General features: G+C 56.2%; 54 protein-coding genes and 1 other RNA gene (2 of these 55 cut by a window edge). 41 read left to right on the forward strand and 14 right to left on the reverse strand.

Features of this window, described 5'->3' with window-relative positions:
• The 11 genes from ftsW to lpxC all read left to right on the forward strand — a co-directional run.
• Nucleotides 1–968: the 3' portion of a putative lipid II flippase FtsW gene (gene ftsW, locus FHW17_RS08110; RefSeq protein ID WP_112529102.1), read on the forward strand. 190 nt of this gene lie to the left of the window's left edge; the window shows 968 of its 1158 coding nt (coding positions 191–1158); the start codon falls outside the window, past its left edge; its stop codon occupies nt 966–968.
• Nucleotides 969–975: 7 nt separating this feature from the next.
• The gene (murG, locus tag FHW17_RS08115) at nt 976–2103 is read left to right on the forward strand and encodes an undecaprenyldiphospho-muramoylpentapeptide beta-N-acetylglucosaminyltransferase (RefSeq protein WP_113096339.1); all 1128 of its coding nucleotides are present in this window, start codon (nt 976–978) and stop codon (nt 2101–2103) included.
• A complete protein-coding gene (murC, locus tag FHW17_RS08120) occupies nt 2100–3500 on the forward strand; it encodes a UDP-N-acetylmuramate--L-alanine ligase (protein ID WP_091877841.1) in 1401 nt (466 codons plus the stop codon). The genes murG and murC overlap by 4 nt, the downstream gene beginning before the upstream one ends.
• 56 nt (nt 3501–3556) lie before the next feature.
• Entirely contained in the window at nt 3557–4531 is a 975-nt protein-coding gene (gene murB / locus FHW17_RS08125; protein WP_182509576.1) for a UDP-N-acetylmuramate dehydrogenase, read from the forward strand.
• A gap of 166 nt (nt 4532–4697) precedes the next feature.
• The gene (locus tag FHW17_RS25170; protein ID WP_234528017.1) at nt 4698–4844 is read left to right on the forward strand and encodes a type II toxin-antitoxin system HicA family toxin; all 147 of its coding nucleotides are present in this window, start codon (nt 4698–4700) and stop codon (nt 4842–4844) included.
• Nucleotides 4841–5179, forward strand: a complete 339-nt coding sequence (locus FHW17_RS25175) for a type II toxin-antitoxin system HicB family antitoxin (RefSeq protein ID WP_112529112.1) — start codon at nt 4841–4843, stop codon at nt 5177–5179. The genes FHW17_RS25170 and FHW17_RS25175 overlap by 4 nt, the downstream gene beginning before the upstream one ends.
• A 217-nt stretch (nt 5180–5396) precedes the next feature.
• Nucleotides 5397–6323 carry a D-alanine--D-alanine ligase gene (locus FHW17_RS08140; RefSeq protein WP_112529114.1) on the forward strand — a complete coding sequence of 309 codons (927 nt, stop codon included), beginning with the start codon at nt 5397–5399 and terminating at the stop codon, nt 6321–6323.
• Between the two features lie 35 nt (nt 6324–6358).
• On the forward strand, nt 6359–7252 hold the full coding sequence (locus FHW17_RS08145; RefSeq protein ID WP_227988026.1) for a cell division protein FtsQ/DivIB: 894 nt from the start codon (nt 6359–6361) through the stop codon (nt 7250–7252).
• Entirely contained in the window at nt 7249–8571 is a 1323-nt protein-coding gene (gene ftsA, locus FHW17_RS08150) for a cell division protein FtsA (RefSeq protein WP_112529118.1), read from the forward strand. The genes FHW17_RS08145 and ftsA overlap by 4 nt, the downstream gene beginning before the upstream one ends.
• A gap of 66 nt (nt 8572–8637) precedes the next feature.
• Nucleotides 8638–10332 carry a cell division protein FtsZ gene (gene ftsZ, locus FHW17_RS08155; RefSeq protein WP_112529120.1) on the forward strand — a complete coding sequence of 565 codons (1695 nt, stop codon included), beginning with the start codon at nt 8638–8640 and terminating at the stop codon, nt 10330–10332.
• A gap of 229 nt (nt 10333–10561) precedes the next feature.
• The gene (gene lpxC, locus FHW17_RS08160; RefSeq protein WP_182509577.1) at nt 10562–11524 is read left to right on the forward strand and encodes a UDP-3-O-acyl-N-acetylglucosamine deacetylase; all 963 of its coding nucleotides are present in this window, start codon (nt 10562–10564) and stop codon (nt 11522–11524) included.
• 412 nt (nt 11525–11936) lie between these two features.
• On the opposite strand, the gene FHW17_RS08165 is transcribed toward lpxC, so the two are convergent.
• A complete protein-coding gene (locus FHW17_RS08165) occupies nt 11937–12839 on the reverse strand; it encodes a LysR substrate-binding domain-containing protein (protein ID WP_182509578.1) in 903 nt (300 codons plus the stop codon).
• 141 nt (nt 12840–12980) lie between these two features.
• Here FHW17_RS08165 and FHW17_RS08170 point away from each other — a divergent pair, with 141 nt between their 5' ends.
• From FHW17_RS08170 to FHW17_RS08205, 8 genes are all read left to right on the forward strand, one after another.
• Nucleotides 12981–13370: a tautomerase family protein gene (locus FHW17_RS08170; protein ID WP_091878481.1), complete on the forward strand. Its 390-nt coding sequence runs from the start codon at nt 12981–12983 to the stop codon at nt 13368–13370.
• Between the two features lie 32 nt (nt 13371–13402).
• The gene (locus FHW17_RS08175; RefSeq protein WP_182509579.1) at nt 13403–13840 is read left to right on the forward strand and encodes a cupin domain-containing protein; all 438 of its coding nucleotides are present in this window, start codon (nt 13403–13405) and stop codon (nt 13838–13840) included.
• Complete coding sequence (locus FHW17_RS08180) at nt 13837–14400, forward strand: DUF4865 family protein (RefSeq protein WP_182509580.1); 564 nt, start codon at nt 13837–13839, stop codon at nt 14398–14400. Before FHW17_RS08175 ends, FHW17_RS08180 begins: the two co-directional genes overlap by 4 nt.
• A gap of 225 nt (nt 14401–14625) precedes the next feature.
• Nucleotides 14626–15495, forward strand: a complete 870-nt coding sequence (locus FHW17_RS08185) for an outer membrane protein assembly factor BamD (RefSeq protein ID WP_112529126.1) — start codon at nt 14626–14628, stop codon at nt 15493–15495.
• Nucleotides 15496–15517: 22 nt separating this feature from the next.
• A complete protein-coding gene (gene recN, locus FHW17_RS08190) occupies nt 15518–17191 on the forward strand; it encodes a DNA repair protein RecN (RefSeq protein WP_182509581.1) in 1674 nt (557 codons plus the stop codon).
• A 305-nt stretch (nt 17192–17496) separates the two neighbouring features.
• Nucleotides 17497–19641, forward strand: a complete 2145-nt coding sequence (ligA, locus tag FHW17_RS08195; protein ID WP_182509582.1) for an NAD-dependent DNA ligase LigA — start codon at nt 17497–17499, stop codon at nt 19639–19641.
• Nucleotides 19638–20342, forward strand: a complete 705-nt coding sequence (locus tag FHW17_RS08200; RefSeq protein ID WP_182509583.1) for a TIGR02453 family protein — start codon at nt 19638–19640, stop codon at nt 20340–20342. The genes ligA and FHW17_RS08200 overlap by 4 nt, the downstream gene beginning before the upstream one ends.
• A 288-nt stretch (nt 20343–20630) precedes the next feature.
• Nucleotides 20631–22901: a TonB-dependent hemoglobin/transferrin/lactoferrin family receptor gene (locus tag FHW17_RS08205; protein ID WP_162700439.1), complete on the forward strand. Its 2271-nt coding sequence runs from the start codon at nt 20631–20633 to the stop codon at nt 22899–22901.
• Nucleotides 22902–22964: 63 nt separating this feature from the next.
• Here the strand turns inward: FHW17_RS08205 and FHW17_RS08210 are convergent, their stop codons facing one another.
• Nucleotides 22965–23309 (reverse strand): cupin domain-containing protein, encoded by a 345-nt coding sequence (locus FHW17_RS08210; RefSeq protein ID WP_112529988.1) that lies wholly within the window; start codon nt 23307–23309, stop codon nt 22965–22967.
• A 142-nt stretch (nt 23310–23451) separates the two neighbouring features.
• Here FHW17_RS08210 and FHW17_RS08215 point away from each other — a divergent pair, with 142 nt between their 5' ends.
• Nucleotides 23452–24198, forward strand: a complete 747-nt coding sequence (locus FHW17_RS08215; protein ID WP_113096348.1) for an AzlC family ABC transporter permease — start codon at nt 23452–23454, stop codon at nt 24196–24198.
• A gap of 1 nt (nt 24199) precedes the next feature.
• Nucleotides 24200–24496 (forward strand): AzlD domain-containing protein, encoded by a 297-nt coding sequence (locus FHW17_RS08220; RefSeq protein ID WP_091877822.1) that lies wholly within the window; start codon nt 24200–24202, stop codon nt 24494–24496.
• Nucleotides 24497–24500: 4 nt separating this feature from the next.
• On the opposite strand, the gene FHW17_RS08225 is transcribed toward FHW17_RS08220, so the two are convergent.
• Entirely contained in the window at nt 24501–26333 is a 1833-nt protein-coding gene (locus FHW17_RS08225) for an aminopeptidase P family protein (protein ID WP_182509584.1), read from the reverse strand.
• 228 nt (nt 26334–26561) lie between these two features.
• Between FHW17_RS08225 and FHW17_RS08230 the strand changes: the two genes are divergently transcribed.
• A complete protein-coding gene (locus tag FHW17_RS08230; protein WP_162700438.1) occupies nt 26562–26702 on the forward strand; it encodes a hypothetical protein in 141 nt (46 codons plus the stop codon).
• Between the two features lie 33 nt (nt 26703–26735).
• Here the strand turns inward: FHW17_RS08230 and FHW17_RS08235 are convergent, their stop codons facing one another.
• The 3 genes from FHW17_RS08235 to FHW17_RS08245 all read right to left on the reverse strand — a co-directional run bounded on the left by FHW17_RS08235 (nt 26736) and on the right by FHW17_RS08245 (nt 28710).
• The gene (locus tag FHW17_RS08235; protein ID WP_112529980.1) at nt 26736–27617 is read right to left on the reverse strand and encodes a 50S ribosomal protein L11 methyltransferase; all 882 of its coding nucleotides are present in this window, start codon (nt 27615–27617) and stop codon (nt 26736–26738) included.
• 267 nt (nt 27618–27884) lie between these two features.
• The gene (locus FHW17_RS08240; protein WP_112529978.1) at nt 27885–28478 is read right to left on the reverse strand and encodes an SCO family protein; all 594 of its coding nucleotides are present in this window, start codon (nt 28476–28478) and stop codon (nt 27885–27887) included.
• Between the two features lie 70 nt (nt 28479–28548).
• On the reverse strand, nt 28549–28710 hold the full coding sequence (locus FHW17_RS08245; protein WP_175540508.1) for a hypothetical protein: 162 nt from the start codon (nt 28708–28710) through the stop codon (nt 28549–28551).
• 68 nt (nt 28711–28778) lie between these two features.
• On the opposite strand from FHW17_RS08245, the gene FHW17_RS08250 reads away from it, so the two are divergent.
• Nucleotides 28779–29411, forward strand: a complete 633-nt coding sequence (locus FHW17_RS08250; RefSeq protein ID WP_112529996.1) for a DapH/DapD/GlmU-related protein — start codon at nt 28779–28781, stop codon at nt 29409–29411.
• A gap of 83 nt (nt 29412–29494) precedes the next feature.
• Nucleotides 29495–29977, forward strand: coding sequence for a CreA family protein (locus tag FHW17_RS08255; protein ID WP_112529976.1), 483 nt, complete (start codon nt 29495–29497; stop codon nt 29975–29977).
• Nucleotides 29978–30839: 862 nt separating this feature from the next.
• Here FHW17_RS08255 and FHW17_RS08260 read toward each other — a convergent pair.
• Entirely contained in the window at nt 30840–33281 is a 2442-nt protein-coding gene (locus tag FHW17_RS08260; protein ID WP_112530513.1) for a UvrD-helicase domain-containing protein, read from the reverse strand.
• 244 nt (nt 33282–33525) lie between these two features.
• Here FHW17_RS08260 and FHW17_RS08265 point away from each other — a divergent pair, with 244 nt between their 5' ends.
• Both FHW17_RS08265 and FHW17_RS08270 read left to right on the forward strand, forming a co-directional pair.
• Nucleotides 33526–35856: a glucose/quinate/shikimate family membrane-bound PQQ-dependent dehydrogenase gene (locus FHW17_RS08265; protein ID WP_182509585.1), complete on the forward strand. Its 2331-nt coding sequence runs from the start codon at nt 33526–33528 to the stop codon at nt 35854–35856.
• A gap of 221 nt (nt 35857–36077) precedes the next feature.
• Nucleotides 36078–36617, forward strand: coding sequence for a glyoxalase superfamily protein (locus tag FHW17_RS08270; RefSeq protein ID WP_112530509.1), 540 nt, complete (start codon nt 36078–36080; stop codon nt 36615–36617).
• Nucleotides 36618–36901: 284 nt separating this feature from the next.
• Here FHW17_RS08270 and FHW17_RS08275 read toward each other — a convergent pair whose 3' ends face one another.
• The gene (locus FHW17_RS08275; protein ID WP_091877814.1) at nt 36902–37372 is read right to left on the reverse strand and encodes an Lrp/AsnC family transcriptional regulator; all 471 of its coding nucleotides are present in this window, start codon (nt 37370–37372) and stop codon (nt 36902–36904) included.
• 146 nt (nt 37373–37518) lie between these two features.
• Here FHW17_RS08275 and FHW17_RS08280 point away from each other — a divergent pair, with 146 nt between their 5' ends.
• From FHW17_RS08280 to FHW17_RS08305, 6 genes are all read left to right on the forward strand, one after another.
• Nucleotides 37519–38430, forward strand: coding sequence for a DMT family transporter (locus FHW17_RS08280; RefSeq protein ID WP_182509586.1), 912 nt, complete (start codon nt 37519–37521; stop codon nt 38428–38430).
• 55 nt (nt 38431–38485) lie between these two features.
• Nucleotides 38486–39370 (forward strand): dienelactone hydrolase family protein, encoded by an 885-nt coding sequence (locus FHW17_RS08285; protein WP_182509587.1) that lies wholly within the window; start codon nt 38486–38488, stop codon nt 39368–39370.
• 78 nt (nt 39371–39448) lie between these two features.
• Nucleotides 39449–40402, forward strand: a complete 954-nt coding sequence (locus FHW17_RS08290) for a hypothetical protein (protein WP_182509588.1) — start codon at nt 39449–39451, stop codon at nt 40400–40402.
• Nucleotides 40403–40410: 8 nt separating this feature from the next.
• On the forward strand, nt 40411–40773 hold the full coding sequence (locus FHW17_RS08295) for a DUF2185 domain-containing protein (RefSeq protein WP_112530501.1): 363 nt from the start codon (nt 40411–40413) through the stop codon (nt 40771–40773).
• 323 nt (nt 40774–41096) lie between these two features.
• Nucleotides 41097–42506 carry an FAD-linked oxidase C-terminal domain-containing protein gene (locus tag FHW17_RS08300; protein WP_112530499.1) on the forward strand — a complete coding sequence of 470 codons (1410 nt, stop codon included), beginning with the start codon at nt 41097–41099 and terminating at the stop codon, nt 42504–42506.
• A gap of 85 nt (nt 42507–42591) precedes the next feature.
• A complete protein-coding gene (locus tag FHW17_RS08305) occupies nt 42592–46377 on the forward strand; it encodes an AsmA-like C-terminal region-containing protein (RefSeq protein ID WP_281410740.1) in 3786 nt (1261 codons plus the stop codon).
• 668 nt (nt 46378–47045) lie between these two features.
• Here the strand turns inward: FHW17_RS08305 and FHW17_RS08310 are convergent.
• The 4 genes from FHW17_RS08310 to FHW17_RS08325 all read right to left on the reverse strand — a co-directional run bounded on the left by FHW17_RS08310 (nt 47046) and on the right by FHW17_RS08325 (nt 49008).
• Entirely contained in the window at nt 47046–47276 is a 231-nt protein-coding gene (locus FHW17_RS08310) for a ribbon-helix-helix domain-containing protein (protein WP_112527568.1), read from the reverse strand.
• Nucleotides 47273–47485: a DUF4169 family protein gene (locus FHW17_RS08315; protein ID WP_112527566.1), complete on the reverse strand. Its 213-nt coding sequence runs from the start codon at nt 47483–47485 to the stop codon at nt 47273–47275. Before FHW17_RS08315 ends, FHW17_RS08310 begins: the two co-directional genes overlap by 4 nt.
• 8 nt (nt 47486–47493) lie before the next feature.
• Nucleotides 47494–48078, reverse strand: a complete 585-nt coding sequence (locus FHW17_RS08320) for an SspB family protein (protein ID WP_182509590.1) — start codon at nt 48076–48078, stop codon at nt 47494–47496.
• A 216-nt stretch (nt 48079–48294) separates the two neighbouring features.
• Nucleotides 48295–49008, reverse strand: coding sequence for a TetR/AcrR family transcriptional regulator (locus FHW17_RS08325; protein ID WP_182509591.1), 714 nt, complete (start codon nt 49006–49008; stop codon nt 48295–48297).
• Nucleotides 49009–49218: 210 nt separating this feature from the next.
• On the opposite strand from FHW17_RS08325, the gene FHW17_RS08330 reads away from it, so the two are divergent.
• The gene (locus FHW17_RS08330; protein WP_112527560.1) at nt 49219–50427 is read left to right on the forward strand and encodes a multidrug effflux MFS transporter; all 1209 of its coding nucleotides are present in this window, start codon (nt 49219–49221) and stop codon (nt 50425–50427) included.
• Between the two features lie 59 nt (nt 50428–50486).
• On the opposite strand, the gene FHW17_RS08335 is transcribed toward FHW17_RS08330, so the two are convergent.
• Entirely contained in the window at nt 50487–51038 is a 552-nt protein-coding gene (locus tag FHW17_RS08335) for an AAA family ATPase (RefSeq protein ID WP_182509592.1), read from the reverse strand.
• A gap of 120 nt (nt 51039–51158) precedes the next feature.
• Nucleotides 51159–51516, reverse strand: a transfer-messenger RNA (tmRNA) gene (ssrA, locus tag FHW17_RS08340).
• Between the two features lie 146 nt (nt 51517–51662).
• Between ssrA and FHW17_RS08345 the strand changes: the two genes are divergently transcribed.
• From FHW17_RS08345 to FHW17_RS08380, 8 genes are all read left to right on the forward strand, one after another.
• Nucleotides 51663–51974: a DUF2853 family protein gene (locus tag FHW17_RS08345; protein WP_112527558.1), complete on the forward strand. Its 312-nt coding sequence runs from the start codon at nt 51663–51665 to the stop codon at nt 51972–51974.
• 116 nt (nt 51975–52090) lie between these two features.
• Nucleotides 52091–52885 (forward strand): thymidylate synthase, encoded by a 795-nt coding sequence (locus FHW17_RS08350; protein ID WP_112527556.1) that lies wholly within the window; start codon nt 52091–52093, stop codon nt 52883–52885.
• 20 nt (nt 52886–52905) lie between these two features.
• Nucleotides 52906–53910, forward strand: coding sequence for a DUF4424 domain-containing protein (locus FHW17_RS08355; RefSeq protein ID WP_348643713.1), 1005 nt, complete (start codon nt 52906–52908; stop codon nt 53908–53910).
• Nucleotides 53907–54407 carry a dihydrofolate reductase gene (locus FHW17_RS08360; protein ID WP_182509593.1) on the forward strand — a complete coding sequence of 167 codons (501 nt, stop codon included), beginning with the start codon at nt 53907–53909 and terminating at the stop codon, nt 54405–54407. The genes FHW17_RS08355 and FHW17_RS08360 overlap by 4 nt, the downstream gene beginning before the upstream one ends.
• Nucleotides 54408–54600: 193 nt before the next feature.
• Nucleotides 54601–55707: an FtsH protease activity modulator HflK gene (gene hflK / locus FHW17_RS08365; RefSeq protein WP_112527554.1), complete on the forward strand. Its 1107-nt coding sequence runs from the start codon at nt 54601–54603 to the stop codon at nt 55705–55707.
• Entirely contained in the window at nt 55707–56630 is a 924-nt protein-coding gene (locus tag FHW17_RS08370; RefSeq protein WP_112527552.1) for a protease modulator HflC, read from the forward strand. Before hflK ends, FHW17_RS08370 begins: the two co-directional genes overlap by 1 nt.
• 16 nt (nt 56631–56646) lie before the next feature.
• Nucleotides 56647–56832 carry a DUF2065 family protein gene (locus tag FHW17_RS08375; protein ID WP_091877796.1) on the forward strand — a complete coding sequence of 62 codons (186 nt, stop codon included), beginning with the start codon at nt 56647–56649 and terminating at the stop codon, nt 56830–56832.
• A gap of 131 nt (nt 56833–56963) precedes the next feature.
• Nucleotides 56964–57403: the start of a DegQ family serine endoprotease gene (locus FHW17_RS08380; RefSeq protein WP_182509594.1), read on the forward strand. Its footprint extends 1099 nt past the window's final position; the window shows 440 of its 1539 coding nt (coding positions 1–440); it begins with the start codon at nt 56964–56966; its stop codon lies off the right edge, out of view.

Below are 57403 nucleotides of genomic sequence, written 5' to 3' on the forward strand. Positions count from 1 at the left end.
CTGCGGTGGTCGTCATGTTTGCGGTATCGTTCATGGCGCCGCGCACCATCAGGCGCTTTGCCATCATCCTGCTTGGCATCTCGATGGTCGCGATGGTTGGGGCGCTCTTCTTCGGTATCGAGGTCAAGGGTGCGCGGCGCTGGGTGTCACTGGCCGGTATCTCGATCCAGCCGTCGGAATTCATGAAGCCCGCTTTTGTGATCGTCTGTGCCTGGCTCTTTTCCGAAAATGAGCGGCGCAAGGATATTCCTGGCAATTTCTTTGCCATGGTGCTGTTTGGTGTGGTCGCTGCTTTGCTCGTGGCCCAGCCGGACCTTGGCCAAACCATTCTGACAGCCATTACATGGGGCGCAATGTTCTTCATGGCCGGTGTACCGTGGTTGTGGATCGTCAGCCTTGGTGGTCTTGGCGTTGCGGGTTTCTTCGGCGCCTATACGGTGTTCCCGCACGTCGCGGGCCGTATTGACCGCTTCATGACGGGCGAAGGCGATACGTTTCAGGTGGATGCCGGGCGCGAAGCAATTATCCGTGGCGGCTGGCTGGGTCAGGGACCGGGCGAAGGCACCATCAAGCGCATTATCCCCGATAGCCATACGGACTTCATCTTCTCGGTGACTGCCGAGGAATATGGTATTGCGCTCTGCCTGCTGATCGTTCTGATCTTCGCTTTTATCGTGGTTCGCGGCCTGTCGATTGCGTTGAAAGAGCGGGATGATTTCACCCGCCTTGCGGTATCCGGCCTTGTGATCCTGTTCGGCTTCCAGTCGATCATCAATATGTCTGTGAATCTGCATCTGATGCCTGCAAAGGGTATGACCCTGCCGTTCATTTCCTATGGTGGTTCTTCGCTGATTTCGGTGGCAATCTCGACAGGGTTGCTCTTGGCCCTGACACGAAGAAGACCGGAAGGAAGACGCTCGGCAACACTGGCGAACGCAAAAACGCCGTCGCTGGCCAACGCAGTCTGAGTTGCCGATGTCCAAAGGAATTATTGTTTTATGTGCCGGGGGCACAGGTGGCCATCTGTTTCCGGCGGAAGCGCTGGCGCATGAACTGATCGGGCGTGGATGGGATATCCATCTGGTGACGGATGATCGTGCGGAACGTTTTGCGGGGTCTTTTCCGGCCAAGGAAATCCATGTGGTGCGCTCGGCAACCATTGGCGGGCGCAATCCGATTTCGCTGGCCCGCACCTTCTGGACGCTATGGCAAGGCAATCTTGATTCGCGCAAACTGTTCAGGCGGCTGAAACCCAGGCTCGTGGCGGGCTTTGGCGGTTATCCCACTTTGCCGCCGCTCTATGCGGCAACGGCCCTGAAAATCCCGACACTCATTCATGAGCAGAACGCCGTGATGGGCCGCGCGAACAAGGCGCTGGCTGCCCGTGTCAGTGCCATTGCTGGCGGGTTCCTGCCACAGGGCGAAGGCCCCTATGCGGGCAAGATCGTGGTGACAGGCAATCCGGTGCGCCCGGCCGTTCTGGCGGAAGTCGGCAAGGCCTACAAGGCATCGCAGGCGCATCAGCCGTTTCATTTTCTGGTGTTCGGCGGCAGTCAGGGCGCTTCGTATTTTTCCGAGGCCATTCCCGCAGCGATAAAGCTTTTATCGCCTGACGATCGTGCCCGTCTTGTGGTCACGCAGCAGGCGCGGGCCGAGGATGAAGCACAGGTGCGTTCCGCCTATCTGGCCATGGGCGTGAAGGCGGATGTCGCACCTTTCTTCAAGGACATGCCGCGGCGTATGGCAGATGCACATTTCGTCATGTCGCGCTCTGGCGCTTCGACAGTCTCGGAAATCGCTGCCATTGGCCGTCCAGCCATTCTCGTGCCTTTCCCCCATGCGCTTGATCATGATCAGGCGGCCAACGCCGCTGCTCTGCAGGCTGCAGGCGGCGCTGATGTGATCAAGCAATCGGAGCTTTCGCCTGAAAGGATCGCCACGATCCTGACCAGTGCCATGCATGAACCGACCCGATTGGCATTTATTGCGGATAAAGCCCGCTCGACCGGCAAGCCTGACGCTGCAAGGTTGCTTGCTGATGTCACAGAGGCTATTGCAACAGGCCAATCCATGACTGCAATTAAAAAAGGAGTGCGTCCATGAAGATGCCGCTCAACATCGGCCTTGTTCATTTTATCGGTATCGGCGGTATCGGCATGAGCGGCATTGCCGAAGTCCTGCACAATCTCGGCTACAAGGTTCAGGGTTCCGATCAGGCAGACAGCGCCAATGTGCAGCGTCTGCGCGAGAAGGGTATCGAGGTTTTTGTCGGGCACAATGCTGATAATCTTGGCGATGCTGAAGTTGTCGTGGTGTCGACTGCCATCAAGAAAACCAATCCGGAAATTGTTGCGGCGCGCGAAAAGCTGCTGCCGATTGTGCGCCGTGCCGAAATGCTGGCGGAGCTTATGCGCTTCCGTCAGGCCGTCGCCATTGGCGGCACCCATGGCAAGACCACAACCACATCCATGGTGGCGACCCTGCTCGATGCGGGCAATCTCGACCCGACAGTCATCAATGGCGGTATCATCAACGCCTATGGCACCAATGCGCGCATGGGCGCCGGCGAATGGATGGTGGTGGAAGCCGATGAGAGCGATGGCACATTTTTGAAGCTGCCTGCCGATGTCGCAGTTGTCACCAATATCGATCCTGAGCATCTCGACCATTACGGCACGTTTGACCGGGTGCGCGAAGCCTTCCGGCAGTTTGTCGAGAACGTGCCATTCTATGGCTTTGGCGTGATGTGTCTTGACCATCCGGAAGTGCAATCGCTGGTCTCACGCATCGAGGACCGCCGTGTCATCACCTATGGTGAAAACCCGCAGGCCGATGTGCGCTTCGTCAATCTCGTTGTCGATGGCCCATCGTCGCTGTTCGATGTGCAGATATCAAAGCGCAAAACCGGCGAGACCACTGAAATCAAGGGCCTGCGCCTGCCAATGCCCGGCAAGCACAATGTGTCCAACGCGACGGCGGCGATTGCCGTTGCGCATGAACTCGGCATTTCGGCTGATGATATCAAAAAGGGCCTGTCATCCTTCGGCGGCGTGAAGCGGCGCTTTACCCATACGGGTTCGTGGAAGGGTGTCGAGGTGTTCGATGATTACGGACACCATCCGGTTGAGATCAAGGCCGTGCTGAAAGCTGCACGCGATTCCGCCAAGGGCAGGGTCATCGCTGTCGTACAGCCGCATCGCTTCACCCGCCTTGCCAGCCTGTTCGATGAATTCGCAGCATGTTTCAACGATGCCGATACGGTTGTCGTTGCTCCTGTCTATACGGCAGGTGAGGACCCCATTGAAGGCGTGACATCAGAGGCGCTGGTTTCCCGCATCAAGACGGCAGCGCATCGGGATGCACGCTATGTCACTGGTCCGCAGGAAATCGCGCCATTGATTGCGACAATCGCCAAGCCTGACGATTTCGTCGTGTTTCTCGGGGCTGGCAATATCACCCAGTGGGCTTATGCCTTGCCAAAGGAACTTGCTGCGCTTTAGAGTTTGCGGTTGCGTGAGGACGGGGTGCCTCACGCCATAACTGCTGGAAGGATATTATGTCTTCAAGGATTGATGGCGAGGCTCTGCTTGGCAAGCTGGGGGATCGTTTCTCAGGCTTACGCGGGCGGCTGACGCCCAATATGGGAATGGAAAAAGTCACATGGTTCCGCGCCGGTGGCCCTGCTGAAGTCATGTTCCAGCCCGCCGACGAAGAAGACCTTGCCACGTTCCTTCAGGCAGTTCCCGAAGAATATCCGATCCTCGTTGTCGGGATCGGCTCCAACCTTCTGGTGCGTGATGGCGGCGTGCCGGGTTTTGTCGTGCGCCTTTCGGCCAAGGGCTTTGGCGAGGTTGAGCGCGTGGGTGATACACAGCTACGCGCCGGAGCAGCGACGCCAGACAAGCGGCTTGCCGCGACCGCACTTGATGCAAAAATTGCCGGTTTCCATTTTTATCATGGCATACCCGGCGGCCTTGGCGGGGCCCTGCGTATGAATGCCGGTGCCAATGGCGTTGAAACACGCGAGCGGGTGGTCGAGGTGCGGGCGCTCGACCGAAAGGGCAATGTGCATATCCTGTCCAATGCGGATATGGGCTATGAATATCGCCATTCCGGTGCCGCCAAGGATCTGATTTTTACCTCCGCCCTGCTTGAGGGAACACCGGGTGAAACTCATGCCATTCAGGCAGCGATGAATGCGGTTCAGCAGCACCGCGAGACAGTGCAGCCGATCCGTGAAAAAACCGGTGGATCGACCTTCAAGAACCCGGAAGGCACCTCCGCGTGGAAGGAAATTGATGCCGCCGGCGGTCGCGGTCTGATGATTGGCGGCGCACAGATGTCGCCGATGCACTGCAATTTCATGATCAATACGGGCACTGCCAGCGGGCATGATCTGGAAACGCTCGGTGAGACAATCCGTGCCCGCGTGCTGGAAAATTCCGGCATTCACCTGCATTGGGAAATCAAGCGTCTGGGGCTTTTCCGTCCCGGTCAGGAAGTCCAGGAGTATCTGGGCCAGCTTTTGTAAGTTCTGAATACTGAAATCATTTTTATTGTTATTAGTACTATAATTTGGTACCATTAATCTGAAGAGAAGACACCACGCAACTCTGGTGCAGATATTCAGTCGTCCGGTCAGTGGTTCAATCCGCTGGGCGGAGATTGAAGCGCTGTTTATTTGTCTGGGCGCTGAGGTGAGTGAAAGAGAGGGTTCGCGCATTGGTGTATTTCTGTTCGGTGAAGTCAGGGTGTTTCATCGCCCGCACCCATCGCCGGATACCGATAAAGGCGCGGTTGCCGCTATCCGAAAATGGCTTGAGAGCCATGGAGTAAGACCTTGAAGAACATTCTTGATGTGGATGGCCACAAGGCTGTCATTTCATTTGATCCTGAACTGGGCCTGATAAGAGGTGAGTTTCTCGGACTGAATGGCGGTGCGGATTTTTACGCGCAAAGCGTCGAAGGGCTTCTTTTGGAAGGGAGAAAGTCTCTTCAGGTCTTTCTTGAGATGTGCGCGGAGAAGGGCATCGCGCCATTTCGCGAATTTTCCGGCCGTTTTAATGTTCGTCTGACTGCTGACGTTCACGAGGCTGCCGTTTTGGCAGCCGCAGCGGAGAACAAAAGTCTGAATGAATGGATTGCCGGGGCAATCGAAGCGGCAACACGGGCCGCATAATCGGGTTCATGACTCTTTTTTTCCACGAAATATCATTGTTGAATCAAAGGGGACTTGTCAGCGAATCAACTCTCTGATTCTTTAGGGACAAGCGTTAACTGATTTGAGTCGGCTGATTTCAATCAGCCTCGGGTGCCTGCGGTCTTGATCGCCGGGCTTGCGGAGACTCATGTCAAATTTTCGCTTTCGATGGGGATGTGTTTGAGGGGTTGCCTCCATGGCGAAAAAGCATGTTGCGATGCTGATGGGTGGGTTTTCATCGGAACGTCCGGTGAGTCTCTCCTCGGGCAATGCCTGCGCTGCTGCTCTGGAAGCTGAGGGTTATCAAATCACCCGCGTTGATGTCGGGCGGGATGTCGCCAGTGTGCTCGCCGAATTGCGCCCTGATGTGGCGTTCAATGCCTTGCATGGCCCCTTTGGTGAAGACGGCACAATTCAGGGCATCCTCGAATATCTGGAAATTCCCTATACGCACTCCGGCGTGCTTGCCTCGGCTCTGGCCATGGACAAGGAGCAGGCCAAGACTGTGGCCAAGGCTGCTGGTGTTCCCGTGGCTGAAGCCAAGGTGATGAACCGTTTCGATTTCACGACCAAACATCCGATGAAGCCGCCTTACGTGGTCAAGCCTGTCAATGAAGGTTCGAGCTTCGGTGTTGTCATCGTCAAGGAAGATCAGTCGCATCCGCCGCAGGTGATCACCTCGCCTGAATGGAAATATGGCAACACAGTTATGGTCGAGCGTTACATTCACGGACGCGAATTGACCTGCGCGGTGATGGGCGACGTGGCAATCGGAGTATGCGAAATCATTCCTGTGGGCCATCAGTTCTACGATTATGATTCAAAATATGTTGCAGGCGGATCAAATCATGTGTGTCCGGCAAAAATTTCACTAAAAATTTACCAAAAAATACAAACACTAGCACTCAAGGCGCATCAGGCAATTGGATGTAAAGGGATTAGCCGGTCGGACTTCCGTTACGACGACCGTTTTTCCGAAGATGGCGAACTGATTTGGCTGGAGGTAAACACTCAGCCGGGCATGACTCCAACATCTCTTGTACCTGATATCGCCAAAGCTGCGGGGCATACCTTCGGTGAATTGTTGAGTTGGATGGTGGAGGACGCATCGTGTTTGCGTTGAAGGGCAAAAATATACACCCACGGGGTGTGGCGCCGGTGTCTTCGGACAGGACGGCTGCTTTTGGCCGTTTCCGCTTTGTCCTGCCGAAATTCCTGCGCAAGCCTGTGCGCGTCTTTACCCGTATGGTCGAGGGTGAAGTTCATATTCCCAATCACACCGGCACGCTCGGTGCCGTGGTATTTCTGGCTCTGACCGGTGCTTACGGCGCCATTCTCGGCGGTCATGCGCCCGAGGTGGTCAAGGTGACGACTTCGACCTTCGGTTTTGCCATTGAAGATGTGAAGGTCGTCGGCAACAAGGAAACCTCGGAGATCGACGTGCTTGGTGCGCTTGGTCTTGATGGCGAGACTTCACTGGTTGGCCTGAGTGCAGCCGATGCGCAAAAAGCCGTTGCGACCTTGCCTTGGGTTGAATCGGTTGATGTGTTCAAGGTCTATCCAAACACCATCCAGATTTCGATTCATGAGCGCTCTGCGCTGGCCATCTGGCAGAACGGCGATGATCTGTCGGTCATTGACGCCGATGGTCGTGTGATCGTGCCCTATACGGCTGGCCGCAATGCCGGATTGCCGCTGATTATGGGTGCCGGTGCCGACAAGCAGGCGAAAATGCTGTTCGCCCAGATTGCCGCGTTTCCGCAGGTTGTTTCCGAGGTCAAGGCCTATGCCCGCGTGGCTGACCGGCGCTGGGATCTGATCCTGAAAAACGGCGTGACCGTGATGTTGCCGGAATTCCGCATCGATCAGGCGCTTGCGGACATCGTGAATATGGACCGCAAAGACGGGCTTTTGTCCCGCGCGATCTCGTCGGTGGATCTGCGGCTTGCGGACCGGGTTGTTGTGAAGCTGACGCCAGATGCGATGGTTCAGCGCGTAGAGTTTTTGAAGGCGCGAGACAAAGCGCCTAAGCGTTCGGAGAAGCGTATATGAGTATTCTGAACGGAAAGAACGCGTCATCTGGAGCTGCTTCCGCAAAACGGACGCGGTCTTTGACAGTTCTTGATATTGGTTCAAGCAAGGTGTGCTGCATCATCGCCCGGCTGCGTCCGCGCGAGGAAAGTTCGCATCTGCCTGGCCGTACCCATCGCATCGAAGTGCTTGGTATCGGCCATCAGAAATCACGCGGTATCAAATCCGGCGTCATCGTCAATCTCGACGCAGCCGAACAGGCTATTCGTCTGGCCGTCGATGCGGCTGAACGCATGGCTGGCCTGACTGTCGACTCAATGATCGTCAACATTTCTGCCGGTCGCCTGAAGAGCGAAAGCTTTTCCGCCAGCATCAATCTGGGCGGTCATGAAGTCGATCAGTCCGATATCCGCCGGGTGCTTGCTGCGGGTGCCAAGCAGGCACTGGCAACGGAGCGTCACCTCGTTCACTCGCTGCCCATCGGTTATGCGCTCGATGGCGAGAAGGGCATTCGCGATCCGCTTGGCATGATCGGCGACACGCTCGGCGTTGAGATGCATGTGCTGACCGCCGATGCGGCGCCATTGCGCAATCTCGAATTGTGCGTCAATCGCTGCCACCTCTCGGTTGAAGCGATGATTGCAACGCCCTATGCCAGCGGTCTTTCCGCGCTTGTCGATGACGAAGCGGAAATGGGTGCTGCCTGCATCGATATGGGCGGCGGCACGACAACGATTTCGGTTTTCTCCGAAGGCAAGTTCATTCATGCCGATGCTATTGCGATTGGCGGCAATCACGTGACCATGGATGTGGCGCGCGGTCTTTCCGCCCATATGGACGATGCGGAACGTTTGAAGGTCATGCACGGTTCGGCCTTGCCAAGTGCTGCCGATGATCGCGACCTGATCAGCGTTTCGCCGCTCGGCAATGATGGCCGGGACGTTCCCAATCAATATCCACGCGCTGTACTCACCCGCATCATCCGGGCTCGTGTGGAAGAAACACTGGAATTGGCACGTGATCGCCTGAACCAGTCCGGCTACGGCCAGATTGTCGGCAAGCGTGTTGTCCTGACAGGTGGAGCCAGCCAGTTGGCCGGCTTGCCTGAAGTGGCGCGCCGTATTCTGGCCCGCAACGTACGTATTGGCCGTCCTCTGGGTGTTACGGGGCTTCCCGAAGCAGCCAAGGGGCCAGCTTTCTCCGCAGCGGTCGGTCTGTTGATCTATCCGCAGGTGGCAGGAATTGAAGAGCGTTCTGTAAAGGCCGGTTCATCATCGCTGATGACAGGTACGGGTGGGCGTTTTCAGCGTATCGGCCAGTGGCTGAAAGAGAGTTTTTGATCAATCCGGGGAAACCCAAAAAAGATACCGCGGCGGCGACGCGGTAAAGGAAAAAGGAACAAACAAATGAGCATCAATCTGCAAAAGCCGGACATTACCGAGCTTAAGCCCCGGATCACCGTATTTGGTGTTGGTGGTGGCGGTGGCAACGCGGTCAATAACATGATCAATGCCGGTTTGCGCGGTGTTGAGTTTGTTGTGGCCAATACGGACGCCCAGGCACTGGCGCAGTCAAAGGCTGAACGTCTTATTCAGCTTGGGGCGGCTGTAACAGAAGGTCTTGGCGCTGGTTCGCAGCCGGAAGTTGGCCGCGCAGCCGCTGAAGAATGCATCGATGAAATCAACGATCACCTGCAGGGCACGCATATGTGCTTCGTAACGGCAGGCATGGGCGGCGGTACCGGTACCGGTGCAGCCCCTGTTGTTGCCCGCGCCGCACGCGAAAAAGGCATCCTGACCGTTGGTGTTGTCACCAAGCCTTTCCATTTCGAAGGTCAGCGCCGCATGCGCACCGCCGATATGGGCATTGAGGACCTGCAGAAGAATGTCGATACACTGATCGTCATTCCAAACCAGAACCTTTTCCGCATCGCCAATGACAAGACGACCTTTGCCGATGCCTTCGCCATGGCCGATCAGGTTCTCTACTCCGGTGTTGCCTGCATCACCGACCTGATGGTCAAGGAAGGCCTGATCAATCTCGACTTCGCCGACGTTCGTTCGGTGATGCGCGAGATGGGCAAGGCGATGATGGGCACAGGTGAGGCTTCCGGTGATGGCCGTGCAATGGCCGCTGCTGAAGCTGCAATTGCCAACCCGCTTTTGGATGAAACTTCCATGCGCGGTGCCAAGGGCCTGCTGATCTCGATCACCGGCGGGCGTGACATGACGCTGTTTGAAGTGGACGAGGCTGCAACACGTATTCGCGAAGAAGTCGATCAGGATGCAAACATCATCCTCGGCGCAACCTTCGATGAAAGCCTTGAAGGCATCATCCGCGTTTCGGTCGTGGCAACAGGTATCGACAAGCAGGTAGGAGATTCGGCCCCTGCGCCGATCGAATTTCGCCAGCCGATGAAGCCGATTGCCAAGCCGGTCCAGCAGCCAGCTGCCCGGGTTGAAACCGTTGCACCACGTCCTGCTGTGCAGCAGCCAGCCGCCCGTATCGCAGATCCGGTCGCCGACGCAATGCGCGCCGCCGAAATGGAAATGCCACAGCGCGCACCGCAGCCTGCCGAACAGGAATTCCGCCCGCAGAGCCGTATTTTCCAGGCTCCTGCTCCTGAAGTCTTTGATGCGCCTGTTGCCGCTGCACCGCAGCAGCCGGTTCATCAGCCAGCACCGCAGCCACAGGCTCCTGTGCAGGCCGCGCCGGCTCCGCAGCCAGCACCGGCACCACGCATGCCTAACGTTGCTGATTTCCCGCCGGTTGTTCAGGCAGAACTCAATGCCCGCGACCATGGCCGTGATCAGGCATCCTATGACAGCCACGAAGACCGTGGCCCGATGGGTCTCCTGAAGCGCCTGACCGCTGGCCTGACCCGCCGTGAAGATGACACGGCACGGCTCGAGCCAGCGCAGCCACGCGAACCGGCCATGCGCCCGGCAGAACCACGCCGCCCGCTGTCGCAGGATGCATCGATCTACGCACCGCGTCGCGGACAGCTTGACGAACAGGGCCGCGTTCAGCCGCAGTCCCGTCAGTCGTCGGAAGATGATCAGCTTGAAATCCCGGCATTCCTGCGCCGTCAGGCTAACTGATCCGATCACGGATTATTAAGAAATATAAAACCCGCCATTGTTTCAATGGCGGGTTTTTTCATTCAAACTATTGAAAAACCTTGGAAACGACCTAGTTTTTATCTGATCAGCGCCATTAAAGGGCTGCCGAAACCGTGATTTTGTCTGGCGCTGCGTCAAATGTATCTTGCGGCGCAAAATAGCTGCGGTTCCGTTTGATTCTGGCAGAACGGCACGGATTGAATTTTCAATGATATGGGCAAATCAGAGGTCTCAGTTGCGCGACTATCAAACGACCATCGCAGAACAGGTCTCGCTATCGGGGATTGGTGTACACAGTGGCACGCCCGTCAGCATGACCTTTCTGCCGTCGGACCCTGACACTGGCATTGTCTTTCACCGGCTCGATTCGGCGGGCACCAGCCATGAGATCAAAGCCTTGATTTCGGAAGTCGGCACCACGGATCTGAGCACCACCCTTACCAATCGTGATGGCGTCAGTGTCAGCACCGTTGAACATGTCATGGCCGCCATATCGGGGGCAGGGATCGACAATCTGATTATCAGGATTGACGGACCGGAGGTGCCCATCGTCGATGGAACATCGGCGGCTTTTCTTGCAGCCTTTGATCAGGCCGGGCTTGTGGCCCAAATGGCCAAGCGCCGTTATATCCGCGTGCTCAAGCCATCGCGCATTGAGGCTGGAGCGTCATGGGCGGAGTTTCGCCCCTATGATGGTACGCGCTACGAGGTGGAAATCGATTTCGAAACCCCCGTCATCGGCAGGCAGGCCTTCACCGGCGATATGAGCGAAGCGGTTTTCCGCGACGAGATTTCCCGCGCCCGTACTTTCGGGTTCATGCGCGATGTGGAAAAGCTCTGGGCGGCTGGGCTGGCGCTGGCGTCATCGCTCGACAATTCGCTCGTTATCGGTGACGACCACAATATCATCAATCCCGGTGGCCTGCGGTTCAAGGATGAATTCGTGCGCCACAAGACGCTGGATGCGGTTGGTGATCTTGCGCTGGCCGGTAGCCCGTTTATCGGCTGCTTCCGGTCCTATCGTGGCGGGCACCGTTTGAATGCCATGGCGCTGCGCGCGCTATTATCTGATCCGTCAGGGTTTGAGATTGTCGAGATGCCTGATCAAGCAGGTCAAGGTGCATCATTGGGCGCGGTCAATGCAGCAGTGTTTGCGCCCCGGGTGATTTAGACATGCTGAATATTCTAAAGCACCATCTCTCCATATTCTAAAGCACCCATCTCTCCGTCATCCAAAAACGCTCAACCCTCCGTCATCCTCGGGCTTGACCCGAGGACCCAATCTCGCATCGCGTGAGATAGTACAATTCCACTTTGAAGTCGGGATTTAGCCAATGCATTTCACAAATGCGGATATTGCTGTTCCGCTAGGGGGTCCTCGGGTCAAGCCCGAGGATGACGGAGAGAGGTAAAAGGTGACGGTGCTGTCGGGAGTGCATGGTTCGACAGGCTCACCATGAGGCCCTTCGACAGGCTCAGGGTGAGGGGGGCTTTATTCTGCAACGTTGACGATTATCGTTGCATCCACACTCTCCCTCATGGTGAGCCTGTCGAACCACGAACCACAAACCACTCACAACGGCCTAAGCAGCCTCGGCCCGGACAGGCACAAACTCCTGCAAGGCTTGCAAAATGATCGAGGCCAATCGCGCAGTAACGGCCGCGGGTTCCGAGTCGGCTCGTAGCAGGTCCAGTCCAATTTTTGGCAGAACGGGCAGCCCGTTTTCCTCCGGTGCGATCAGCTGGACAGATTTGGGCAAGCCAATGGGCGTGCGGATGGTCAGGCCCAACCCCGCTGCCGTTGCTGCCCATAAGCCGCCAAGGCTCGGGCTGATGAACGCCAGCCGCCAGGCAATACCGGCGCGGTCAAGCGCGTTGATGGCCGCCGTGCGCAAAAGGCAGGGCGCTTCCAGCGCGGCCAGCGGCAGGGGGTCGCCATCGGATTTTTGCCAGAGCATATTGGGATTGACCGAGCCCACCCAGCACATGGGTACATCCATGATGCGTTGACCGTAGGGGAGTGGTGCGCCGATATTCCACGCCAATGCGAGATCAAGCCGGCCCGAGGTGACGCGATCAACCAGCTCGGCATTGCGGGCAACGCGCGCCTCGATGCGCACTTTCGGGTGTGCCCGGGCAAATTGTCCGAGAATATTGGGCAGCAGGGTTTCGCCGAAATCCTCCTGCAGACCGAGCCGCACCCAGCCTTCCAGTTCAATGCCATGGATGGCGCTTGCCGCCTCGTCGTTCAGGTCAAGCAACCGTCTGGCATAGGCAAGCATGGTCTCGCCCGCGTCGGTGAGCGCCAGTCCGCGCCCGGATTTCTGGAAGATGGGCGTACCTGCCTGCTGTTCCAGCTTTTTCAGTTGCGCGCTGACAGCCGAGGTGGAACGACCAAGCCTGTCCGCCGCCTTGGCAAAATTGCCGAGATCAACCCCCGTGGCGAAGGTTCGCAGCACATCGAGATCAAATGTGGTTTGACGCATCGTCATTAATCCACTTTTTCAGGATCATTGATCCAATTATTTCTGATTATCAGGATTATTGTGGCGTGCTAGAACCATTTCGTCAAGTTCAATTGCGCCCGCCACCAGAAACCGGAGCGCCAGATCAAAGAGGATAGGTCCATGCCATTCGCCCGTATTTCCCTGCGTGAGGGTAAGTCTGATGACTATCTGAAGGCCGTGTCTGACAGCCTGTATCAGGCCATGATCGAGACGTTCAATGTCCCTGTTAACGATCTATTCCAGGTTATCCATCAGCACCGCCCGAACGAGTTCATTTTTGACCGAAACTATCTTGGTGGTCCGCGTTCCGATGATTTCATCATTTTCGCCATCGCAATCGGCAAGCCGCGCGATACGGCAACGAAAAAGGCATTCTATGAGAGGCTGGTTGAGCGGCTTGCGGCTGCCCCCGGCGTGCGGCCCGAAGACGTCATGATCATCATCAGCACATCCAGCCGGGATGAGTGGTCCTTTGCCAATGGCGGTATGCAGATGTTCGAGGTTGCCTGAATCCAGCTTCTTTCAAAACAGGTGATAGTCCCATGAATGACCATGTACCAACCAAACCAAAGACCTGCCCCGGCCAAATGACGGTGCGCCGGGCAGGAACTGCAATTGCCCGTTCTCCTGATGGTATTTCCTCCGCGCCGTTCTGGGCGGAGATGCTGCTCGAAAGCGAACAGGAGGGCGAGAACACCGTCATGCGTGCAACGGTTGATCCAGATGTCATCACGCATTGGCATACGCATCCACGCGGGCAATTTCTCTATGTGCTGTCGGGTGTTGGTCTCGCCCAGCGCGATGGTGGCCCGGTTGAGGAATTGCGGGCAGGGGATTGCGTCTGGTTCGCCCCGAATGAACGCCATTGGCATGGTGCCAGCTATAGGAGCGCGTTCTCCTATATCAGCATTCAGGCTGTGCATGAGGGCAAGTCCGTATACTGGCTTGAACCTGTTGACCGGAAAGGCATCAAACCATGATTGCCATGCAGTATAGTTTCACCCTGCCATCCGATTACGATATGGCGATCATTGACCGCCGTATTGCGGAGAAGGGCCATTTGCTCGACAATTTCCCGCATCTTCGCTTCAAGGCCTATCTGTCGGCGCGCCGTACCGATGAAACCCGTAGCCGCGACAATCTCTATGCACCATTTTATCTCTGGGATGACGTGCAGGGACTGAACAATTTTCTCGGCGGGGATGGGTTTGTCGCCGTGTCACAATCGTTTGGGCGACCACAGGTGAAATCCTGGTTTGTCTGGCAGGCGCGCATTGCACCCGATGTTGCACAGGCGGTATTTGCTACCCGTGAGATTCTGCCTGTTGATATGAGCATACCCGTTGGCGACAGGCGGCGTCTGGAGAGTGAAAAGGCGATTGAAGACATCGAACAATCGGGCGTTGTCGCCTCTGTCACCGGCTTTGAACCCACCACATGGACGGTTGTGCGATTCCGCCTGTGGAGCGCCGAAGGGCCAGGTCCGGTCAATGCCGCCACCCAGATTTACAAGGTCGGCCATCTTTCGCTGCCAAAATAAAGGAATATTGCCTTTTCACAGCTCATTTCTGTCTCTGCCACAAATTTGGACGATTAGATGGCAATAAGATTGCTGATTCTGTCGGCTTGTGGTTTAAGAACGCCCAACTGACGGTTAGTTTGACTGTATCTAGAGCATGATGCGCAAACGTGATATCGAATTTGCGCAGAATGCTCTAATTTCTTGAATGGGGCCTAAGACAGAATGGCGAGTTGCAGAATGTCGATGAGTGCAGGGTTTGGCAGCAAGGCCCGTTTGGCCCTTCTTCTGGCGTCCGTTGCTGGTATTACCGCTATTTCAGGTTGTGCTTCGAAAGATGATGACCTCGATCTGTCTGCTTATGTCGACACAATCGAGCCCGCCGATGTGCTTTACAATCAGGCCCTTGCCAATCTGAACGCCGGGCGTCTTGACGAGGCTGCCAAGAAGTTTGATGCGGTTGACCGCCAGCATCCCTATTCTGAATTTGCCCGCAAGGCGCTCGTGATGGGCGCTTTTGCGAATTATCGCGCCGGCAAATATGATGATGCGCTTGCCATGACGAAGCGTTACATCGCACTTTATCCGACGCAGCCGGAAGCTGCCTATGCCTATTACATCACCGGCCTTTGCTACTACCGGCAGATTCCAGATGTGACGCGCGAACAGAGCATGACACGCCGCTCCATCGGTGCTTTCAACGAAGTGGTCGAACGCTTCCCGCAGTCGGAATATGTTGAAGACTCCAAGGCAAAGATCCGCTTTGCCCGCGACCAGCTCGCCGGTAAGGAAATGCAGGTTGGTCGTTACTATCTGGAGCGCAAGGACTACCTTGCTTCGATCAAGCGCTTCCGCGGCGTTGTCGAACAATATTCCAATACACGCCACATCGAAGAAGCGCTGGCCCGTCTGACAGAAGCCTATTATGCGCTTGGTCTGACCAGTGAAGCCCAGACAGCCGCTGCGGTGCTTGGACAGAATTATCCTGATAGCCAGTGGTACAAGGACAGCTACAAGCTGCTGCAGTCAGGTGGTCTGGAGCCTCGCCAGAATGCTGGTTCATGGTTGTCACAGGCTGCCCAATCGATTGTTGGCGGCAAAAAAGATGGCGCATAACAGACTTTAACCTGAGCTACTCATGCTTTCGCACCTGTCGATCCGCGATATTGTTCTGATTGAACGGCTCGACATTGAGTTTCGCGATGGCTTGTCGGTACTCACGGGTGAGACTGGCGCCGGTAAATCCATTCTGCTTGATGCCTTGTCGCTTGCCCTTGGGGCACGCGGCGATGCCTCGCTTGTGCGCCATGGCGCAGAGCAGGGGCAGGTAACTGCCGTGTTCGACGTGGCAGGCGCGCATCCAGCGCGGGCGCTTCTGCGCGACAATGATATCAGCGATGATGGCGACATTATTCTGCGCCGGGTGCAGACATCGGATGGACGCAGCCGTGTTTTCATCAATGATCAGGCTGCGAGTGTCACGCTGCTGCGGGAACTCGGCCGCCGTCTGGTGGAAATTCATGGCCAGCATGATGATCGTGCGCTGATCGATATCGATATTCACCGCACCTTGCTTGATGCCTTTGGCGCGCTGGAAACCAAGGCATCGACAGTGCGCGCCCTGCACAAGACGTGGCGTGATGCTGAGAACACACTGGTCCGGCACCGGGCAAAGGTGGAAGCGGCAACCCGCGAGGCGGATTACCTGCGCGCCTCCGTCGATGAATTGTCCAAGCTTGATCCGGAACCGCTGGAGGAAGAGGCGCTGGCAACCAGACGCACCGAGATGATGCGGTCGGAAAAGATCGCCGGTGATGTGAACGACGCCAATGAAGTCCTGTCTGGTTCGGGCTCGCCGGTGCCATCGCTGGCCAGCCTTGTACGGCGGCTGGAGCGCAAGGTGCCTGAAGCACCGCAATTGCTGGAGCCGGTGGTCAAGGCCATCGATGAGGCGCTCAACGCCCTGACGGAAGCGCAGAACGGGATCGAACAGGCCATTCGCGCCATTGATTTCGATCCGCGTGTTCTGGAGCAAACGGAAGAGCGGCTGTTTGCCCTGCGCGGCGCGGCGCGTAAATATTCGGTTCCGGTCGATGATCTCGCCAGCCTGCGTGACAAGATGGATGCGGATCTTGCAGATATTGATGCGGGTGCAGAACGGCTTGCCGCACTGGAAAAAGAGGCTGTGGCCGCGCGTCTTGCCTATGATGAAGCCGCTTTGAGCCTGTCAGGCGAAAGGCACGAAACTGCCGAGCATCTGAAAGCAGCTGTGATGGCGGAACTGCCTGCTTTGAAGCTGGAGCGGGCGGAATTCATCGTTGAAATGTCCGCCAATCCCGAGAACCGCCTGCCCGAGGGCATTGATACGGTTGAATATTGGGTGCGCACCAATCCCGGTACCCGTGCCGGACCTATGATGAAAGTTGCTTCAGGCGGCGAACTCTCGCGCTTTCTCCTGGCGCTGAAAGTGGCTTTGGCCGACCGTGGTTCCGCGCCGACGCTGGTCTTTGATGAAATTGATACGGGTGTTGGCGGCGCGGTGGCCGATGCCATTGGCCAGCGTCTGCGCCGTCTGTCTGACCGGGTGCAGGTGCTTTCCGTCACCCATGCGCCGCAGGTTGCCGCGCGCGCCCAGACACATTTTCTCATCGCCAAATCCGCTGCGGGCAATGACCGGGTGGCAACATCGATCCACGCGATGGAAACCGGTGATCGTCAGGAAGAAATCGCCCGGATGCTCGCCGGTGCCAGCGTGACGGATGAAGCCCGCGCTGCAGCAGTGCGGTTGCTGCGGGAAAACAGCGCTGCTTGAGTCGTGTGTGAGTTGTGGTGTGGTTCGTGGTTCGACAAGCTCACCATGAGGCCCTTCGACAGGCTCAGGATGAGGGTGCTAAATTCTGTAACGTCTGCGATTAGCATTGCATCACCTCTCTCCCTCATGGTGAGCTTGTCGAACCACGAACCCACGAACCACCAGCATTCACCTCCCTGCGGTCTTTATCGTTCAACTGTCAGCATATGATCACAACCCGCATCCTCGATTGATATTGGCGATGCTTTTCCACGTTTCTTCAGTTAATCTCGCGCCGAATCCGTATTTTCAGCGTCGGACAGGTCATGGCAGATATTTCCGTAGAAGAATTGAGCGAAGCAGAAGCGGCAGAGGAGCTTGGCCGTCTGGCGGCGGAAATTGCCCAGCATGATTACCGCTATAATACGGAAGACGCCCCGACGATTTCCGATGGTGCGTATGACGCCCTGCGGCGCAGAAACCTTGCCATTGAGCAACGTTTTCCGCACCTGAAGCGTGAAGATTCGCCTTCCAACAAGGTGGGTGCGACCGTTTCGGAGAAATTCGGCAAGGTCACACATTCCATACCGATGCTGTCGCTGGACAATGCCTTTTCCGATCAGGATGTGCAGGATTTTGTTGATCGCATCAGACGGTTCCTGAAATTGGGCGCCAGCGCGCCGGTTGCAATCACCGCAGAGCCAAAGATTGACGGACTGTCGCTGTCACTGCGCTATGAACTGGGCCGGCTGGTCACGGCGGCAACCCGCGGCGATGGCACGACGGGCGAAAACGTCACGCTCAATGCCCGCACTGTGGCCAGCATTCCCAATGTGCTTGGCGGCAATCCGCCTGATGTGCTTGAGGTGCGCGGCGAAGTCTATATGAGCCATGCGGATTTTGCCGCGATGAACGAGCGCCAGATACAGGATGGCAAGCCGGTTTTTGCCAATCCGCGCAATGCGGCGGCGGGTTCCCTGCGCCAGCTTGATGCAACGATTACCGCATCGCGGCCCCTGCAATTTTTCGCCTATGCCTGGGGTGAGGTCAGCGAGATGCCTGCTTCAACCCAGATGGGCATGGTTGAAGCCTTCAAATCCTACGGATTCCGCGTTAATCCGCTGATGCAGAAGTTCGATGCGGTTGAGGGACTGGTGAAGCACTACCACCAGATTGAGGAGCAACGCGCGACGCTTGGCTATGATATTGACGGCGTTGTCTACAAGGTTGACGATCTCGCTTTGCAGCAGCGGCTGGGCTTTGTCTCCCGCAGTCCGCGCTGGGCTATCGCACATAAGTTCCCGGCGGAACGGGCCATCACCATTTTGCGCGGCATCGATATTCAGGTTGGCCGCACCGGCGCGTTGACACCCGTGGCGCGGCTGGAGCCGGTGACGGTGGGCGGCGTTGTCGTCACCAACGTGACCCTGCACAATGAGGATTACATCAAAGGGATCGGCCAGAATGGCCAGCCGATCCGCGAGGGCCGTGATCTCAGGGTTGGCGATACCGTTGTCGTGCAGCGCGCGGGTGATGTCATTCCGCAGATTGTTGATATTGTCGCGGACAAGCCGCGCGGTCCGTCGCCCTATGTTTTCCCCGATACATGCCCAGCCTGCGGCTCGCATGCGGTGCGTGAGGAGGGGGAAGCCGTCAGGCGCTGCACAGGCGGCCTTATCTGCCCGGCACAGGCGGTGGAACGTATCCGGCATTTTGTATCGCGCAATGCCTTCGACATTGAAGGTCTTGGCGAAAAGCAGGTCGAGTTCTTCTTCAAATCCGACGATCCGGCGCTGCATATCGGCACGCCTGCGGATATCTTTACCTTGAGGAAAAGGCAGGAAGCATCGCTGACCAAGCTTGAGAATATTGACGGCTTCGGTGCCGTATCGGTCAAGAAACTCTACGATGCGATTGATGACCGGCGGCAGGTGACGCTCAGCCGGTTCGTGTACGCGCTTGGCATTCGCCATGTGGGCGAGGTCAATGCCAAGCGTCTGGCCAAGGCCTATCGCTCCTATGATGCGCTTGCAGCGGTGGCGCAGGCTGCAACCCTGCCGGTGGATAAATCCGACAAGGGCAATGATGCATGGCGCGAACTCAACGATGTCGAGGGCATTGGCAGCATCGTGGCGGAAGCGCTGGTTGATTTCTATGCGGAAGAGCATAACCGCACGGCGCTTTCTGCATTGCTGGCGGAGGTGACACCGCTTGACGAGGAAGTGCGCACCGTCGGCAACTCACCGGTTGCGGGCAAGACAATTGTCTTCACCGGTTCGCTGGAACGCATGTCGCGCGACGAGGCAAAAGCCATGGCCGAACGTTATGGCGCCAAAACAGCCGGTTCCGTGTCGAAAAAGACTGATCTCGTCGTGGCGGGACCGGGCGCCGGTTCGAAGCTGACACAGGCGCAGTCACTGGGCATTGAAGTCATCGATGAAGATAGCTGGTTCACATTGGTGGGCGCATGAGCGAGACGGTTTTCAAAGGCTTTGGCGACAAGGCGCTGCCTTTTCTGAAAGCACTGGATTTTCACCAGAACCGCGAATGGTTTCTGGAGAATAAGGACCTGTTCGAAGCGCATCTGCTGGAACCGCTGGGTGATCTGATCGATGATCTCATCATCAGGTTTGAAAAAGCCGGATTGCCGTTCAAGGGCGACCGCAAGAAATCGCAGTTCCGTATCAAGCGCGATACGCGCTTTGCCAAGGATAAGAGCCCCTATAACCGGCACCTTTCGGCATTGCTTTCGCCTGATGGGAGCAAATGGGCCGAATCAGGCTGTTTCTACGTCTGCATTGGCCTTGAGGACTACAAAGGCTGCTATGCGGCGGTGGCGTGGTGGCAGCAAAAGCCGGAGCTTCTACTTGCCATGCGCAAGGCCATTGTTGAAAAGCCGGAGAATTACCGCGCCATGGTGGCTGCGCTGAAGAAGGGCGGTCTGACCCTCAGCGATTATGACCGGTTGAAGCGCACGCCGCGCGGCTTTGAAACGGTCGTGGATGCCGATCTCATTGAAGCCTTGCGCAACCGGCATTTTGCCGTGCGTTACCCGATCGACCCTGATGGCATTACGTCACCGGCACTTGCCGATGAATTGCTGGCGTTTGCAACCAAGGCAAAGCCGCTGATTGATTGGGGCAGGAAGATCGAAGGTACGCTTGTTTCCTGATGATTGTGATGGCGGGATCAGATCCCTGTTTGATTCAAAACACCAAGAGTTTGGGTGATTGAGGCCAAATTGTGTTGTCGTAGCAACACCCGTTCAGGCAATAAATTATCAGCGGATTATTCAGCTTATTAATGTTGACTTTTATGGTCATGTTTTTGTAGTGAACAAATGTACAGCGTGAATACACGCAGATAAATTCAGCTCAGCAAGCCATAAACACGGCGCGGTTATTGCGCTCAACGTTAAGCCAGCCAAGCACTCTCTCTCGGGGATTTGTTGGATATGGCTATGACACGGAATCTGCTTGCGCGCCTGATGTGCGGTAGCGCCGGTACTTTGTTGATTGTGGGGTTGGGTACGGGCGCAGCGCTGGCGCAAACTGCACCGCAAACGGGCGAGGCGATCGAGCTTGCGCCGATTGTTCTGAAAACTGCCAAGGCAAAGAAGAACACGGAAGCAACACCGCTGACGACTTCGACAGATCGCCCGGAAATTCAAAAGCGTATGGTCGAGGATTTTCAAGACCTTGGTCGCCGGGTCGACGCCGGCGTGAATTTCAACAACACGACCAAAAGTATCAATTTGCGCGGGTTGGACGAGAACAGGGTTCTGACAACGGTCGATGGCATTCGCCTGCCATGGCTCACTGACCCTCGCGACAGCGCCAGAGGCGGCCTGAATGGAATTGATTTTGATAGCCTCTCAGCGATCGATATCACCAAAGGGGCGGATTCAAGCCGCTATGGTTCCGGTGCTCTGGGTGGTGTTGTTCAACTCAGAACGCTTGATCCAAGCGATCTCTTGGAAGACGGACGCAACTTCGGCGCTGTGACCAAGGGCACGTATGACAGTTCCGATCGAAGCTGGCGCACCAATGCCGCCATTGCTGCAAGGGCTAATAATACAGAGGTTCTTGTTCAAGGCGGTTATCGCAAGGGCCATGAACTCGATAATTTTGGTGAAGTGGGCGGTTATGGATCAACCCGCACTGAGGCCAACCCTCTCGATTACAATCAAGGTAATATTCTCGCGAAGATTTACCAGAACGTTGAGGGAGGCCATCGGTTTGGTCTAACTGCAGAATGGACCAAGCGTGACGCTGATATTGATGATCGGATTGGCTCGACGCCGACGAGCTACGTGCGGGGCTCATTAAAATCTGGTGACAATATTGAGCGCAAACGCATTTCAGCAAGCTATGACTATGTTGCTCCGGATAATGCGGGCTGGCTTGATGAAGCCCATGCGATTGCCTACTGGCAGCAGGAAATCCTGACCCGAACCACAGATGGTCTGCGATTTGTACGCCCCAGAGCAACCGATCCGTTTTTCTATGGTTATCCCTACGGTGTTTATCAGCGGAACAACGAACTGAAGCAGAATGCCTACGGCTTCACTGGTAACGTTGTAAAGAGTGTTGAGATTGGCAGCCTCATGCACAAGTTTCGTATAGGTGGTGAAATATATCGACAGGACCTGCATCAGTATTCTGCGGGTGTGGATAATTGCCCCGATGTTGATTGGTCAAAAATCCCGCAACCTCAGGGTCCTCAATCCTGCAGGATGTTGCACACCAACAGTTCTGATATGCCGGATGTCGAATCTCTTGCTGTTGGTCTCTATGCCGAAGACGATATCGATATCCTGAACGGCCGTGTGACATTGACGCCGGGTGCCCGGTTTGATTGGTATGACCATCGGCCTCAATCAACCGCTACATATGAGCAGGGGCCAAATTTCAACGGAACTCTACCTTCTTCTGCGAGCGGTTCTCGCTTCTCCCCAAAGTTGAGGGCCACTTGGCACGCTACACCTGATTTGGATATTTACGCTCAATGGGCGCAGGGGTTCCGCGCACCGTCAGCTCTGGAGCTTTTCCAGAATTATGGTGCTCCTGGTTCCTATGCCCGCATTGGCAATCCTGACCTCAAGGCGGAAACAAGCAACGGCTTTGAAATTGGTACGAAATTCGAGAATGAGAAGTATGGTTTCGGCGCAAGCGTGTTCAACAATTATTATCGCAATTTTATCGACACTGTGATGATAGCAGCCCCGGGTGGAGAGTACCCCATCGCTGGCATCACCGGCTATCAAAACCTTAATCGCGTACAGATATACGGCGCTGAGATGCGCGGGCATGTGAACTTTGCTGACCATTGGCGCACTTGGGCATCGGTTGCATGGTCGCAAGGCAAGAATACTGAAACGGATGATTATTTGAATTCTGTTCCAGCCGTCCGGGCGATTGTTGGTCTGGGTTATACTGCTGAAAGTTGGGGTGCCGATGTCTCTTTGACCATGGCTGCTGCTCGCGACAAGGTGAGTGGATCAAGTACAGCGAGAGGCTTCGTGGCTCCAGGCTACGGCATTGTAGACACGACAGCCTATTGGGAACCGAAATTTGCCAAGGGTATGAAGATCCAAGCAGGTGTCTTCAATGTGTTCGATAAGAAATACTGGAATGCAGTCGACGTGCCGGATGGAGTTTCGGCAAGTCTACGTGACCGTTATTCCGAAGTCGGCCGCAGTTTCCGCGTTTCCCTGACCCAGAAATTTTAGCCGAATTTCTGCTGGTCTACTGCCACTGGGTGCCGACCTCGCCCGGTGGCTTTTTCTTGTCGTCTATTCAAGCCATTGGGTGATGAATACCTCATTGGCGTGGATATCGATGGTCTCCAGAAGATCGGGGCCGAGATTTTTGAACTTGTGCGGCGTGTTTGCCGGGGCGATGACGACCTGTCCCGCATGGGCGTCGATCACCTGATCGCCGACGGTAAAGCGGGCATTACCGCTGCGGATGATGAAAGTTTCCGCATAGGGGTGGGTATGCAGGTTAGGTCCGCCGCCGATCTTGTGCGTGCTGTAAAAAATCACCGAAACATTGGTGCCATAGGGCTTTCCAGTAAATTCGCCCTTCCACAGTTCAGGGTGTTCAGCCCAATCCTCGCGGTTGATGATATGTGCCATGCGTCTCCTCCCGGTATGACTTGGAAGGGAACCTACGCTTGGCACTGGGCTCCTGACAAGCACCTGACATTGCAGCAACATTGATGATAGCGATCAAGAATTCTCACGTGACAGGCCGCCAAACCTGCCGTAGACCACCCGCATGAGCGAACAAATATATCAAGACGACACCGCCACTGCGCGGCAATCAGGCTTTGGCCTGGAATTCTGGCAAGGCTTCCGGCGCGGCATCCCCGTGATGATTGCCTCGGCACCCTTTGGCCTGTTGTTTGGTGCCCTTGCCATCGACAATGGTTTTACCGTGTTCGAAGCGGTGCTGATGAGTGCGGCGATTTTTGGCGGCGCAAGCCAGATGGTTGGCATCGAACTTTTCGGCCACAATATTCCGGCGTGGCTGATCGTCTTTTCCATTTTTGCGGTCAATTTCCGCCATGTGCTTTATTCGGCAGCCGTGGGTCGCCGCATCGGCCATTTCACCATTGTTCAGAGCTTTCTGAGTTACTTCCTGCTGACCGATCCGCAATATGCGGAGACAGAAAAGCGGGCGGAATCAGGTGTTCCTGTCACCTTTGCATGGTATCTCGGTGTTGCCACCCCGATCTATGTGATGTGGGTGGTGGAAGCCTGGATTGGCGGACTTTTCGGTAATCTGATCAAGGACCCGCATGCGCTCGGCATCGATATGTTGCTGCCGATCTATTTCCTTGGACTGGTCATGGGTTTCCGCAAGCGCTCCAACTGGGCACCCATCGTGATTGCCAGTGGTATTGCGTCAATTGTTGCGGCCAAAACCATCGGTTCGCCCTGGCATGTCAGTATCGGCGCGCTCGCCGGTATTCTGACCGCTGTGATCGTGGCCAAACCCGGTAAAGCTGAAGGGGAGAATTGAGATGTCGACGATCTTCTGGATCATCCTCGCCGGTGCCGTACTGACGTTCCTCACCCGTATCGGCGGTCATCTCGTGCTGTCGCGCTTTGACCATGTGCATCCGCGGGTTGAAGTGGCGCTCAATGCCGTGCCCGCAGCGGTTTTGACCACGCTGGTGGCACCCGCTATCGCAACAGCGGATTGGCGCGGCATTGTCGCGCTGGTTTTTGCCGGGCTCGTGTCCCTGCGTTTCAACGCACTGACAATGTTTCTCGCCGGCGCAGCGATGATTATCCTGCTGCGCCAGCTTCCGATCTGATTGTTTACTGCTGTCCGAACGGCTCGGTTGCCTTGATCAGCCATTCCCTGTCGCCAGCGCTGGTATGCGGCAGCAATGCCTCGCGCACCTGTGCATGATAGGCATCGAGCCAGACAAGCTCTTCCCGGATCAGCAGGCTTGTGTCGATAAGGCGCTTGTCGATGGGGCAGAGCGTGATCGTCTCAAAACCCATCATCGGCAGGTCGCCGCCCTCGGGCACTTCGAGTTCCGTGACGATGAGCAGGTTTTCCGTGCGGATGCCGTAGCCGCCGGGCTTGTAGTAGCCCGGTTCATTGGACAGGATCATACCGGGCAACAGTTCATGCATGCCGCGCTTGGAAATGCTCTGCGGACCTTCATGAACTGACAGGAATGACCCGACGCCGTGGCCGGTGCCATGGCCGTAGTCGTAGCCCTGCTTCCACAATGCAATACGGGCGAGCACATCAATGTCCATGCCGCGCGTGCCCTTGGGAAAGCGCGCAGTGGTGATGGCGATCACGCCTTTGAGCACCAATGTGAACTTGCGCTTCATATCCTCCGTTGGCTTGCCCACGGGCAGGGTACGGGTGATATCCGTCGTGCCGTCCCGGTATTGGCCGCCGCTGTCGATGAGATAAAGTTCGCCCTCCTGCAGCTTGCGGTTGGACTGGGTGTTGACGCGGTAGTGGGCGAAAGCACCATTGGGACCTGCACCGGAAATGCTGTCGAAAGAGAGGTTTTCCAGCGGCATCTGGAAACCTTCGGCCACGCTGCGGCGGGTTTCTTCCAGCTTTTTGGCGGCGTCGATTTCATCAATCGTGCCGGGTGCCTGTGCATCGATCCATGCGAGGAAGGACACCATGGCAATGCCGTCACGCTCATGGGATTTGCGTGCGCCCGCAAGTTCGGTCGGGTTTTTCAGGGCGCGGGGCAGGCGGGCCGGGTCGGTCCCTTCAACGATTGTGCCACCGGCATGTTCGACCACCAGCCGCAGCTTTTCGGCTGCCAATGCCGGATCAAGCATCAGGGTTTTTCCCTGTGCGCCAATGGATGCCACATCACCTTCGAGAGCTGATGGCGGGCGCAGGGTTGCAAGCTGGGTAAGATAGGCTTCTGTCTCGATCGGCAGTTTGCGCTTGTCGATGAAGAGCAGCGGCTCGCCTGAGACGGGGATGATGGCAAAGGCAAGCGGCAATGGCGTATTGCTGACGTCATTGCCACGAATATTGAAGGCCCATGCAATGGAGGAAGGGTCGGTCAGCACGGTTGCATCGGCCTTGGCTTTTTCCACCGCTTCGGCCAGTTCTTTCAGCTTGTCGCTGGCAAGCTTACCGGCATATTTTTCCGGCTGGATCGAGACAGCTTCCAGCGGCGGGGCGGGCTGATCCTCCCACACGAGATCAACCAGATTGTCCTTCACGGCAGTGAGCGTGCCGCCATTGGCCTCAAGCGCTTCGCGCAGTGCCTTGGTTTCGGCGATGGTGTGCAACCATGGATCAAAGCCGATGGTGAGCTTGCGGCCGCTGTTGCGCAGCCAGACCGGCGGCGGGGTTTCGACAAGGCTTTCCACGGTGAAGACGGCAGGATCGGTCTGCTCGGCGGCCTGCAGCGTGTAGCGGCCATCGACAAACAGATGCGCCTTGTTCTTCAGAACGAGGACAACACCGGCGGAACCGGTGAATCCTGTCAGCCAGGCCAGACGCTGGGCGCGCGGCGGGACATATTCTCCCTGATGCTCATCGGCGCGGGGAACGAGAAAACCGTCAAGGCCAAGGGTTTCGAGTTCGGCGCGCAGCTTGGCGACGCGCGGAGCGCCGGTGGCCGGATTGCTGACGACCTCAAACGACTGGAACATAGTGATGCAAACCTCTGTTGGTGGGTGATGGAACCTATCTTTCCACCAACTCCGAGGCAATGGAGAACGCCACTTTTACAGAGGTGATTCATGTGTGCATTGCACAATTATGACTTCGCACATGCACAAAAGCATGGCTGTCATGCAGCAACGCGGATGGCTGGAACAGGGGAGAGTAAGCTATATCGGTGCAACGGGAGGATCGACTGCCAATCATGGAGATTCAAGATGGCACAGAAGGTCCGCGGGTTTTTCAAGACAGCGCTCGAAAATCTGATCGCTTACCGCACGTCGCAGATAGAGCGGTATGTTGTCCGCACTGTTGACGGCAAGCGCGAAAGAACCAAGCACATTGTCTACTTCGTATAAATAAAGGGCAGCCCGAAGCTGCCCTTTTCCGATTCAGTAGGTCGATTTTGCCTTGAGGTGCAGAGTGACCCAGCCTTCGCGCCGCAGGGTTTTCTGATGAAAAAGCCCCTGAATGCGATAGGCCGCCAGCACCTTGTCGCGCTGGGTTTCCAGAATTCCCGACAGAATGAGCGATCCACCCCAGGCCAGATGCTTGCGCATTTCAGGTGCCAGCTGCATCAGCGGACGTGCCAGAATATTGGCGACAATCAGATCGAATGGCGCGGCAAAGCGCAGGGCAGGGTGATGAAAACCTGTTGCTGTTTCGGTCTGCACGCGCGCTGCCACACCGTTCTTCACCACATTATCCTGCGCCACCGCCACCGCTACCGGATCGATATCGGTTGCCAGAACCGGGATGGGCGCAAGTTTGGCAATGCCGATGGCCAGCACCGCGCTGCCTGTGCCCAGATCCAGCGCATTGCGCGGATGCTCGCGGCGGATGACTTCGCCGATCATGTCGAGGCAGCCGGAGGTGGTGCCATGATGCCCGGTGCCGAAGGCAAGCCCGGCATCGATCTCGATACCCAGATCATTGACGCGGCGCTTGTCGCGATCATGGGAGCCATGCACGAAAAAGCGGCCAGCACGCACGGGGGAAAGCCCTTCCAGCGAATGGGCTACCCAGTCAATGTCGGGCACCTGTTCACGTTTGACCTCAAGGCTAAAGGCATTGGCGCCAAGAATATCGCGGATGCGCGGCTCGATTTCATCCGGTTCGAACGTATAGACCGAGACATCGAAGATTTCCGCATCCTCGTCCACCTCGAATGTGGAGATCGGCAGGCCGTCCTCTTCAAAAGCAAGCTGCAACAGATCAAACACCCGGTCGGCTTCAATCTTGCCAGCGGTGAGGAACAGGCGGGTCTGGGTCATCAAGTCGTGTACTTTCGGAAGTTGGGGTGGTGTTTGTGTGGTTGGTTGTATCAGAATTGTGTGGTTCGTGGTTCGTGGTTCGACAAGCTCACCATGAGGGAGAGGGGTGATGAAGGGGAGCTATATTCTGGGACATTGGTGATTATTCTGAGACGATTATTCTGACACATTGATGATTAGGTCCAGTTTTCGCAACGTTGACGATTATCGTTGCATCCACACTCTCCCTCATGGTGAGCTTGTCGAACCACGGATCACGAACCTGCATCAACTCTTTGCCAGCCGTTTCAGCTTTGCCACAGCCGTATCAGGATTTTCGCCATAGGCAATGGTGCCGAAGAAACCGCCCTTGCTATCCAGAAGAAACACCGAGGCGGTGTGGTCCATCGTGTAGTCATTACCCTCAGTCGGCACCTTGCGCGCATAAACGGCATAGCCTTTCAGCATCGCTGCCATTTTGACCGGATCGCCCGTGATGCCGACAATGCGGTCGGATACATTGCCGACATAGGATTTCATGACATCAGCCGTATCGCGATCCGGATCAACAGTAACGAAATAGGCGTTGATGTTCTGGCCCTCTGGCCCCAACTGCTTCAACCATGCATCGAGTTCAAACAGGGTGGTCGGGCAAATCTCCGGGCAGTGGGTGAAGCCGAAGAAAACCGCCGATGGTTTTTGCCGGAAAGCAGCTTCGGTGATTGGCTGGCCATTCATGTTCACAAGCTGAAAAGGCACGCCAAACGGCCCTGAATTGGCCGAACCCGATTGCTGGCGATAGGACTGGAAGGTGGTCCATCCGGCAACTGCGGCAAGGGCGATGATTGCGATGACAAGCACCGGCATAAAGCGTCTGTTCATAGGGGAATTTCCTTTAACGGCTGTCCTGACGCTGCAAGCTGTCCAGACGCTTCCAGCTGTCCTGACGCTTTTACATGCACCACGAAAGACCAGCCTGAATCAGCGACAGGAAGATCGTATCACCATGGTTGAACCATGCGGCAAAGGTAATGCCCGTTGCGGTGGCGGCAATGAGCGCCAGCGTTGCATAGAGCGCCATTTGCGATGGGCTGATGGAATATGATGATTTCATGGTTCGATTATAGGATTTCACCCGCATTTATGCAAAAGGATTGGCGCACACTTATTTGAGAAAACATGATGGCTGACCCTGACGACCTGCGTTTCCAGAATCCCGAGCCGCGTATCCATCCGACGGCACAGCTGAAGGGCGTCAAGCTTGGCCGGTTTGCCGAGGTGAATGAGCGGGTGATCTTGCGCGATGTCACCATGGGGGATTTTTCCTATATTGAACGCCATAGCGAAGGCATTTACGCGGATATTGGCCGCTTCTGTTCCATTGCCTCCAATGTGCGCATCAATGCGCTTGAGCATCCGATGGAGCGGCTGACCACCCACAAGGTCAGCTATCGGCCAAACGAGTTTTTCCGCTATCGTGGCCTCGATTTTGAATTTCGGGCACGCCGGCAGGCAAAGCGCGTCAGTATCGGCAATGATGTATGGATTGGCCATGGAGCAGTGATCATGCCCGGCATCAGCATTGGCCATGGTGCGGTGATTGGCGCCAATGCTGTCGTGACCAAGAATGTTGCGCCCTATATGATCGTTGCCGGTAATGCGGCACGGGTGATCCGCCCGCGTTTTCCCGCTGAGATTGCCGAGCGTCTCATCGCGCTGGCGTGGTGGGATTGGCCCACTGAGGCGATTTTTGATGCCATTCCGGATATCCAGTCGCTCAGCATCGAAGATTTTCTTGCAAAGTGGGAACGATAGAAGCGCCGGGCCGTTCTGCTTGAAATTCCATGAGCCAGTGTCCAACTGTGTCTCGAACTTCTAATAATTTCAGGAGAATTTCGATGAAGCGTATGCTTGCTGCTTTGGCCCTTCTGGGCGCTACCATCCTGCCTGTTCAGGCGGAGGAGGTCGGCAAGGTCGGTGTTGACTGGCTGGGCAATGACATTGTCATTGATGCGGTTGTCGATCCGAAAATCCAGGGTGTGACCTGTCATCTCGCATCATTCTCGCGCGGCATGATCGACCGGCTGCAGAAGGGCAACTGGTTCGAGGACCCGTCCAACGCATCGATTTCCTGCCAGCAGACTGGGCCGATTGTGATTGGCGATATCAAGCTTGGCGAAGGCGGCGAGCGGGTTTTTTCCGAACGCACCAGCCTGATCTGGAAGAAGCTGAACATCACCCGCATCTATGACAAGCCGAACAATTCGCTTGTTTATCTCGCCCATGCCAGCCAGGTGCAGGACGGCTCCGCCAAAACCTCGATCTCAACCATTCCACTGTTTGCCGGGAACGTGACCTGGGCGAAGGGCAAGCCGGAGTAAGAGGGGGTGTGCGTGCGTCGTGGTTCGACATAACAACCATGAGGGAGATGGATGCAACGCGAATCGCAAAGGTTGCAGAACTTGACTCCCCCGCAACCCACCCCATTGCCCCCCACCGTCATCCTCAGTCCTCGGGTTTAACCCGAGGACTGAGGATGACGGTGGGGTAGGTTGCGGGTGGGGTAGATTGCGGTGGGGTGGGTTGCGGGGGAGTGAAGTTCTGCAATGGTGAAGATTAGTTTTGCAACCAAACCACCCCCTCATCCTGAGCTTGTCGAAGGGCGCAACAACGGTTTTGCAAATTCCCCTCTTTACCACGCCCGCTTTTGCGTCTGGCTATTTAAAGGTGGGAAAGACGGGCGATCCAAAGGGGAACGCGGAAGTCTTGGTATTGGTAGTGTAATCAGTGCGTTCCCCGGAGATTTTCCTGTTTTGCCAAGAAAATAACCGGATCACCCGTCCCGATGACTGGTTTTACCCTTGTGAGATAAAACCTTTCACCTGCGGCTGGGTTTTCCCCGCAGGTGAAATCACCGATCCTTTCCTGACTTCAGAAGGTTTCCGGAGCATTCCCGCCGGAAAGGACACCATCAGAATAAGCGAGGCTGGATGGTGTTGGATAAGTTGGTGTATTTTTTTTGAAAATGGGTGGTTGCAGTAGCATGGTCGCGCCCTTCGACAAGCTCAGGATGAGGGAGAGGGAGGGTTGCAAAGCTAATCGCCAACATTGGAGATCACCAACATTCGAGATTGCATCGATTACAGAACTTGGCCCCCTGCAACCCACCACTCTCCCTCATGGTGAGCCTCCTGAGCCTGTCGAAGGGCGAACCACGCACCGTTTCGTGGCAACCGCAGTGCTTCAAATCTGCTTTACAAAACTATCCAGCACGCGTTTTTGCCCGGCCTTGTCAAAATCGATGGTCAGTTTGTTGCCTTCGATTGATGACACATTGCCGTTGCCGAACTTGATGTGGAAAACCCGGTCGCCGACATCGAAATTTGATGGGGTTTCGCTGACGGATTTGGCCACCAGTTCGCCGTCGATCATGCGGCCTTTGACCGAGCCGCGTCCGGCGCCGTGGCCGGAATCCGTTTCGCCATAGCCGATGCGCTCGACCTTTGAGCCGGAGCGCGAGCCCCAGTTGTTGCGCGTGGCATCGGAGCGGTTCTGCTGGGCGCGCTGCCAGCCGGGGGTGGAATAGGTGTTTTCAAACGGATCGGCCCGGTCAAAGCGTGACTGGCCATAGCCGCCGCCGGAGCCGTAACCGCCATAGGAATTTCCAGTCGCAACAACTTCGACATGCGCTTCGGGCAATTCTTCGAGGAAACGCGACGGGATTGTCGATTGCCACAGGCCGTGAATACGCCGGTTGGAGACAAACCAGATATGCAGGTTTTTCTTGGCGCGCGTCACGCCGACATAGGCAAGGCGCCGCTCTTCCTCAAGGCCGGAGCGCCCGCCCTCATCCAGCGCACGCTGATGCGGGAACAGACCTTCCTCCCAGCCGGGCAGGAACACGGTTTCAAACTCAAGCCCCTTGGCCGAATGCAGCGTCATGATGTTGACGGCATCGAGATTTTCGTTCTGCTCGGCATCCATGACCAGCGCCACATGCTCGAGGAAGGAACGCAGGGATTCGTACTCCTCCATGGAGCGGATGAGTTCTTTCAGGTTTTCCAACCGCCCCGGCGCTTCCGCCGAACGATCCGCCTGCCACATGGCGGTATAGCCGGACTCATCGAGGATCATTTCGGCGAGTTGGGTGTGCGGTGTAGAATCAATCAGTGATTGCCAGCGGTGGAAATTCTCCACCACTTCGCGCAGGGCGGAGCGGGGTTTGGGTTTCAGCTCTTCCGTCTGCACCAGATCGGCAGCGGCATCCAGCATGCCAATATCGCGGGCACGGGCATAATCATGCACCTGCCGGATCGCCGCTTCACCCAGACCGCGTTTGGGTGTGTTGACGATACGCTCCAGCGCCAGATCGTCGGACCCTTGCGCGACAACGCGGAAATAGGCGAGGGCATCGCGGATTTCGAGCCGTTCATAGAAACGCGGGCCGCCAACAACGCGGTAATTCAGCCCAAGAGTAACGAAACGGTCTTCGAACTCGCGCATCTGGAAGGAGGCGCGCACAAGGATGGCCATATTGTTGAGCGTGTGGCCCTTGCGCTGCGCCTGCTCGATTTCCTCGCCGACAGCGCGGGCTTCCTCTTCGGAATCCCATGCGGCGTGGACATTGACCTTGGCGTCTTCGGCATTGGGCGCATCGGTGAACAGGGTTTTGCCGAGGCGGCCCTCATTGTGGGAAATCAGGAACGAGGCTGCGCCGAGAATATGCGCCGTCGAGCGATAGTTGCGCTCCAGACGGATCACGACAGCGCCGGGAAAATCTTTCTCAAAGCGCAGGATATTGTCAACCTCTGCACCGCGCCAGCCATAGATTGATTGATCGTCATCACCAACGCAGCAGACATTCTTTGAACCCTGCGAAATCAGGCGCAGCCACATATATTGCGCAGTGTTGGTGTCCTGATACTCGTCCACCAGAATATAGCGGAATTTGGCGTGATATTCCTTCAGCACATCGGGATAGGCGCGGAACATGCGGATGGGATGGCAAAGCAGATCACCGAAATCGCAGGCGTTGAGGGTTTTCAGGCGGTTCTGATAGGCGGTGTAAAGCTCGCGGCCCTTGCCATTGGCAAAGGCGCGGGCATCGCCTTCAGGGATTTCCGTGGGGCCAAGGCCCTTGTTCTTCCAGCCGTCTATCATCAGCGCGAACTGCTTGGCGGGCCAGCGCTTGTCATCGAGCCCTTCAGCCTGAATGATCTGCTTGATCAGGCGGATGACATCATCCGTGTCGAGAATGGTAAAATCCGAGCGCAGCCCGACCAGTTCCGCATGACGGCGGAGCAGCTTGACGCCGATGGAGTGGAACGTGCCGAGCCACGGCATGCCTTCCACGGCACCGCCGACGAGAACGCCAATGCGCTCCTTCATCTCGCGTGCCGCCTTGTTGGTGAAGGTCACTGCAAGGATCTGGCTGGGATAGGCTTTGCCGAGCGACAGGATATGGGCGATGCGTGAGGTGAGGACCCGCGTCTTGCCCGTGCCTGCACCGGCCAGAACCAGTACCGGACCTTCGGTGGTTTCAACCGCAAGACGTTGTTCCGGGTTGAGGCCATTGAGGTAAGGCGGTGCGCCGCGCGCCTGCATGGCGCGTGCAGCTATGCCCTGGGGCTGGCGAGGCGCATCAGGTTCGTCGAAAAACGGAATATCGTCTGGCAATCCGGACATTTGTCTCCAATGTAGTGATTCGGCACCAAAAAACTAGGTCAATGCGATACAAAGCAAGAACATACAGCATTTACCTGATTGTTTCCCCTGAAACTTGCGATTGAAAAATTCAATCATCGATATTGCACCGGTTTGAATTAAGGCATACGCCTTAGTCATAAGAGGAATCTGGCAGCCGATGGCCCGTTCGCAGCCTCATGTCAGGACCATTCGATCTTGATTGAGCTTGGAAAGGACCCCTACCATGGCAATCACTCTGACGGCTCTCCTTTTTCTCATTATTGCGGCTGCCCTTGGTGTGGGCGGTGTCTGGCTCGCCGCTCTTGGCGGCAGCTGGTATTACATCATCGCGGCTCTTGCCTTTCTTCTCACCTCCATTCTGCTGTTCCGAAGGCGGCCCTCCGCATTGCTCGTTTATGCGGTGCTGGTGATCGGCACGCTTGGCTGGGCAATCTGGGAAATCGGGTTTGACTGGTGGCAGCTTGCACCGCGCGGCGGTGTGATCATTCTCCTCGCGCTCTGGTTGCTGACGCCATGGGTGCGCGGCAAACTTGTGCGGGCAGGTGGTGAAAGTTCGGCAGCCGGAAGTGCTGCGCTGTTTGTGACGGTTCTGGTGGCGCTTGGGGTTGCCGGTTATTCCATGACGCAGGACCCGCTTGATCTCGCGGGCCAGCTCAGCAAGGAGGCAGTCGTTACAACGCCGGATCTTGGCGGTGTGCCCAATGACGACTGGCATTATTATGGCCGCAGCCTTTACGGCCAGCGCTATTCGCCGCTGAAGCAGATTACGCCTGATAATGTCGCCAATCTGCAGGTCGCATGGACCTATCAGACCGGCGATGTGCGCCGTTCGACTGATGTGCCTGAGACGACCTATCAGGTCACGCCGCTCAAAGTGCGCGATACGCTTTATATCTGCACGCCGCACAATTTTGTCATTGCGCTGGATGCGGCGAGCGGCAAGGAAAAATGGCGTTTTGATCCGCAGGTGAAGGACAATAATGACCGGCAGCATCAGACCTGCCGCGGTGTCTCCTATTATGCGGATGCGAGCGTCGCCGCCGGTCAGCCCTGTGCAGAGCGGGTTTATATGCCAACCGCCGATGCGCGGCTGATTGCGCTTGATGCGGCCAATGGTCAGGTTTGTCCGGCTTTTGGCGACAAGGGCACCGTTCATCTTGAAACCGGCATGCCCTATAATCCAGCCGGTTATTACTATTCCACCTCGCCGCCGGTTATTGCCGCGGGCAAAATCATTGTCGGCGGTGCGGTCAACGACAATTATTCCATACACGAACAGTCAGGTGTTATTCGCGCCTTCGATATCAACACGGGTGCGCTGGTGTGGAACTGGGATTCCGGTAATCCTGATGTGACGACGCCACTGCCGGAAGGGCAGAAATATACGGCCAATTCCCCCAATAGCTGGTCGATTTCCAGCGCCGAAGAAAAGCTCGGATTGCTCTATGTGCCGCTGGGCAACCAGACGCCTGATCAGCTTGGGGCAGGGCGTTCGGCCAATGTGGAGAAATTCTCCTCGTCCATCGTGGCGCTTGATTTGAACACCGGCCAACTGCGTTGGGTGCGCCAGACTGTGCATCATGATCTGTGGGACATGGATGTGCCCTCGCAGCCAAGTCTTGTCGATGTGAATACGGCAACCGGCACGGTCCCGGCGCTGGTCGGTCCGACAAAACAGGGTGATCTCTATGTGCTCGACCGGCGTTCGGGCGAGCCGATCATTCCTGTCGAGGAGGTGCCTGCACCGGGCGGTGCTATCGAGGGCGATCATACATCGCCGACACAGCCGGTTTCGGGCCTGACATTCATGCCGCAACCCTTGCAGGGCAAGGATATGTGGGGCGTCAGCATGTTCGATCAGCTTGCCTGCCGCATCAACTTCCTCAAGCTGCGTTATGAGGGCCGGTATACGCCGCCGTCATTGCAGGGCTCGCTGATCTATCCCGGCAATTTCGGCGTGTTCAACTGGGGCGGCGTTGCCGTTGATCCCGAGCGGCAGATCATGTTCGGGATGCCGACCTATCTCGCCTTTACCTCGCGGCTGGTGCCACGTGCCGACGTGCCTGCACCCGGTGTTGGCACGAAGGGCAGTGAGCAGGGCCTCAACCGCAATGAGGGCGCGCCCTATGCGGTGGTGATGGGGCCGTTTGTCTCGCCGCTTGGTCTGCCTTGCCAGACACCGCCCTGGGGCTATGTGGCCGGTGCGGATTTACGCACGGGCAAGATCGCCTGGAAGCATCGCAATGGCACGGTCTATGATTCCTCGCCGCTGCCACTGCCATTCAAGGTTGGCGTGCCCGGCCTTGGCGGCCCGATCATTACGGCTGGCGGCGTGGCATTCCTTGGCGCTTCTGTGGATAATTACCTGCGCGCCTATGACGTGACCAGCGGCAAGCAGCTATGGGAAGGGCGTCTTCCCGCCGGTGGCCAGTCGACACCAATGTCCTATGCGCTGGCTGATGGGAAGCAATATGTCGTTATCGTCGCCGGTGGGCATGGCTCGATCAATACCAAGCCCGGCGATTATGTCATCGCCTATACGCTGCCGAAGTAATAGCGCCGCATGACAAGCCTCCCGGATTTACTCCGGGAGGCTTTTTATTGACTGCTATCCAAACTGCCATTATCCATAGAGCAGGCAGATACAGCCAGCCGCTCGCGGGTTCTTAGCCCAAGGTGAATGTATCAATGAAGCTTCGTTTCATCCTTGTCTGGTGAACGGGTCGGCAATGCGGGCACTGACTTTCCTCGTTCACATGACGATAGGGATAGATGATGCGCACTTTTCACGACGCCAAGGCGATGGCCAAATCGCTACGACAGGCACTTGCAGCCAAAAATATCGATATTTCGCACAGTGATGGTCTGGAACTGGTTGCGGCCGGGTTCGGTCTTGATAACTGGAACGTGCTTGCAGCAAAGATTGCGGCAGAAGAACCTGCCGGGAAGGATGCTATATCCTTCGGGCCTGCCAATCCGATCCTGCGGATTTTCGATGTGGACAAGGCAAGAGAGTTTTATCTGGATTTTCTTGGCTTTACGCTGGATTGGGAACACCGGTTTGGCGACAATTTTCCGCTCTATTGCCAGGTCTCACGCTCAGGTTTGACGTTGCATTTGAGCGAGCATTCCGGTGATGCAAGTCCCGGTGCGCGGGTTTTTGTACGGATGAAGGGTATTGAAGCCTTTCATAAGGAACTTCACGCCAAGAATTACCGCTTCATGAAACCCGGTCTTGAGGATGCTCCATGGGGCCGCGAGGTGCATGTGACCGATCCATTCAGCAACCGCATTTCGTTCTGTGAAGATAAATAGAGTGTTTTGTGTTGGCAGTGCTGGAGTGATCCGGTGCTGCCAGCATTCATTTACACGAAAGATGCTGGGCATCACGAAAGATGCTGGGCATCCCTCTCTCCGTCATCCTCGGGCTTGACCCGAGGACCCATCATTGAGGGCCAGTAACATTGCAACGTATCGGTACCGATTTTGCTTGTTTGCCGTGGGTCCTCGGGTCAAGCCCGAGGATGACGGAGAGAGGGATGTTTAAGGATGGTGGCGAGGCAGGTGTTTTAGGTTGCCAGAAGGAAGCGTTCGTTTTTTCAGCGCATCGGCAGTTTCAGCGGAGCGCCAGATTTGATGATGCGGATGGCGAAGTTGGAGCGGATGTCCGAAATACCGGGCATTACCAGCAGCTTTTCCGTCAGAAAACGCTCATAGGCGCTCAAATCCTCCACCACCACTTCGGCCAGAAAATCAGCGGTTCCTGATATCAGAAAAGCTCCGGTCACTTCAGGCAGAGCGATAAGCGCGGCCTGCTGGGCATCGGAGTTCTCCTTGCTGTGCTGTCCGACCTTGATTTCGACGAATACGGTCAGGCCAAGCCCGACCTCCTTGCGGTCAATATCGGCGCGGTAGCCACGGATCACCCCTGATTTTTCCAGATTGCGGATACGGCGCAGGCAGGGTGAGGGCGACAGGTTCACCTTCTCTGCAATTTCCACATTGGTTGCCCGTGCGTCATCCTGCAGCGCTTCAAGAATGCCGATATCAAATTTATCAAGATTTGGCATAAATCACCTTTTAGAACCATAAAACTTTGCGAATATTGCTTAAATGGTAGTCTTGATGGCATCAACTTGCAAGGACATGCTCGTGCCATTGGCGGTAATCTCCGTTCAACAGAAGTCATCAGGACTGATTTTGAAAGGATATTCCGATGGTTGCTCTCGTTCAGGACTACAAGAAGTCCACATCATCTGGCGCAGGCTATGCCGGGGCGCTGGTGACGGTGCTCATCTGGGCCACATGGATCATTGCGACGCGCCACAGCACAGGCACACAGCTTGGCACCATCGATCTTGGCCTGATCCGTTATGGTGTTCCCGCGCTGGTTCTGTCGCCGGTCTGGCTGCGCACGGGTCTTATTCCACGCAATGTACCGCTGATCCTTCTGGTGATTATGGTGGGCGGTGCCGGTGCTCTGTTCTTCCAGTTCACCACCTTTGCCATTCATTCCACTCCGGCATCCGCCGTCGGCGTGCTGCTTGGCGGATCAATGCCGCTGGCTGCCGCGCTGATCGGGGTGGTTCTGTTCGGCGAGCGGCCCGATCTGTTCCGCAGCCTCGGCCTTGCTGCGATTGTCGGCGGACTTGCCATCCTCCTGCTTCGCGCCGTTGCAGGCCATGATATTACATGGATCAGCTTTGTCTTCCTGCCGCTGGGGGCCTTGCTGTGGGCTGGATACACCCATGCATTCCGCCGCTCGGGCCTGACCGCGCTGGAGGGCGGTGCGCTCATCGCCGTGTGGTCCTTCATCATTCATATCGGCCTTGCCTTGGTCTTCGGAACAACGATCATGACGGTGCCGCTGGGCGAGATTGGTTTGCAGTTTTTAAGTCAGGGTGTTCTGTCAGGGCTTGCCGCCATGCTCGCCTATGGGATCGCCGTGCGTGCCCTCGGTGGCAGTCAGGCGGCAGCGTTCAGTGCGCTTACTCCCGTCCTTGCAGCGTTTGGTAGTGCCATCTTCCTTGACGAGCCGGTCGGTGTCTGGGAAATTAGCGCAGCAGTGATGACTGGACTCGGCGTTGCGCTCTCCACCGGTGTCCTTTCCCATCGTCTCAAGGGATGAGGGAAACGGCAGGGGTTCGACGGCCCGGCAGCCCTCTTCGATGGAAAGAACCATAATGGACAAGCCGAAGACCCCGAAGATCAATCAGGCCATGGTTGATGCCTATGATGAATATACGCATCTGACCCTTGACCGGCGGGCGTTCATGGACAAGCTCGCCAAGCTGGCGGGCTCTGGCGCAGCGGCGGCTGTCATCGCACCGATGCTGGCGGCAAATTCCGCACAGGCCGCCATTGTTGCCACCGACGATCCAAGGCTTTTGACCAAAGATGTCATCTATTCCGGCTCGTCAGGCGATATGAAGGGATACCGCGCGCGTCAGGCAGACGTGACAGGTAAACTGCCTGCGGTCATCATCATCCACGAGAATCGCGGTCTCAATGGCCATATTCGCGACGTCGCCCGGCGCATGGCGCTGGAAGGCTTCACGGTGCTGGCGCCGGATTTTCTGTCATCGGCCGGTGGTACGCCCTCTGATGAAGACAAGGCGCGGGACCTGATTGCCAGTCTTGATGCGAACAAGACGATTGCCGAAGGCGTTGCGACCATCGACTATCTCAGGGCGGAAAAATACACCAATGGCAAGGTCGGCGTGATGGGCTTTTGCTGGGGTGGCGGGCTGGTCAATGATCTTGCGGTGAATTCGCCCGAGCTTGGTGCCGGTGTTGCCTATTATGGCCGTCAGCCGAAAGCCGAGGACGTGGCAAAGATCAAAGCACCGTTGCTGTTGCACTATGCGGGCTTGGATACGCGGATCAATGCGGGCATTGACGGCTACAGGAAAGCCCTCGAGGACAATGGCAAGACTTTTGATATCGAGGTTTATGAAGGCGCGAACCATGCGTTCAACAATGACACATCCACCGCACGCTACAGCAAGGAAGCCTCTGACCTTGCGTGGAGCCGGACGGTTGCATTCTTCAAGAAGTATCTGAGCTGATCCACTGGTGTGAAACCAATCGCTTGCCAGACCGTTCCAGTCATTGCTACTGACAGGGCCGAAACGGGGATTGCCTTCATGCGCTATATAACTGCCATTCTGGTCTTTATCGCACTGTCGCTTGGCGGCGGACAGATGGCGTTTGCACAGGAAGCGGTTTTCCCTGAAGGATCAAGCGTCGGGCTCGTTGTTCCCAAGAACATGCAGGCGTCGTCCACATTCAGCGGGTTTGAGGATATCAAGACGGGTGCGTCAATCGTTTTGACGGAACTGCCGGCGGAAGCCTATGCTCAAATTGCTGGCAAGTTTAACGCGGAAGGCCTGGCTCCGACGGGTATCGTGGTCACTGACGCGGTTCGGGACTGGACCGTCAAGGGCGCGTCCGCCGCCAGGTTTGTTCACGGCAGCCAGATCGCATCGGGCATCAAGTATCGCAAATGGATCGTGCTGACGCAGGGGCCAACGACCACGGCGATGATCACCATGCAGGTTCCTGACGGCGCTGCGGGTGGCCCGTCCGATGCGGATGTGGAGGATACGCTGCGTTCAATTGCCGTGCGCACGCCGCCAACCCTTGAAGAGCAGGTGGCTGCCTTGCCATTCAAGGTGGGGCAACTGGAGGGCTTTCGCCCGATCCGCGCCATTGCCGGGGCGACCTATCTTCTGACCGATGGTCCGCAGGATATTCCAGCCAATTCCTCGCAGCCGGTGGTGATCATTGCCTCTAATCTTGGCACCGCCCCCGAGGCGGATCAACGCATGGATTTTGCCAAGCAGGCCTTTGCGTCGTTGACCGGCATCAAGGACGTTCGCTCCAGCAATGAAACGAGTTCCGAAGCGGATGGGGGAGAATGGGTCGAGATCGACGGAAGCGCCACGGATGCTGCCAGTGGCGACGCACTTTATGTCGCACAGATCGCCCGGTTCGAAACCGCCCGCTATGTTCGCGCCATCCTGATCGTGCGCGGCAGCGAGAAGGATAAATATGCAGAACGTTTCCGCAGACTGGCCAAGTCGCTGACAATCAATTAAAATTGGGCATGGATAAAACCTATCGACTCACCAAGGACGAGATACGGCCATTGGTCCGCAATTACGGCGGCTGTATCGCAACCGATACGATAACAATCGACGGATATCCCGTGCGCTTCATGTACCGTGAAGATCCCGATAATGAGCTTGATAGCGGCTGGCGTTTTCTCTCTGGTTTCGAGAGCGATGACTATATGGGCGATCCTGAAAACAGCGGTATTTTCGACGTTAACACCATCGCCAATTATGATCCCAGCATTATTCCTCTACTCGACTCGCCCATTGGCAGCGTTTTTGAACGCACTGGCGAGCAGGAACGGTTCGTTCGTGTGACCGATTGGGAACCGAGTGACGATGATGAGGATGATTAGGGGTTGTATGAATGTAGTTCGTGGTTCGACAGGCTCACCATGAGGGAGAGGGTTGATGAAAGGGAGCCAAGTTCTGCAATGTTTGCGATGCACTCTTTGCGCTTAGCGTTGCATCACCCCTCTCCCTCATGGTGAGCCTGTCGAACCACGGGCCGCGGACCATGCACCGGCGGTGCTGGCGTCATCAATCATATCATTTAAATCAAACCCAGCCCTGACCCTTGCGGTTCTGTCACACAGAGTTACAACTGGACAAGTCGCGTGCGCTGACTGAAAATGCGCGCAATTTGAACGAATCCTCGATTGGAATTCTGGAGACTGGAATGGCATTGGCTGATGCAGGAGCAATGGTGCGCAATGAAAATGGTATTGCGACCGTTGTTTCAATTCTCAAGAAAAGATTTGGCGATAGCGCGCAGACGGGAAAATCCATCCGCGAACAGCACGCTCACACCACAAGCTATGTTCCGAACCAGGCTCCCGATCTGGTTGTTTTTGTTGAGAATGTTGAGGATATTCAGGAGATCGTGCGTCTGTGCGGCGAGTGGCATGTGCCGATTATTCCTTTCGGCACCGGCACGTCGCTGGAAGGCCATGTGAACGCGCCTGCGGGCGGCGTTTCCATCGACATGTCGCGCATGAACCGCATCCTCAAGGTCTATAGTGAAGACCTCAATGTCGTCGTGGAGCCGGGGGTTACGCGCAAGGAGCTTAACGAATATCTGCGCGATACGGGTCTGTTTTTCCCGATTGATCCCGGCGCAAATGCGAGCCTTGGCGGCATGGCGGCAACCCGCGCCTCGGGCACCAATGCGGTGCGCTATGGCACCATGCGGGAAAATGTTCTGGCACTCAAAGCCGTTATGCCGGATGGCCGGCTGATCAGCACAGCCAAACGGGTGAAAAAGACATCAGCTGGGTATGATCTCACACGTCTGCTGGTTGGTTCTGAAGGCACGCTTGGCATCATCACGGAACTGACGCTGAAACTCTATGGCATTCCGCAGGCGATCTCCGGCGGCATCTGCACGTTTCCTGATCTGGAAAGTGCCTGCAACACGGTTATCGAAACCATCCAGATGGGTATTCCCGTCGCGCGTATCGAACTGGTCAACACCTTGCAGATGCAGGCAATGGTCAATTATGCGAAGCTTGACTACCCCATCGCACCCTGTCTCTTCCTTGAATTTCATGGCAGCGATGCGGGTGTGGCGGAACAGTCCGAACTCTTCGGCGAGATTGCTGCGGCCAATGGCGGCGGCGCATTCAAATGGACCGCCAATCTGGAAGAGCGCGAAAAGCTCTGGTCGGCGCGGCACAATTCCTATTTTGCCTGCATGGCGCTCGCACCCGGAAAACAATCGCTTGCCACGGATGTCTGCGTGCCTATTTCGCGGCTGGCCGAATGCATTGTCGAAACGGAAAAGGACATTGCTGCAACCGGTTTGGTCGCGCCGATTGTCGGGCACGCGGGCGATGGCAATTTCCACGTGCAGATCCTGTTTGACGACAAGAACCCGGACGAAATCCGTGATGTGGAAGCCTTTGTCGAACGCCTCATTCTGCGCTCTATCGCCATGGATGGAACCTGCACGGGTGAGCATGGCATCGGGCAGGGGAAAATAAAATTCCTGCGGCTGGAACTTGGCGGCGCGGTTGATGTGATGGAATCCATCAAGCGGGCTATCGATCCGGGCAATATCATGAATCCCGGCAAGATCTTACGTCTGTAACTTTGCGTTTTGAATCCGCATGTTCGCCCAATTTGTGAACGATGCGGCGTATAGGGTGTTCGGAACGTAGGAATGGAGTGAAACACTGGCACGCCTTTTTGTTTTCATCGGCGGATTACTGGTACTGGTGCTGACTGCGGCACTGGTGGTGCCGTATTTTGTCGATTGGGCGGGCTATCGTTCTTCGTTCGAGCGGGAAGCATCGGCGCTTCTGGGCCGGCCGGTTACTGTTGCCGGGTCTGCCAGCGCGCGCCTTCTGCCGTTTCCTTCGGTGACATTTTCCGATGTGAAAGTCGGCGATCCCGGATCGGAACCTGTCATGACCATCGACAAGTTTTCGATGGATGCGGAGCTTGCGCCGTTCCTGCGTGGTGAAATCCTTATCTTCGATATGCGGCTGGAAAAGCCGACCGCCAAGGTGAATATCGACAGGAATGGTGTGATTGACTGGGCCATCCGCCCGCAGACCTCGTTTGGCTCTGCGCAGGTGAAACTGGAAAACATGAAGATCACCGATGGATCGGTGGTGGTGCGCGATGCTTCCACGGCAACGGTGCGCACAGTGGATGATCTTGATGCAACGCTTTCCGCGACCAAGTTGAGCGGTCCGTGGAAGTTTGACGGCACTTTGCTTTTCAATGGCGAGAAAACTGCTGTTTCAGCCTCGACAGGCGAAGTGAAAGCCGATGGCTCGCTGAATGTACACGCGCGCGTTACGCCGGATGGAATGCCTGCGGTGCTTGAAACGGATGGTGGTATTACCCTCGACAAGGGCGCGCTGAAATATGCGGGCAATATCAGTATCCGCTCTGTTGATGAAGCTGCGCCCAAAGCGGAAAATGCGAACAAGAAGATTGCGGTTGCCGATAAGCCGCTGCTATCAAGCGTGCGGGTGACGGGACGCTTTGAAGCCGACCATGCGCGGATATCCATTCCTGACTTCCGTATGGAGCAGGGGACCGCTGATGATCCTTACATCGTCAATGGCAATGCGCTTTTTGACTATGGCAAGAACCCGCGCTTCGAAATCAAGGCTGACGGCCAGCAGGTCACGTTCAGCGATCTGAATGAAGATTCGAAGGGCAGCCAACCGAAACCGCACACAGCGGCGCAGCGGCTCGGTGTGTTCCGCCGCCTGATGGATCAACTCCCGATACCGACTGTTCCGGGTACGATTGATCTGAAGCTGCCTGCGATTGTGGCTGGAGACACGACGATCCGTTCAGTGACGATCGATGCGGAACCATCCGGTGGCGAGTGGAAAATCAACCAGCTTCGGGCGGAACTGCCCGGGCGGACCCAATTTGAAGCCAATGGCATGTTGCAGATTGGCGAGAATTTCGGTTTTGACGGTAAACTCCTCGTGGCCTCGCGTCAGCCCTCCGGTCTTGCCGCATGGCTGACGGATACTGTTGACGAGTCAATCAGGCGTCTTCAGGGGGCGGGTTTTTCCGGTGATGTGAAACTGCATGATGATTTGCAGCGTATTGACAATCTTGAGGTGGCGCTTGGCGGCGCGTCGCTAAAGGGTTCGCTGATCCGCAGTGCCAAAGGCGAATCCGTGCCGCTGACCCAGTTGACACTGGAGGGCGGCGCGCTGGATGGCGATGCGCTGGAAGCCTTTGCCGCAATCTTTGGCCGGAATGCCCCATCAGAGGCGGGCAAGGGATCGCCGCAACTGGCGGGCGAAGACCTCGATGTGCGATTGAAAGCTGGTCCGGTCAGCCATGGCGGGCTGGTGGCTGAAAGCCTTGATACGGGCTTTCGCCTGCGCGACGGGGTTTTCGATATTGACCGTTTGACGGTCGGCAATCTTTCCGGGGCAACGATTACGGCGACGGGCAGGATGGAGCCATTCAAGGATGAACCAACGGGTTCGGTGGATGCCACCATTCTTTCAGATGACCTTGCTCCATTTGTTTCAGCACTGGCGAAGCGGTTTCCCGACTTTCCGTTTGTCACAGCCTTGAATGAACATGCTGCCAAATTTCCCGGACTGTTTGAGGAAACGCAATTGAGCATCCTCGCCAATGCTCTCCATGGCAAAAATGCAGCGGATGAATTTTCTCTCAGTGCCTCGGGAAAGACCGGTGGCATGAATGTAACCCTATCAGGCACGACCAGTCAGGGCACCGACAAGCTGCGGGCGCTTGAGCTGACCATGAATGCACGCACGGACCATGGCGAGAACCTGATGGCCCTGATGGGGCTTCCGGCGCTGCCGCTTGGCTTGGCTGGTGAGCTTGAGGCTGATCTTGCGCTCAAGGGTAATGGCAAGGATGGCATTCAGACCCAGCTTTCCCTTAAAGCGCCGGATGGTCAGGCACTGCTCGATGGCAGTTTGCGCAGCACCGGCGGCCTGTTGAACGGCGAAGGACGCGCATCAATCAAAGCCAGCGACATCGAGCCCTATCTGGCAACTGCTGGTTATTCTCTGCCGGGCTTCGGCAGCGGCATGCCCGTGGATATGGCCAGCAGCTTTCAGCTTGCCAAGGGCAGGCTGGTGCTGCCTGATCTCAGCGGTAAAGTGCATGATACCAAGATGACGGGCCGGCTTGATCTTGGAACAGAGAACAATATTCCCGATGTTCAGGGCAATCTGACTTTCAGCAAGCTTGATCTGTCATCGGTGGCGCAGTTCATGCTTGGCACCAGCGCGCTTGATGAGAGCGGGCAAAAATCATGGCCCAAAGAAGTCTTTGCCAAAGCGCCATTGTTTCCCTTTGGTTTCAATCTGAAAATCAAGGCTGACGAGGCGGACGCAGGACTTCTGGGGCCTGCGACCAAGCTGCAATCAACTGCCTCGCTGAAGGATGGCTATTTGCGGCTCGATGACACGCAAGGGGACGTGCTTGGCGGCAACTTCAAAGGCATGTTTGAACTGCGCAATACCGGCGGCAATGGTCTGGCCACTGGCCAGTTCACGCTGGAACAGGCGACCCTTGATGATCTCTATACGCCCGATGATCACGAGCCCTTGATGGGGGCAGCCAAGATTGTTGCATCGGTCAATGCGACCGGCACATCCATTGCGGATATGATGGCGTCTGTTGCAGGTTCCGGCGTTGTATCCGTCGAAGATCTGGCTGTTGATGCCATCAATCCCGGTGCGCTCAAGCCCATTTTGAACGATGCCGACAATCTGCCGGGGGCGATTACGTCAGATGCGATCAGCGCCGTCATTGGCAAATATCTGCATGCGGGGCCGTTCAATGCCGGAGCGGCGGAGTTCGCCTTTACGATTGCGGGCGGCATGGCGCGAACCTCGACATTTCAGCTGAAAAGCGAAGGCGCGACACTCAATGCCGATCTGCGCCTCAATCTGCCCGATATGACAATGGCTTCGCAGGGACGCTTTTCCTTTGATCCGGGCAAGCTGGTTGTTGCGGGTGCCGAACCGGTTGTGGAATTCACCGGGGAAGGGCCATGGCGTGCGCCGAAATGGACGCTGAACCGTCAGCCGCTGGAACAGTTCCTGACCCAGCGCACGCTGGAACGTGAGCAGCAGCGGGTCGAAACCATGCAGGCATCACTGGTGGAAAAGCAGCGCCTGCGGCGCGAGGCGTTGTTTTATCAGAGCAAGGCGACGGAACGGCAGAAACTGGCTGAAGAAGCAAAGTTGAAAGCGGAACAGGAAGCTGCCGCCAAGGCGGAAGCTGAACGGCAGGCGGCAGAAAAAGCTGCCGCCGAGAAAGCCGCCGCGGAAAAAGCAGCGGCAGAGAAGGCAGCGGAGGAGGCCGCGCGCAAAGCCCGCGAGCAGCAGGCTCCCGCCAATGGCGGCGCACAGGCCGAGCCACCGCAGGGAACCGGCTCCATCAACAAGCAGTCGGTCGATGATTTTCTCAAAACACTTGGGCCGACTGTTCAGTAGTACCCGTGGGTGATGTGGTGACTGCGGTTGATGGTGCATGGGTGCGTGGTTCGACAAAACAACCAGGAGGGACACACCTCTCTCCGTCATCCTCGGGCTTGACCCGAGGACCCACGGCTACGGAGATCAAACGGATTTGTATGCTCAGCGCCTCTAAGTTGTGGGTCCTCGGGTCAAGCCCGAGGATGACGGAGGTTGGTGTTCGACAGCGGTGGAGAAGCCGGGATGGTAGGGAAAGCGAGGGTGACGGCGATATAGCGAGCGGAGGCTACGTTTTGCAACGTTGCCGAACCTAACTCCCAGCAACCCACCCATCTCCGTCATCCTCGGGCTTGACCCGAGGACCCACGGCTAAGGAGATCAAACGGATTTGTATGCTCAACGCCTCTAAATTGTGGGTCCTCGGGTCAAGCCCGAGGATGACGGAGGTTGGTGTTCGAGGATGACGGAGATGGGTGTTCGAGGGCGGTGGAGAAGGCGGGGGTGGTAGGGAAAGCGAGGATAACGGAAATGGGTGGGTTACGGGGAGTAAAGCCTTGCAATCTTTGTGATTTGCAAGCCTTACGATTATCGTTGCATCCTCACTCTCCCTCATGGTGAGCTTGTCGAACCACGAACCACGAACTCCAAGCACACTCTTTGCAGATTTATGGAATCAAAACGGCAGCCTAGGAAGCGGGCTTCATCCTGTTCATCACCCAATCCAGCGCGTAGATACGCAGCGCAGAGGACAGGTTGGAATTGCGGTCGCGGCCCTCGTCAATATCGGCAATCAGACCCGCAACCGTCATGTCCCGGCTTTCGGCGATGGATGTGATAATGTCGTAGAACGGGTCTTCAAGGGAAAAGCTGGTGCGGTGGCCGCGGATGGTCACGGAGCGTTTGCGCACAAGGCTCAAGGCTTGTCCTTGCCGGTATCAGTGGAAGGCGGATGGCCCTCAAGCCGGTTGCTATCGAGAAACAGTTCGCTCTTGCGACTGGCGCTCTGTTCGAACTGCTTTTCGGTTTTGGTGCGGCCAAAAACAATCCGGTTCTCGGCCGCAGTCTGCTCTTTTGCGTCCTTCGCCTTGCGCTTTTTGAATTGCCGCAGATTGACGATATCGGCCATGTCAGCGGCTACTTTTTCTTCCGGAACGAATCCAGCGAAACAACGGAGGCTGATGTCTTTTCGCCGCTTTCCTCGCGCGCCGCATCGGTTTTCTCACCGCCGGCTTTCACAGGCTTCTTGGCTGATTTTGCTGCTGGCTTGGGTTTGGAACCCGAAGAGGCGGTCTTTGGCTTTTCGGCTGTTGGCACTGGCGCGATGCTGGTAATGCCCTGATCGTTGTCGCCAACGGTTTCTTCCACCTCGACATCGAACTCCAGCTCGAAATTGACAGAGGGGTCATAGAAGCCGCGAATAGCCGAGAAAGGAACCACAAGACGCTCGGGCACATCGCCAAAGGACAGGCCAACTTCGAAGAGCGTGTCAGTCACCTGCAGGTCCCAGAACTGGTGCTGCAGCACGATAGTCATCTGCTCGGGATATTTTTCGTGCAGACGGGTGGATATGCGCACGCCCGACGCGCCGGTCAGGAACGTGACGAAAAAATGGTGGTTGCCAGGAAGACCAGCCTTGGCGACTTCTCCAAGGACTTTGCGGATAACGCCGCGTAGCGCTTCCTGGGCCAGTATATCGTAGCGGATCATATCTTGTGGCATGCACTCTTATCCCATGGATTCGCCCCTCTCTGTCAAGCAGAGAAGACAAACGTATTTGAGCCATTATGGCGCATGGATAAAGGAATTGCGACTGGTTGTAAGCGCCTGATGTAAATAATGCCTGTCGCTCACATCTTGGGAGGTTGTGTGAGCGTCCTCACTGATGCTGTGAACGAGACAAAGTTGCTGCCATTTACCTGAGTTTGAGGGAGCATTTCAGCCAACGGCTTTCACGAGAGGTTGGCTGGCAGGTGCATTTGTCGCGGGTGCCGAATAGGCCCTGAGGAAAGTGCGAACCGCATTGCGCGCTGCCGTTTCCAGCTGTTCGTCAGTCAGCGATTCGCCAAACAGCGTGAGTATTTGCAGATCCGCGTTGACCAAGGCGAGAAACTGCCGGGCGGCCAGATCAAAATCATCCATCTGCAACGCACCACCATAGGAGAGGCGGGCAAACAGCGCGGCGAGGGCGGTGCCGATCTTGCCGGGACCATGCTTGCGCCAGCCTTCAAACAGTTGCGGATAGCGCTCGCCCTCGGACTGTACGAGCTTGCGCAGGAATTTGCCGTCCTGATTGCACAGGCAATTCTTGGTCAATCGAACCGCGAAAGCGCTCAAATCATCCTCAAGATTATGCGGCGTGTCGGGAAATGTCGCGAGAATGGAAAAGAGACTGGAGTTGGTGCGGTTCATCACATCTTCGACCACAGCGGTAAAGAGTGTTTCCTTTTCGCGGTAGTGGTTGTATATAGTCTGGCGCGAAACGCACGCTTCCACAGCGATTTCGTCAATACTCGCTCCGGCAAAGCCTTCACGGCAAAATACTTCCGCCGCTGCATCCAATATCGATAGTCGTTTTGAACATTGACCGCGTTGAGTATGGCCAAGGGTAAGGCCATTTGCCTTGTGCGCTGCTTCTTTCGGATTTGTCATGAACCAAAGATAAGGCGCATTGACGTTTTAGACAATAGTGTCTAATTTGACACTTGTGTCTAAAAACATTGACACACTGTTTTGTGATGTGACGAGCGTCCTCCCAAGCGCGCCGCCGCTTCGCAGGTAAGAATTCTGAACCTCTCCTGAGAGCAATGCAGCACAGAAGCTGAAGAGCATCACGCTGCCGTTTTCTGAAAGATAAGCACCATGACGACCTCATTCTTTCGTACGGCCCTCATTCTGGGGCTCCTGTCGGCCATCGGGCCATTTGCGATCGACATGTATCTTCCGGCCCTGCCATCAATCGGCAAGGACCTGAGCGCGGAAAACAATGTCGTGCAGATGAGCCTTCTTGCCTTCTTTATCTCATTTGCCATCTTCCAGCTGATCTACGGACCGCTTTCCGATATGTGGGGCCGTAAGGCACCGCTTTATATGGGTATCGGCCTGTTTGCCGTGGCCAGTGTTGGTTGCGCGCTTTCCAAGGACATTGAAACGCTGATTGCCTTCCGCTTCCTGCAGGGGATTGGCGGTGCGGCGGGCATGGTTATTCCGCGCGCTATCGTTCGCGATATGCATACGGGTGTGCAGGCTGCGCGCCTGATGTCATTGCTGATGCTTGTCTTCAGTATCTCGCCGATCCTCGCTCCGCTGACGGGCAGCGCGGTCATCAGTTTCTATGGCTGGCGCGGCGTATTCTGGGCAGTGACGATTGCGGCTTTCATCGGCCTGATCCTGCTTTCGACCCAGCTAAAGGAAACCCGGCCACAGGCTGCACGCGTCGAAAGCGGCCTTGGCAGCGCCATGGCGGCCTATCGTCTGCTGCTCGGCGACCGCAACTTCCTGACGCTCACCTTCATCGGTGGTCTGGGTATTTCGAGCTTCCTCGTCTATCTCGCCAATTCGCCTTTCGTGCTGATTGACCATTATGGCCTCACGCCAACGCAATACAGCATCGCCTTCTCGATCAATGCGGTTTCGTTCTTCACGGTATCGCAGCTGACCGGGTGGCTGGGTGATCGCTTTGGTCTGGTACGGGTCATGCGCATGGCGTTGACGGCCTTCTCGTTCACCATGGCCGCAATGGTTGTGGTTATGGCGCTTGGCTTCAATCAACTGCCTGTATTGGCGACGTTCCTCTTCATCGGCTACGGCTTCCTCGGGTTGGTCATCCCAACGACCGCGGTGCTGGCGCTTGAAGATCATGGCGAGATTGCCGGTACAGCATCAGCCCTGATGGGAACGCTGCATTTCGTGACAGCAGCCGTTGCCATGGTGATTGCTGGCCTGTTCTTCGACGGTACAGCATTGCCGATGGCTGCGGGCATTGGCCTGTGCGCCGTGGCTGCTTTCATCCTGACACAGGTAACAATTGCGCGCCGCCGCGTGGTTGAAGTGGAAGCTGCGGCTGAATAATCGGCCCTTGGCATTGATAAGACAAAGGCCCGGAGCGAACAGTTCCGGGCCTTTTGCTGTCAAAGACCACCAAGCCGGGCAAGGATGAAATCGGCGCGTTCAACAACGGAGCACCTGGGAACCTCGACAAGATCATAGCCACTTTGCGCGTAGGCGTTGACCAGGGCGCGGTATGTCAATTCTGCTTCTTCGAGAGTCTGCCTGCGTTCCGCGTCCTGTTCGAAAATCTCCGGCCATGGCGGCAGGATGAACACGCTGGGGTTGTAACGGAACAGTTTTGCCGCCTGTCTCGCATGCTCTGGGACCGGAAGTCCAATGAGATCAAAATAGCCAAGAACATCCGGCACGCCGCGATCAAAGAACACGATTCCTTCCTGTTCAGCGGCTTCTCCATAGGATCGCAATTCCCATGAAAGCATCAGCTCGGCAAACAGCGCCTTGTTCTGCCAGGGCAGGGCTGGTCCGTTGATGGCCTGATAATTCTGAATAATCGCGCGGCCAGCCTCCGGCGCGGTGGCATAGCCGCGTTCTTTCAGATCGCGGATGAGTGTTGTCTTGCCGGCACCCGGTCCGCCGGTAAGAATCACGTAGCGGTCATTGCTCTTATGCATGGATAGACTCCTGATGGCGCAGTGCAGCGCTGCCGCCATGCGCGAATGTTGATGAAATGGAAAAAGGATGCGCAAAGCCTGAGGATGGCTTGCAGCGCTGGAAATGTTCAGAAGGGGGAAAGTGGAGGTTTCTGTTGCCAGGTACCTCCGAACCCCGCCTAGAAGTGCGAACCCCTAGGACTTAATTTGAAGCGATCACACCGCAATTAAGCAGCGAGACGTGCTTCCGCATAGTTGTCGTTTGCAACTACTGAGTTAGCCCGATAACGGTGGTACAATGCCGAGCAAAAGATCGATCTTTACACCCTTGTCGATCCTATTTCGCCCCCGCCACAATGCAGTCTTGCAACTGCACTCTGGTGGAGGCGCCGGGTACCGCCCCCGGGTCCAATGGGCTTATTACATCGTCCGTTTATCACTATAGCTGGCCGAAACCAGCAGGACCTATATAGGTCGTGTCGCGACGAAATGAAAGAGTGGCATTGACAGGTTCCTGTTGGTGGGGAATGTTTCTTCTTGTCTAATGAGACATCGCCTCATGCATCTGCCGGTTGTGCGATGTCTTTCGTGTCAGGGAGCGTTACAGTGCTTGGGCGCTGAACCTAACAATCAGGGGATTTATCCATGAGTGACTATCTAAAAGATGTACGCATTTATGATGCCGGTGCCGATGAAGCCACGGTAGCCAAAATTGTCAAACATCTCGGAATTGCCCTGCGCAACAGGGATTCTTCGCTCGTTTCCTGCTCGGACCCCGAAGAATTGGGCCGTGTTCGCACCAGTTGGGTTGGCAAGAAGCTCGGTGTTACCGATGCTGCCAAGGCTGACGCCGCCATTCACGCCGTCTGCGAAAAGATGAAAGCCGACCGTTCCAAGGGGCGCGTCACCTTCTATTATCTGACGGCAAAAGAACTCGGACTGCTCGGCAGCCTCTGATTGTCCTCACGGATAAAATACAATCCCCGGTGATTCGCCGGGGATTTTGACACCAGTGCTTGTGGATCACATAGAAGTTTTACTACTTCACAGAGCGAATCTGCTAAAGAGAAGCCATGCGCGCTTATCTTGATCTTTTACAGCATGTGCTCGATACGGGCATTGATCGTGGTGACCGGACCGGTACCGGCACGCGGTCCGTTTTCGGCTACCAGATGCGATTCGACCTGTCTGCCGGTTTTCCCGTGCTGACAACGAAGAAGCTGCATCTGAAATCCATCATCCATGAACTCCTCTGGTTCCTGAACGGCGAAACCAATATCGCCTATCTGAAGGAAAACGGCGTGACGATCTGGGATGAATGGGCCGATGAGAATGGCGACCTCGGACCCGTCTACGGTTATCAATGGCGCTCATGGCCAGCGCCCGATGGCCGCCATATCGACCAAATCGCGAATCTTGTCAGTGCGATAAAGCAGAATCCTTATTCGCGACGTCTGATCGTTTCGGCATGGAATCCGGCGCTTGTCGATGAAATGGCACTGCCGCCCTGCCATTGCCTGTTCCAGTTCTACGTGGCCGACGGAAAGCTCTCCTGTCAGATGTATCAGCGCTCCGCGGATATTTTCCTCGGCGTGCCCTTCAACATCGCGTCCTATGCCTTGCTGACCATGATGGTGGCGCAGGCTACCGGATTGAAGCCGGGCGATTTCGTTCACACGCTGGGCGACGCCCATCTTTATGCCAACCATTTTGAGCAGGCAAAGCTGCAATTAAGCCGTACACCCGGTCATTTGCCAACTATGCGTATCAATCCTGACGTGAAAGATCTCTTCGCCTTCAAGTTCGAAGATTTCAATCTAGACAACTACGTCTCAGAACCGAGCATCAAGGCACCCATCGCCGTATAGGCAATTGTCTGGAGGACATCGTGCTGAAACGCTTGTGTTTAACTGCTCTGCTTGCTTCGCTTACTTACCCTTCAATGTCATGGGCAAATGACTCAACCGCCTCGCTGGCAACCGGCGGTCTGGTTCTTTTGCGCAATCAGGACGTATCGATGCAACAGGAAGACCTGTTCATCTCGGAAAAGCAGGTCCGGGTCGATTATGTCTTCAGCAACAGCGCCAGGGAAGATGTCGAAAGCGTCGTGGCATTTCCGATGCCTGACATGCGGCTTGACACCCAGTCCATGGTATCAATACCGGACCCGCAGTCGGACAATTTCTTTGATTTTACCGTCACTGCGGACGGACAGCCCATCAAGCCGCAATTGCAGCAAAGGGCGGTTGCCGGTGGTCTCGACGTTACGGATATTTTGACCGGGAAGGGGATAGCCGTATCGCCCTTTGACAGCAAAGTGATCGCGGCGATCAACGCCCTTGATGACAGCACGAAAAATGAATGGATGAGCCGGGGGCTGCTTGTCGACAGTGGCGAACTTGTTGACGGCAAGTTGAGCTATGCTCCGGCATGGATATTGAAGGCGACCTTCTGGTGGTCGATGAAGTTTCCGGCTGGCAAGGAGATACGGGTCTCGCATCGCTATACGCCGAGCGTCGGCGGTTTTGTTGCCATCCGGTTTGATCCTCTGGCCAAAACCCCGTCAGCGGAAGATGCGGCACATGCGCGAAAATATTGCCGTGACAGGGATTTTGATCAGACGGTTGCAAAAGTCCTGCAGAAAGAAGCTCCCAACAGCTATCCGTTTCGTGAAAGCTGGATTTCCTATGTGCTGACCACGGCCGCCAATTGGGCGGGGCCAATCCAGAAATTCAAGCTGACAGTTGATAAGGGCGATCCGGATGATCTGATCAGTTTCTGCGGCACCGGTGTCAAAAAAACCGGCCCAACCACCTTCGAAATGACAGCTACTGACTTCTGGCCGACGGAAGATCTTAACATACTGCTTCTCAAGAGGAACAAGGCTCCATGATCAGTTTTGTCGTCGCTGTTGCACAGAGCGGAGTTATTGGCCGTGACAATGGTCTGCCCTGGCGTCTGTCCTCTGACATGAAGCGTTTCAAGGCCATTACGATGGGCAAGCCCATCGTAATGGGTCGCAAGACGTGGGACACTCTCGGCAAGCCGTTGCCGGGACGCACCAATATCGTCATTACCCGCGATCCGGCTTTTGCCGTGGAGGGCGTTATAGCGGTCCGTTCGGTTGACGAAGCGCTGATGATTGCCGGAAGTCATGCGGCGGCTGACAAGGTTGACGAAATCTGTGTGATCGGCGGCGGCGAGATTTATCGCCAGCTGCTTGACCGGGCAGACCGGCTTCACATCACATGGGTTCTGGCAAATATTGAAGGAGATGCTTTCTTCCCCCCGATTGATCCCAAGATCTGGAATGAAGTTTCTCAGGAAGAATTTCCCGCAGGCGAAAAAGACAATTATCCGACACGCTACGCGATTTACGAAAGGCGCTGAAAACCGGGCGTCATATCGTGATCAATATGAAAATGTCGTGATAAGCGGGCATAATCATTCACCTTTTTACCAAATAAGCATGAAAAACCGCGCCGCGCGTTGAAAGCGGGCCTCGCGATCCCTATAAACGGGAAGTCGGGTTAGAGGGACGTTGCCATGGGGTGGCGAATCTCGTCCAAAATATGAGGTAGGAATGCCCTGGAGTAATCAGAATGGTGGCGGCGGCCCTTGGGGTGGCGGCGGTAACAATAACGGCGGTGGTGGAGGTCCATGGGGCCAAAAGCCACAAGGTGGAGGCCCCGGTGGCAATCCACCCGACCTTGAAGATATTATCCGCCGTGGTCAGGACCGTCTGCGCCAGGCGATACCGGGTGGACCCGGTAGCAGTTCGACCATTTTCGGACTTGCCGCGATTGCTTTGATCGCCTTCTGGCTTTTCCAGTCAATCTATACGGTTCAGCCTGATGAGCGCGCTGTTGAGTTGCGCTTCGGCAAGCCGAAGGCAGATATTGCCGAGCCGGGTCTGCATTTCCATCTGTGGCCAATCGAATCCTATGAAAAGGTGCAGATCGTCGAGAAGCAGAAGAACATTGGCGGACAGGGTGTATCCGGCGCCAGAGAAGGTCTGATGCTGACGGGTGACCAGAACATCGTGAATGTTCAGTTCTCCATTCTTTACCGTGTTTCCGACCCGGTTGCTTACCTGTTCCATGTGCAGAACCCTGAGAATATGGTGCAGCAGGTCTCCGAAAGCGCGATGCGCGAAATCGTTGGCCGCAGCCCGGCACAGGACATTTTCCGCGATAATCGTGCTGGCATAGCCAATGATGTGCGCGGCATCATCCAGAAGACACTGGATGATTACGGTTCCGGCATAGCTGTCAACGCCGTCTCGATCGAAGATGCTTCGCCACCGCGTGAAGTTGCCGATGCCTTCGATGAAGTGCAGCGTGCCGAGCAGGATGAAGACCGTTTCGTTGAAGAGTCGAACCAGTATTCCAACCAGAAGCTGGGTCAGGCTCGCGGTGAAGGCGCGCAGATCCGCGAAGATGCTGCCGCTTACAAGAACCGGATCGTGCAGGAAGCACAGGGTGAGGCGCAGCGCTTCACATCTGTGTATGACCAGTACGTCAAGGCGCCGGAAGTAACCCGCAAGCGTCTCTACCTCGAAACAATGGAGCGTGTGCTGAAGGACTCGAACAAGGTGATTGTCGACCAGAAAGATGGTCAGGGAATTGTGCCCTATCTGCCCTTGTCAGAGATCACCAAGCAGCAGCGCCAGACCGAGGGGACAAAGTAATGAACCAGAACCGTTTACCTCTTATTGCAGGTCTGATCGCATTCGTCGCCCTGCTGGTTTATTCGTCGGTTTTTGTCGTCAATGAACGCCAGCAGGCCATTGTCCTGCGCTTTGGTCAGATCGTCGATGTGAAAACGCAACCGGGCATCTATTTCAAACTGCCTTTCGGCTTCCTCGAAGCCGACAATGTCCAGATGATCGAAGATCGTCTGCTGAGCTTTGAACTCGACAATATCCGGGTTCAGGTTTCGGGCGGCAAGTTCTATGAAGTGGATGCTTTCCTTGTCTATCGCATTACCGATCCACGCAAGTTCCGCCAGACGGTGTCTGGTGACGTGGACTTTGCACAGGCTCGCTTGAAGACACGTCTCGATGCGTCCTTGCGTAGCGTTTACGGTCTGCGTGGATTCGAAGCTGCGCTTTCTGATGAACGTGCGGGCATGATGCGTGAAGTGCGCGAGCAACTGCGCCCCGATGCGGAATCGCTTGGTCTTGAGATTGCCGATGTGCGTGTTCGCCGGACTGATCTGACACAGGAAGTCTCGCAGCAGACCTATGAGCGCATGAAAGCTGAACGTCTCGCACAGGCCGAGTTCCTTCGCGCCCGTGGCCGTGAAGCTGCACAGCGCATCAAGGCGATTGCCGATCGTCAGGTGGTCGAGATCGTTGCGGAAGCCCGCAAGGAATCGGAAATCGCCCGAGGTGAAGGTGAAGGTGAGCGCAGCCGTATCTTCGCTGATGCCTTCTCCAAAGACCCGAGCTTCTTCGCCTTCTACCGGTCGATGGCGGCTTATGGTGCGGCGCTGGATAATACGGGAACAACGATGGTGCTTTCGCCCAATTCCGAGTTCTTCCGTTATTTCCAGGATGCCAACGGCGCTCTACCACCGGCACCGCCGGCTCTTCCAAAACCTGCCCCATAATCGGGGCAGGTGAAGTATGATCGATTTTCTGGATGCCGTAGGGCTGTTCCTCGTCTTTGAGGGGCTGCTCTACGGCTGTTTCCCACTTATAGCAAAACGCGTCGCCCGGGATGTCAGTGCCCAGCCCGATGGTTTTTTGCGTATTGCCGGTGTCGCCTCCATCGCCCTTGGCGTGGGAATCGTCTGGCTCGCACGGGGGTAATGGCGGTCCCGCCATTACCAAACTTGATCAAGCTTGCGACCATGGCCATATTTTCGTCTACTCTCGCGGCTCTGTTGTAATCCGTCGCCATTTATTTTTTAATCTGTCCATACAGACAAAGGCCCGAACGCATGGTTTTCACTCCTGGTCGCCCGTTTTTCCGTTCTGCCACCGCGGTAATAGCGCTGGTTGCGCTGTCCGCCACCAGCGTGGCACCAGCCTTTGTGACTGTCGCCGCAGCACAGTCAGCGCAGCCAAGAGCGCAAGGCCCGGCATCGGTTGCCGATCTTGCCGAAGGCCTGCTGGATGCGGTGGTGAATATTTCGACATCACAGACCGTAAAAGGTCAGGACGGCGATTCTGATTCCGGACCCGTTCCAATGCCGAAGGTACCGGAAGGATCGCCATTTCAGGAGTTTTTCGACGAGTATTTCGGCAAGCAGAAGCCGGGTGAAAGCAATCCATCCCGCAAGGTTCAGTCGCTTGGCTCCGGATTTGTCATTGATGCGGAGCAGGGCATTGTCGTGACCAACAATCACGTTATTGCCGATGCCGACGATATTGAGGTCAA

Origin of the sequence: Phyllobacterium sp. P30BS-XVII, assembly GCF_014138335.1 — a bacterium.
In the GTDB taxonomy this organism is placed as follows: domain Bacteria; phylum Pseudomonadota; class Alphaproteobacteria; order Rhizobiales; family Rhizobiaceae; genus Phyllobacterium; species Phyllobacterium meliloti.

What these genes read in the sequence shown, in the direction of transcription:
- murG (WP_113096339.1), top strand. Translation starts at nt 976, where the DNA reads ATGTCCAAAGGAATTATTGTTTTATGTGCCGGGGGCACAGGTGGCCAT.
- murC (WP_091877841.1), top strand. Translation starts at nt 2,100, where the DNA reads ATGAAGATGCCGCTCAACATCGGCCTTGTTCATTTTATCGGTATCGGC.
- murB (WP_182509576.1), top strand. Translation starts at nt 3,557, where the DNA reads ATGTCTTCAAGGATTGATGGCGAGGCTCTGCTTGGCAAGCTGGGGGAT.
- FHW17_RS08140 (WP_112529114.1), top strand. Translation starts at nt 5,397, where the DNA reads ATGGCGAAAAAGCATGTTGCGATGCTGATGGGTGGGTTTTCATCGGAA.
- ftsA (WP_112529118.1), top strand. Translation starts at nt 7,249, where the DNA reads ATGAGTATTCTGAACGGAAAGAACGCGTCATCTGGAGCTGCTTCCGCA.
- ftsZ (WP_112529120.1), top strand. Translation starts at nt 8,638, where the DNA reads ATGAGCATCAATCTGCAAAAGCCGGACATTACCGAGCTTAAGCCCCGG.
- lpxC (WP_182509577.1), top strand. Translation starts at nt 10,562, where the DNA reads ATGATATGGGCAAATCAGAGGTCTCAGTTGCGCGACTATCAAACGACC.
- FHW17_RS08165 (WP_182509578.1), bottom strand. Translation starts at nt 12,839, where the DNA reads ATGCGTCAAACCACATTTGATCTCGATGTGCTGCGAACCTTCGCCACG.
- FHW17_RS08170 (WP_091878481.1), top strand. Translation starts at nt 12,981, where the DNA reads ATGCCATTCGCCCGTATTTCCCTGCGTGAGGGTAAGTCTGATGACTAT.
- FHW17_RS08175 (WP_182509579.1), top strand. Translation starts at nt 13,403, where the DNA reads ATGAATGACCATGTACCAACCAAACCAAAGACCTGCCCCGGCCAAATG.
- FHW17_RS08180 (WP_182509580.1), top strand. Translation starts at nt 13,837, where the DNA reads ATGATTGCCATGCAGTATAGTTTCACCCTGCCATCCGATTACGATATG.
- FHW17_RS08185 (WP_112529126.1), top strand. Translation starts at nt 14,626, where the DNA reads ATGAGTGCAGGGTTTGGCAGCAAGGCCCGTTTGGCCCTTCTTCTGGCG.
- recN (WP_182509581.1), top strand. Translation starts at nt 15,518, where the DNA reads ATGCTTTCGCACCTGTCGATCCGCGATATTGTTCTGATTGAACGGCTC.
- ligA (WP_182509582.1), top strand. Translation starts at nt 17,497, where the DNA reads ATGGCAGATATTTCCGTAGAAGAATTGAGCGAAGCAGAAGCGGCAGAG.
- FHW17_RS08200 (WP_182509583.1), top strand. Translation starts at nt 19,638, where the DNA reads ATGAGCGAGACGGTTTTCAAAGGCTTTGGCGACAAGGCGCTGCCTTTT.
- FHW17_RS08205 (WP_162700439.1), top strand. Translation starts at nt 20,631, where the DNA reads ATGACACGGAATCTGCTTGCGCGCCTGATGTGCGGTAGCGCCGGTACT.
- FHW17_RS08210 (WP_112529988.1), bottom strand. Translation starts at nt 23,309, where the DNA reads ATGGCACATATCATCAACCGCGAGGATTGGGCTGAACACCCTGAACTG.
- FHW17_RS08215 (WP_113096348.1), top strand. Translation starts at nt 23,452, where the DNA reads ATGAGCGAACAAATATATCAAGACGACACCGCCACTGCGCGGCAATCA.
- FHW17_RS08220 (WP_091877822.1), top strand. Translation starts at nt 24,200, where the DNA reads ATGTCGACGATCTTCTGGATCATCCTCGCCGGTGCCGTACTGACGTTC.
- FHW17_RS08225 (WP_182509584.1), bottom strand. Translation starts at nt 26,333, where the DNA reads ATGTTCCAGTCGTTTGAGGTCGTCAGCAATCCGGCCACCGGCGCTCCG.
- FHW17_RS08230 (WP_162700438.1), top strand. Translation starts at nt 26,562, where the DNA reads ATGGCACAGAAGGTCCGCGGGTTTTTCAAGACAGCGCTCGAAAATCTG.
- FHW17_RS08235 (WP_112529980.1), bottom strand. Translation starts at nt 27,617, where the DNA reads ATGACCCAGACCCGCCTGTTCCTCACCGCTGGCAAGATTGAAGCCGAC.
- FHW17_RS08240 (WP_112529978.1), bottom strand. Translation starts at nt 28,478, where the DNA reads ATGAACAGACGCTTTATGCCGGTGCTTGTCATCGCAATCATCGCCCTT.
- FHW17_RS08245 (WP_175540508.1), bottom strand. Translation starts at nt 28,710, where the DNA reads ATGAAATCATCATATTCCATCAGCCCATCGCAAATGGCGCTCTATGCA.
- FHW17_RS08250 (WP_112529996.1), top strand. Translation starts at nt 28,779, where the DNA reads ATGGCTGACCCTGACGACCTGCGTTTCCAGAATCCCGAGCCGCGTATC.
- FHW17_RS08255 (WP_112529976.1), top strand. Translation starts at nt 29,495, where the DNA reads ATGAAGCGTATGCTTGCTGCTTTGGCCCTTCTGGGCGCTACCATCCTG.
- FHW17_RS08260 (WP_112530513.1), bottom strand. Translation starts at nt 33,281, where the DNA reads ATGTCCGGATTGCCAGACGATATTCCGTTTTTCGACGAACCTGATGCG.
- FHW17_RS08265 (WP_182509585.1), top strand. Translation starts at nt 33,526, where the DNA reads ATGGCAATCACTCTGACGGCTCTCCTTTTTCTCATTATTGCGGCTGCC.
- FHW17_RS08270 (WP_112530509.1), top strand. Translation starts at nt 36,078, where the DNA reads ATGCGCACTTTTCACGACGCCAAGGCGATGGCCAAATCGCTACGACAG.
- FHW17_RS08275 (WP_091877814.1), bottom strand. Translation starts at nt 37,372, where the DNA reads ATGCCAAATCTTGATAAATTTGATATCGGCATTCTTGAAGCGCTGCAG.
- FHW17_RS08280 (WP_182509586.1), top strand. Translation starts at nt 37,519, where the DNA reads ATGGTTGCTCTCGTTCAGGACTACAAGAAGTCCACATCATCTGGCGCA.
- FHW17_RS08285 (WP_182509587.1), top strand. Translation starts at nt 38,486, where the DNA reads ATGGACAAGCCGAAGACCCCGAAGATCAATCAGGCCATGGTTGATGCC.
- FHW17_RS08290 (WP_182509588.1), top strand. Translation starts at nt 39,449, where the DNA reads ATGCGCTATATAACTGCCATTCTGGTCTTTATCGCACTGTCGCTTGGC.
- FHW17_RS08295 (WP_112530501.1), top strand. Translation starts at nt 40,411, where the DNA reads ATGGATAAAACCTATCGACTCACCAAGGACGAGATACGGCCATTGGTC.
- FHW17_RS08300 (WP_112530499.1), top strand. Translation starts at nt 41,097, where the DNA reads ATGGCATTGGCTGATGCAGGAGCAATGGTGCGCAATGAAAATGGTATT.
- FHW17_RS08315 (WP_112527566.1), bottom strand. Translation starts at nt 47,485, where the DNA reads ATGGCCGATATCGTCAATCTGCGGCAATTCAAAAAGCGCAAGGCGAAG.
- FHW17_RS08320 (WP_182509590.1), bottom strand. Translation starts at nt 48,078, where the DNA reads ATGCCACAAGATATGATCCGCTACGATATACTGGCCCAGGAAGCGCTA.
- FHW17_RS08325 (WP_182509591.1), bottom strand. Translation starts at nt 49,008, where the DNA reads ATGACAAATCCGAAAGAAGCAGCGCACAAGGCAAATGGCCTTACCCTT.
- FHW17_RS08330 (WP_112527560.1), top strand. Translation starts at nt 49,219, where the DNA reads ATGACGACCTCATTCTTTCGTACGGCCCTCATTCTGGGGCTCCTGTCG.
- FHW17_RS08335 (WP_182509592.1), bottom strand. Translation starts at nt 51,038, where the DNA reads ATGCATAAGAGCAATGACCGCTACGTGATTCTTACCGGCGGACCGGGT.
- FHW17_RS08345 (WP_112527558.1), top strand. Translation starts at nt 51,663, where the DNA reads ATGAGTGACTATCTAAAAGATGTACGCATTTATGATGCCGGTGCCGAT.
- FHW17_RS08350 (WP_112527556.1), top strand. Translation starts at nt 52,091, where the DNA reads ATGCGCGCTTATCTTGATCTTTTACAGCATGTGCTCGATACGGGCATT.
- FHW17_RS08360 (WP_182509593.1), top strand. Translation starts at nt 53,907, where the DNA reads ATGATCAGTTTTGTCGTCGCTGTTGCACAGAGCGGAGTTATTGGCCGT.
- hflK (WP_112527554.1), top strand. Translation starts at nt 54,601, where the DNA reads ATGCCCTGGAGTAATCAGAATGGTGGCGGCGGCCCTTGGGGTGGCGGC.
- FHW17_RS08370 (WP_112527552.1), top strand. Translation starts at nt 55,707, where the DNA reads ATGAACCAGAACCGTTTACCTCTTATTGCAGGTCTGATCGCATTCGTC.
- FHW17_RS08375 (WP_091877796.1), top strand. Translation starts at nt 56,647, where the DNA reads ATGATCGATTTTCTGGATGCCGTAGGGCTGTTCCTCGTCTTTGAGGGG.